Here is a 57,671-nt window from a genome sequence, read left to right as displayed (position 1 = left end):
AAGAAACCTAGGCAGTAAAATGGTGGAGATGCTAGCAAATCGGGCTAATATCAGCTTTACAACTGGTGGTCATACAGGCGAGGATGTTTTCCTATATTCTTACGGTCCAAGTAAGCTTACTGGACTCGTGGAAAACACAGACATAGCCCTTGCTATGGCCAGGTTTATGGGCTTTGATTTAGGCAAACTAACGAATCATTTATATGTTCCTGCTACAAAATCATTAACTGCTAAAGGTTTTACAACTAATATCGATGTATCTGATGCAACAAATCCTAAATATATTGCTAAAAAAGGGACTCTGACTGTTACAATTCCAGTCAACAAGAACATCGCGATTTTTGAGCAAGTTTCAACAAATGGCGAAGTATCTACAAAGACGCAAACATTTAATACAATCAATATCTATAACGGTACTGATTTCTACGTTTCGGAAAAATTACTAAAAACAATTCAATAAGTTCAAATGCAAAAAAACGGTCTTTCTCCATTATTTATGAGGCAGACCGTTCACTTTGTTGAAAAACATTTACGTCAATAAATTATTTGTTAACGTTTATGAGAGTTTGTTCAAGGGCCCCGTTTATTTCCGTTCCAGGCGGACGCATTCCACTCCAATCAACTAGAATTTTCTTATCAAAATAGTGAAAGAAAGTGGACCAATCTAATTTTGAATGAAGAGAAAAGGACTACTGTATAGGTGGGTATCTTGCAATGAACTGATGGTATTACTTGTATTATTTTTTATTCATCATCCAAAGTTAAGGATAGAGTTTGATGAAAGTACATATTAATTTTAGATTGCTGGTTGATTGGAGTGGAGGTTGGGCGACTCCTGGGGGATTAGCGTCCCAGATGAGACCCTGGAGCGAGCGTATAGGGGAACGAAGGCTAAAACCGTCACGTCCTGTGACAATTTATCTGCGCGAAAGCGAAGCGACAGCAGCACACGCCTTCGTGACCAACATTGTGTTGCCCCGAGGCGTCTCATCGGACGCCCCCGGAAAGCGCCCAGCCGGAACGGAAATCCCCCCTTGTTACTGTAGTTAAAGGAGCTTTTAAGTTTGGTGTAGAGACCTTTTTTAAGAACGATCCATTCACGCAATTTCTATGGACAAGATACTTTATCAACAGAATGAAAAGGCCCGTCCCATTATTGAGACAGACCTTTTTTCATTTTAACGTAAGACTTCTTTTACATAGTGTGCCATTTGTCCACTGACACTACTTAGTTTTTCAATAGCCTCACTAAATTGTTGGACAAGTTCAGCTTGCTCATTAGAAGCCATTTGTACTTGTTCCATACTTTCCATTAAAGATTGTACATTACTTGTAATAGTCTTTAATGATGTTTCGATTTGCTCTGTTGCTGTAGAAGTTTCACTTGAAAGCTTACGAACCTCTTGTGCCACGATATTGAAACCTGCACCGAATTGTCCTGCTCTTGCTGCCTCAATTGAAGCATTCAGCCCTAGTAGATTCGTTTGTTTTGAAATAGTCTTTATGAAATCCGTCACATCATTAGAACGCTGCGAATTTTCTAATGCTTGTCTTGAGCGATCTGTCATCGTTTCACTTGTCGCAGATAATTCTTCTGAATGAGCAGCAACAGCAGTCACCTTAAGCTGTAAATCATTAATGATAGCCTCTAGACTTTTCATATATTCTTCAACTTTTTGTTGTGCTTCTACTGGAAATATAAAGCTTAACGCGCCAACAACCTTACCATTTTCACGCACCGGATAAATTTCACTATTCATCGGTGAACCGAACATTTCTACTGGTATATCCATTTTTAAAATTTGACCCTGAAATACTCTGCGTAATTCCGGTGAATCATCAATAATCGTACCCTGTTTTAAATGTAATTTCACTTTTGAACCTTCTAACACAAATACCACTGATCGCGTTTCTATATCGTTTAATGTAATCGCAATTTCTTTGTCGAACACTTCATGAAACATTGGCAAAGTTTCTACTAATGACTGCATAATACCCATCTATATTCCCCCTTATTTTCTATTTTACTCCAATTAATTATGTAAAAAAAGGGATGTTCCAAAAGTATTTACATGCTTTTAGAACATCCCAAGTGTTGCTAGAACTTATTTTAGGTTATAGAAAGAATTTAAACCATTGAACTGAGCAGTTGCACCAAGTTGGTCTTCAATGCGAAGAAGTTGGTTGTATTTAGCTACGCGGTCTGTACGAGATGGAGCACCTGTTTTAATTTGACCAGCGTTTGTAGCTACTGCGATATCAGCAATAGTCGCATCTTCTGATTCACCAGAGCGGTGAGAGATTACTGCTGTGTAACCAGCACGTTTTGCCATTTCGATAGCATCAAATGTTTCTGTAAGTGTACCAATTTGGTTAACTTTGATAAGGATTGAGTTACCAACGCCTTGTTCAATACCAGCAGATAATTTTTTCGTATTTGTAACGAATAAATCGTCTCCTACTAATTGTACACGAGAACCGATACGGTCTGTTAGTAATTTATGACCAGCCCAGTCGTTTTCGTCTAAGCCGTCTTCGATAGAGATGATTGGGTATTTAGAAGTTAACTCTTCGTACCAATCAACCATTTCTTCAGAAGTTTTTACAACGCCTTCACCAGCTAAGTGGTATTTGCCGTCTTCTTTGTTAAATAGTTCAGATGAAGCTACATCCATTGCAAGACGTACTTCTTCGCCTGGTTTGTAGCCAGCTTTTTCGATTGCTTCAAGAATAACAGTGATTGCTTCTTCGTTTGAACCAAGGTTTGGTGCGAATCCACCTTCGTCACCTACAGCTGTATTGTAGCCTTTGTTTTTAAGAACGTCTTTTAAGTTATGGAAGATTTCAGCACCCATGCGTAATGCGTGGCGGAAAGACTCTGCACCAACAGGCATAACCATGAACTCTTGAATATCTACGTTGTTATCAGCGTGAGCACCACCGTTGATGATGTTCATCATTGGCACTGGTAGTTGTTTTGAATTGAAACCACCAAGGTATTGATAAAGAGGTAGATCTAAATAATCTGCCGCAGCGTGTGCTACTGCCATAGATACACCTAGGATTGCGTTAGCACCTAGTTTACCTTTGTTTTCAGTACCATCAAGCTCGATTAAAGCTTGGTCAACAACTACTTGGTCAAGAACAGAATAGTTTCCTTCTAATTCTTGTGAAATAATTGTATTTACGTTTTCAACTGCTTTTAATACACCTTTGCCAAGGTAACGAGATTTGTCACCATCGCGTAATTCAACTGCTTCGTATTCACCTGTAGATGCACCTGATGGCACGATTGCACGACCAAAAGCACCTGACTCTGTAAATACTTCTACTTCTACTGTTGGGTTACCACGTGAGTCTAAAACTTCGCGAGCATATACTTGTGTAATAAATGGCATAATCAATTCTCCTCTTTTTCAATTAATGATTTTCCTGTCATTTCAACAGGTTGTGAAACCTCTAATAATTCTAACATGGTTGGCGCCAAATCGGCTAAAATGCCACCATTTCGTAATATTAAATTCGATTTTGTCACAATTACCGGAACCGGATTTGTTGTATGTGCTGTCATCGGTTTTCCTTCTAAAGTTAACACTTCATCAGAATTCCCGTGGTCAGCTGTAATAATAGCTGCACCACCTTTAGCAAGCAGGGCATCTACTACTTTACCAAGACATTCATCTACTGTCTCAATTGCTTTAATTGTCGGCTCTAACATACCACTATGCCCAACCATATCTGGGTTTGCAAAGTTCAATATAATGCCGTCAAATTTATCTGAAGCAATCGCTTCTAGCAATGCTTCTGTTACTTCATAAGCACTCATTTCTGGTTTTAAATCATACGTCGCTACTTTTGGAGAAGCGATTAAAATACGTTCCTCACCAGCGAATGTCTCCTCACGGCCACCACTCATAAAGAAGGTAACGTGTGGATATTTTTCAGTTTCTGCAATACGAAGTTGTGTTTTACCATTTGCAGCTAACACTTCACCAATCGTATTTTTCAAATTGTCATTTTCATAAGCAACTTGCGCAGTCACTTCATCGCTATAATGCGTAAAGGACACGAATTTTAAATTTTTCGGATGATTTGCAGAAAGTTCAAAGCCATCGAAATCATTATTTGTAAATACTTTTGAAAGTTGAATTGCTCGGTCAGGACGGAAGTTGAAGAAAATTACTGCGTCATTGTCAGCAATTGTCGCTACCGACTTGCCTTGTTCTTGGATGCTAAACGGCACAACAAACTCATCAACCACATCTTTTTCATACGATTCCTTCACGCCAGCAACTGCACTCTCTGCCGTGCTCCCAACACCATCGACTAGTACGTTATACGTCAGTGCTACACGGTCCCAGCGTTTGTCGCGGTCCATTGCATAATAACGACCATGGATCGATGCGAACTTACCAACACCAATAGAAGCCATTTGTTTTTCAGTTTCTTCGATGTACCCAAGTGCTGTTGCAGGACCAACATCACGACCATCTAAGAAACCATGTACAAATACATCCTCTAGACCTTGCTGTTTTGCAAGTTTCAATAGCGCAAACATATGCTCATAATGGCTATGCACACCACCATCAGATAATAACCCCATTAAATGAAGTTTAGAGTTATTTGCTTTTACATGCGCTACTGCATCTAAGAATGCTTGATTTGTAAAGAAGTCACCTTCACGAATCGATTTGTTCAAGCGAGTTAAGCTTTGGTACACGATTCGACCAGCACCGATATTTAAGTGCCCAACTTCAGAGTTCCCCATTTGACCGTCTGGTAACCCTACTGCTTCACCAGCCGCTGTTAATGTTGAATGAGGGAATTTACTCCAATAACGATCGAAGTTTGGTTTCTTCGCTTGTGCTACTGCATTTCCGAATGTCTCATCACGAAATGCAAAACCATCTAAAATAATTAGTGCTACTGGCTTTTTAGGCATTTGCTGCTGCCTCCAATAATTTTAAATATGACTCTGTTTGAAGACTTGCACCGCCAACTAAAGCGCCATCGATATGCTCTTTAGAAAGTAGCTCTACAATATTATCAGGTTTCACACTTCCACCGTATTGTATACGAACAGATTTTGCTGTTTCTGCATTGTATAATTTTTCAACAACTGCACGAATAGCTCCACATACTTGGTTTGCATCGTCTGCTGTAGCAGTTTTGCCTGTGCCGATTGCCCAAATTGGTTCATATGCAATCACCATATGCTCCACTTCTTGCGCTGTAAAACCTTTAAGTGCAGCAGTAATTTGACCAGCTACTTTTTGTTCAGTCGTACCCGCTTCACGTTCTTCTAACGTTTCACCACAGCAAATAATTGGCACAATATTATGCGCGAGAGCCGCTGCAACTTTTTTGTTGATCGCTTCATCTGTTTCATTATAATATTCACGACGTTCTGAATGACCTAAAATCACATAGTCCACGTCAATGCTTGCTAATTGTGTAGGGCTGATTTCCCCTGTGAATGCACCTTCGTTTTCGTAGTGCATATTTTGAGCACCGATTGCAAGATCTGATTCACCCGCAACTTGTACAAGAGTCGGTAAATAAATAGCTGGTGCGCAAATAACTGCGTCCACTTTATCATTTGAAGGAATTTTGTCCAATACAGTATCAACAAATTGAACTGCCTCTTCAAATGATTTATACATCTTCCAGTTACCTGCAATAATTGGTTTACGCATGGATAGTGCCTCCCATAACTTATTTATCGTTTAACGCTAGAATACCTGGTAGTTCCTTACCTTCCATTAACTCTAAAGAAGCTCCGCCACCAGTTGAGATGTGGTCCATTTTATCAGCAACGTTGAATTTTTCTACTGCCGCAGCTGAGTCACCGCCACCGATCACAGTGTAGCCAGCTGTTGCTGCCATTGCGTCAGCTACAGTTTTTGTACCATTTGCGAATTTATCCATTTCAAACACACCCATTGGTCCGTTCCAAATGATTAGCTTTGAATTTTTGATAACTTCAGCGTATTTTGCTGCAGTTTTCGGTCCAATATCTAGACCCATCCAGTCTGATGGAATTGCATCTACATCGACCACTTTTGTTTCTGCATCTTTTGAGAATTCATTCGCAACTACTGCATCGATAGGCATATGTAGCTGCACGCCTTTGTCTTTCGCTTTTTGAATGAATCCTTTTGCTAATTCAATTTTATCTTCCTCTAAAAGAGACTGTCCGACATCATAACCTTGTGCTTTAAGGAACGTGTAAGATAATCCACCACCGATAATTAAATGATCTACTTTTTCAAGTAAGCTTTCAATTACGCCGATTTTATCTTTTACTTTCGCACCACCGATAATCGCTGTAAATGGACGCTCTGGCTCTGATAATGCTTTACCAAGCACATCTAATTCTTTTTCCATTAAGAAACCTGCTACAGCTGGGACATGTTTTGCAATACCTTCAGTTGAAGAGTGTGCGCGGTGAGCTGCACCGAATGCATCATTAACATAAACATCTGCAACACGAGCAAATTGTTCTGCAAGTGTCGGATCATTTTTCTCTTCACCCGCATGGAAGCGTACGTTTTCAAGTAGCACAATGTCTCCATCTTGCATTTTTGCAACCGCTGCCTCTACTGCTTCACCAATTGACTCATCCAATTTTGTAACCGGCTTACCAATTAGTTCAGCTAATCGAACGCCAACTGCTGTTAGACGCATATCTTCTTTAACTTCACCTTTTGGACGACCTAGGTGAGAAGCTAAAATAACTTTTGCACCTTGCTCTACTAAATACTTAATCGTTGGAATTGCTGCGCGAATACGTGTTTCGTCTGTGATTGCACCGTTTTCCATTGGTACGTTGAAATCTACTCGTACAAAAACTCGTTTACCTTTTACATCAATATCTTGCATCGTCTTCTTGTTTAACATGAAGAAACCCCCTTCAAAGTTGGTTGGTTATTAGGTGTAAGTGTTTCACCCATCTTGGTGCTACACACTCTTTCCCGCTACCTGATTTTCGAAAATGGACATTTACTAGCTCTATTCGTAGCAAAAGTTATTTCATAATGATCGGTAATAACTTAAAACGTATATTTTATCAAAAAAGGAGTAAGGATAAATGTTCCTTACTCCTTTTACCCTCGTATATTATATCTTTTTGATATTATAAAGGCTATACTTTTTAAACGTAAAAAGTGGTATTATGACACACTTTTTACTTCGTTTTACGAATTATGACACTTATTTGTTGTTGATACCGCGTTTATACACATAAAGTGCTAAATCCATTAAACGAGTTGAATAGCCAACTTCATTGTCATACCAAGCTAGAACTTTCACCATGCGGTTTTCCATAACCATTGTTGAAAGACCATCAACAGTTGAAGAGTGATTGTTACCATTGTAGTCAATTGATACTAATGGAAGGTCGTTGTAACCTAAGATACCTTTTAGTTCACCTTCAGCAGCTGCTTTTAATGCTGCGTTGATTGACTCTTTAGTAACTTCTTCTTTAAGTTCTACTACTAAGTCTACGCAAGATACGTTTGGTGTTGGTACACGCATAGAGAAACCATCTAATTTACCTTTTAATTGTGGTAAAACTTTAGATACCGCTAAAGCTGCACCAGTAGTTGTTGGAATCATTGACACTGCACCTGCACGAGCACGACGAGCATCAGCGTGTGGTAAATCTAAGATGCGTTGGTCGTTAGTGTATGAGTGAATTGTAGTCATCATACCGCGCACGATACCGAATTTCTCATCTAATACTTTTGCTACTGGAGATAAGCAGTTTGTTGTACAAGATGCATTTGAGAATACATCATCTGTTTCTGGGTTATATTCTTCGTTGTTAACACCCATTACAAATGTTGGCATACCGTTACCTGGCGCAGAAAGAATTGCTTTTTTCGCCCCTGCTTGAATATGCATGCCTACTTCTTCCTTCGTCTTGAATCGACCTGTACATTCAAGAACTACGTCTACACCTAGTTCGCCCCAAGGTAATTTAGAAGGATCTTTTTCAGCTGATACTTTAATTTTTTTGCCGTTCACTACGATAGAATCGCCTTCTGCATGTACATCAGCTTCATAGACACCGTGTACTGAATCATATTTCAATAAATGCGCAAGTTGAGCCGCATCTGTTAAATCATTAATTGCTACTACTTCGATTTCTTCATGCTTCATTGCCTCACGAAATACTACACGTCCAATACGTCCAAATCCATTAATCGCTAATTTTAATGCCATCGTCAATTCCTCCAATAATGTTCTAATATATTTTTTACAGTAAACTTTCAGCTATAGCCTTCGCTGTCGCTTCATCTGTTATAAAAACAGTTTGCTTTGGCGCTACCTTAAAATAAGATAAAATCGCACTCACTTTTTGTTTACCTGCTGCTACTGCTATTAAGTTATTACATTTTTTTACTTGTTCGAGTTGGATACCAATCGTACGAATACGATGCACAATTTCACCATCGGCATTGAAATAATAGCCGAATGCTTCACTGACAGCCCCTTTCTCCTCAAGAATTCGTAAATCATCGGGTGAAGAATTACGACGAATCGCCATTTCCTCTGCGGAACCAATCCCATGAATTACACAATCTGACTGATCATAGTATTGCATCATGTCAACTACCATCGGCTCTGTTAACATCGCCTGATACGCTTGTTCACTCAAATGTTCGGGTAAAAATAGCGTTCGGTATTGTGCATTCATTTTCGCAGCAAACATTGCGACGAGAGTATTTGCCTGCATTTGCATTTCATGACCAATACCACCTCGTGCTGCGACAAATGTAACGTTTTGTCGCGTATCATCCAATTGTAAAAATTGGGCTAATGATGCGACTGTTTTGCCACCAGTGACAGCGACAATTTGTCCGCTACTAATCGACTCATTGAACTGCCTTGCCGCTTCCTTACCGAGTAACGTTAACACTGTCTCATCTTCATCGTAATTGCCAGGTACAACAATAACACTTTGTACACCTAAACCCTTTTTAAGCGTTAAGGCAAGCTGTGTTAATCCAGTCCATTCATATACCATTTCTTGCAATTTTTCGATTACAGCTAAACCGTCCTCAGTACATAACATTCCCGATTTATCCGATTCTAATAACACTTGCTCACGTAAAATTTCAGTTTCTTTGCGAACTTCCCGCTCAGTCATTTTTAACGTCTCTGCAAGAACTCGTCGTCCAATCGGTTGCATGAGCTGTACCGTTTGCAAAATTCGATACCTCGTTAGGAGGAGTTGGTACATCTCTGGAAGCAATTTTTTCTGTGCATCATGTGTCGATAAAATGTTGATCCACCCTCCCTTAATCAAGGTGGGACATTTTCAGTCCCGATGTATAATTTTATGTCCCACTTACAATTTGATTATAATATGAAGAACAAGAAAATACAATTTATTTTATCAAAAAAAAGCACTTTTTATACAAGTGCTTCTGCTAAGGTTGCGTAATCCAAATTTCCATATTGCAGAATCCGACCTTCTTTTTCCACCACAGGGATCATTAACATATACTTTTCATGTATAGCATCATCTTCTTCAATATCAATGATTTCAATATCAAAAGCTATATCTTCCTGAACGAGCTTCAATGTACGAAGTCCGTCTACACACAATTCACAATTTGCTCTACTATAGTATTTCACATTCATGTAAAAGCACCTCCTGCCTTTCATTATAAAAGGCTGAGCAGGAAGGTCAATTCCTGCTCAGCCTCAATATCATTATTTTAAATGGCTATCTAAAAATTTAATCATCGCATTATAAAACTCAATGCGGTTTTCTTCGTTTGCAAAGCCATGTCCTTCATTTTCTTTCAGCATGTACTCTACATCAACACCTCTTGCTCGTAGTGCTTCAACGATTTGGTCAGACTCTGCTTGATTAACACGTGGATCGTTCGCACCTTGTGCTACGAATAATGGTGTTTTAATTTTATCTGCATGGAACACTGGTGAAACTGCTGTTAATAACTCTTTATCTTTCTCTGGATGTCCAATACGCTCATAGAACATATTTCGTGTCGTTTCCCAAGTTGGTGGGATTGTCTCTAATAGTGTAAATATATTTGAGACGCCGACATAGTCAACAGCAGCTGCATATAAATCTGGTGTAAACGTAATACCTGCTAATGTTGCATAGCCTCCGAATGATGCACCGTAAATACCAATACGCTCCGGATCAGCAATACCTTGATCAATCGCCCACTGTACGCCGTCTGTTATATCATCTTGAATTTTGAGACCCCATTGTTTGTTTCCAGCTTGTAGGAATTCTTTGCCGTAGCCTGTTGATGAACGGAAATTCACTTGTAACACTGCATAGCCACGGTTCGCGAGAAGTTGGACTTCCGGGTTAAAGCCCCACATATCACGTGCCCATGGACCACCATGCGGGTTAACGATTAGCGGTAAATCTTCAGCCTTCTTATTTTTCGGTAATGTTAAATAGCCGTTAATTGTTAGACCATCTCGGCTCTTATAAGAAATCGGATGCATCTCTGCCAAGTCTTCTGGTTTTAACCAAGAGCTTAAATTTGCTAACTCTGTCAATTCATCTGTTGTAGAATCATAGTAATAATATTTTCCGTATACCGTGTCGCTTGAAATACTCACGATGAATTTTGTCATTTCTTTGTTGTAATCGTTAATACCGAACTCGCTTTCCGTTACCCCTAGCTTGTTTTGAATTTTACGGAAAATCTGCTCAAAGTTATTATCAAAAAACTTGTAATGTACTTTATCAGTTACGTAAGCACCGTATAATATTTTGTCTTGCTGAGGACTGTATAATACAGCGGCTACATCCACATCTGGATGGGACATTATAACCGTCTCTTTACCTTCTAAATCATATTTAACAACCTCGACTTTATCTCTTCCTTTGTTAGATGTTGCATAAATGTATTTATTGTCTTTTGAGAATGCGAGTGGGTATACTTCATCCCCTGCCTTCATCTCGATAAATGGCTTAAATTCATCTTTTTCTGTTTCACGATATAAAACAACACCTTCTACACCATCAGAAACTAACGCCAGTCGAATATTTCCTTCTCGATCTGCTACCCAGTCAACAACATTCCCAGGATTTTTTGCAACTAGTGTTGTTTTACCTGTTTTCACATTAAACTTATAAACATCAAATAATGTTGCATCTTCTTTATTCATCATAATCAGTATTTCATCTTTAACACCTTCTAGTTCACTTACTACTCCCACTGTTACTCCTGGATAAGGCGTTAAATCTTTTTCCTCTCCTCCATTAAATGTTGAAGAATAAATATGGAAATTTTCATCGCCTCCATTATCCTTTACATAAAGTAGCGTGTCATCTTTCCAGAAGAATCCCCCTACATTACGATCCTTTGAGTTTGAAACGCGAACTGGTTCACTATCATCATTCATTTTTTTCACAAATACATTTAAACGATTTTCCCACTCAGAAGTAAATGTAATGTAATTACCATCCGGTGAAAGTACATAGCCGAAGTCTCCAGGATTCCGCATAAAATCATCTACCGAAATTTCTTTTACACCCTTATCATCTGTAGGATTTTTAATATTCAGACAATTATTCAGAATAATCGTTGCATCTTTTTCAGTAATTGTAGTAAATTCATTTGAAATTCCTTTAAACAGACCTAGCTTGTCCGCTTTTGCTTTGTATTCAGTTAGACTTTTTTCATTTTCCTCCTGACCAAGCGCTCTTACCAAAATACGTGCAACTTCATCATGCTTAATATAAAAATTTAAGTTTTTCAACTCTCCATCTTTAACCCATTCAGCAATTACTTGCTGACGCATTGTGTCTGAACCATGTTGAAACGTTAAAGTAGTTACAGCCAAATCAAGAAATCCCTTCACCGATAAACGATCTTCTTGCGTCTCTGCAAGCACACTCTTGTTCGGTTCATTAACTGCCCGTACTTCCTGCATTGTGACAGGATAGACAGCAGATGCAGTTAAAATGACTGCTAATGATGCCGATAAAAATCTCTTTTTCAAATTGACCCCTCCTTATATCAGTTCTCGTTATATCGAATGTCGATACAAGAAAATTATACCAATCACAGCATAATTGTCAATATTTGAAATAAATGTTTTTTAATATGTATATTTTACAAAATGGTGCATAGTTTTTTCCTCTCCAATGCAAATTTTTCTCTCAATGCAACTGTACAAATAGCCTAAATCACACATATTACAACCTTTCCATTCTCGTATGAAAAACAAAAATTCAACCATACTACATATTGCATCAAAAATTGTCACAGAGGAGGAATTTTTTTGTCACAATCGTTTTCTAATGATCAACCGAATACATCATCATTCAATCAACAACAAAGCCTTAATCACGGTGGTCACGAAATGATGGACATGCATGAAACAATCGGTGAGATTATTGCAGGGCTCAATCAATCCATTATTTTACGTCCACATGTAAAAGACCCCGAACTGCTTAATATTTTAGATCGCCAATATAATTTCACAATTGGCGCCTATAACACCATTGTTGAATCCTATAACACAGGTCATGACCCATCTGTACCAACCGGTCGCTATCAAATGGAAACAGGTAATAACTTCACATATGGCTTAAAACCTGGTCAACCGAAAAAACCGATGCAAAATGCAAATGAAATTAACGACGAAATAATTTCAGGTTTTTTACTCGGTGCTCATAAAGGCGCAGCAAAAGGGATGACTGGCACAGCCCTGGAGACAACTAATCCAGTAGTTCGCCGCGTAGTTGCTGATAGTATCCCCAACTGTATCGAGATGGCATACGAAATATCGATTTACCAAAACAAACATGGCTACTATCAAGTGCCACAATACTCAGAACAAGATATGCGTCAAATGCTCGATGCCTTTGGAACCTCAAAAAACCCTCTCCATTAAAACAAAAACCATTCAATGCTACTACGCTTTGAATGGTTTTTCTTCTTATAATATTTTTCCTAAAAAAGCTTTTGTTCGTTCATTATGTGGATTGCCGAAAAGCTCATCTGGTGTTCCTTCTTCTACTATAAAACCACCATCCATAAAAACAACTCGATCACCAACCTCACGAGCAAATCCCATTTCGTGTGTTACAACAATCATTGTCATTCCTTCAGATGCTAAATTTTTCATAACATCCAACACTTCTTTTACCATCTCTGGATCTAACGCTGAAGTCGGTTCATCAAAAAGAATAGCTTTTGGCTTCATCGCTAATGCACGGGCAATAGCAACACGCTGCTGTTGACCACCTGAAAGCTGCTCAGGATAATTATACGCCTTACTATCAAGACCCACTTTTTTAAGTAGCTCATGTCCAAGTATCTCTGCGTCAGCACGTTTCATATTACGAATTTGCATCGGTGCCATTGTTATATTATCAATGACTGTCATATGTGGGAAAAGATTAAATTGTTGAAATACCATGCCGACCTCTGAACGAATTGCATTGATATTTGTCTTTGGATCGTTGATTTTTACATTCTCAATGTAAATTGCACCATCCGTTACCTCTTCAAGCATATTAATGCAGCGTAAAAATGTACTTTTCCCTGAACCAGAAGGGCCAATCACACAAACAACTTGCTTTTCATGAATCTCATAATCAATACCCTTTAATACTTCTAGTTTACCAAAATATTTGTGTAAGTTTTCAATTTTAATCATCGCGCTATCCGCCCTTCTGCTCTACGAGGGACATAGCTATTACTAAAACGCTTCTCTATAAATGCTACAATTTTCGTTACACCATACGTTAATATTAAATACAATAAAGCTGCCACAATATACGGCTCCCAGAATCGGAAGCTTGCACCCGCCACCACTTGCGCTGCATATAAAATATCTGGTGCTGCAATGATTGTCACAAGTGATGAATCTTTTAACAATGCGATAAATTCATTGCCTAACGGTGGAATCATGCGCCTAAATGCTTGCGGTAAAATTACTTTACGCATCGCTTGATTATGTGTTAAACCAAGTGATCGCGCTGCCTCCATTTGCCCTTTGTCGATACTTTGAATACCTGCACGGAAAATTTCAGCATTGTATGCTGCACAGTTTAAAACTAGTGCGGTAATACCAGACACCATAAAGCCGAGTGAATGGCCAAATATTGTTGGAATTAACGCTAAGTGAATCAATAAAATTTGCACAAGCATCGGTGTTCCACGGAATAAATCCACATAAATCTTTGATGGCCAGTATATCCATTTCTTTTTCGATAACTTTCCCAACCCTAAAAATAAACCTAAGATAATTCCACCAAGATAACCGCTTAGCGTCAAAATTAACGTGATGCCAATACCACGTATAAACATATCACGGTAGTTCCAGACTGTGTCCCATTGTAAATCAAAGATGTCCATCCGAACCCACTTCCCCTTTTTTCAATCAATTAGCAAAAACAAGCATGTCGGTCACCACTTTACCTAATGACCACCCATGCTATATTCTGAAAATCACTTAAAATCCGTACCAGTAATTTCTTTTAATTTCCCGTTGTCTTTAATCTTTTGTAGACCTTCATTTAATAGTGATAGTAACTCTTCGTTCCCTTTACGTACCATGAAGCCATAGTATTCTTTTTCAAAGTTATCATCTTTTACTACCTTAATTTTTGCTTTTGGATTTGCCTTCATATATTCATACACTACTGCATTATCACCAATTGTTGCATCTACGTTACCGTTTAACATTTCTTGAATAGCAATAGGTTGGGTTTTAAATGCCATGATATTTGTACTCGCATCCCCTTGTAGCTTTTTCGCAGCCACATGACCTGTTGCATTAATTTGTACAGAGATTTTTTTATCTTTTAATTCAGCTAATGATTTAATATTAGAATCTTCTTTTACAACAATTAGTAATTGAGATTCATAGTACGGCTCTGTGAAATCGTATGTTTGTTTTCGCTCATCTGTAACCGTAATACCTGATGCACCAATATCAGTTTCTCTGTTTTTAATTGTTTGGAATACTGCCTCCCATCCAGTGTTTTGCCATTCTACTTCAAAATCCATTTCGTCAGCGATTGCTTGCATAACATCTACGTCAATCCCTACGATGTTGCCTTTGTCATCTACTGATTCAAATGGAGCAAATGTTGCTTCTGTTGCTACCTTGTAAACTTTTTTACCTTCACTATCACCCGAAGTACCGCCATCTGATGAAGTATCTTCTTTTGTGCCACATCCCGCTAATACTAGCGAGAATGCAGCAACGATCATTAATAACATCCATAAACGCTTTTTCATAGAACTTCCCCCTAAATAAAATGATTTTCCGATAATGTTTTTACATTTTATTCGGAAATTTTAGATTATTGAGTTAATTATAGTAACAATATAATCTATATACAACATTTATTCATAGAAAGTAATTGTTTTTTCATAAAAACGGATCATCGTAAAAAGGTGGGGATGACATTTGGTAAAGGTGTATAACAATATAAGAATGCTCGTTGATTGGAGTGGAGGCTGGGCGAGTGTAGCTGACGGCATTCGCCTTTCGCTACAGAGCAAAGCTTCCTGGGGGATTAGCGTCACAGATGAGACCCTGGAGCGAGCACCGCGAGTGAAGCGGCTCATCGGACGCCCCCCCCCCCCGGAAAGCGCCCAGCCGGAACGGAAATCAACCCCAAGTTATGATGATGACCCATAAAAATAGAATTATATATTAGAACATAATATAATAAACAATCCTAAACGAATACTTATGCAACTATAAGATAATTTTCAAAATAATATTTAGTTATTTTTTTGCACAAAAAAAGAGTCCCCCTCAGAAAGGGACTCTTTTTCGGACTAGGAAACTAGCCTCACGTTCGGTATGTTCACTAAAAATAATTTGGAGTTATTGCTTTTTTGAAGGTTTGAAAAGATGAAATTGGGGAATAATGCCGATGAAACAGTATTCCTAATTTTATTCCTTCCATCTCCACTAAGCAGGCTGCTAAGCTACTTATCCGGAGAATAAAGCTATAAAATCGATCTATTAAGTCAGTAAAATGGCGCCCTCGGAGGGAATCGAACCCCCAGTGCAAGAACCGGAATCTTACGTGTTATCCATTACACCACGAGGGCAATTGAACATAAAAAAAGTACGCACCTAAAGCCTTCATGACAAAAGCCTGACGGAGAGTATCCTTCGAAACATAACTGCATGGTACTTTAACTACGATCCTTCTATTATACAAATGTCTTGCTTACATTTCAACTACTGTTTTTCTTTTGTTTGAAAAAAATATACTTTTAATAAATTTCGCATTATCAGCGTTAATATTTGACCTTCCCTGACTATAATGTGTATGATAAAGTTACAGCTGAGATATTTTGGTCTATTTCAGCAATAGTAATCGAATTTAGCTTTTTAAGGAGGATTTAACATGAATTTAATTCCTACAGTTATTGAACAAACAAGTCGTGGTGAACGTGCATATGATATCTATTCACGCCTACTTAAAGATCGTATCATCCTTTTAGGTAGTGCTATTGATGACAATGTAGCCAATTCAATCGTTGCACAGCTTCTATTCCTAGAGGCAGAAGATCCAGATAAGGATATTTCACTTTACATCAACTCTCCAGGTGGTTCTATTACAGCTGGTATGGCGATTTACGACACAATGCAATTTATCAAACCTAAAGTACAAACAATTTGTATTGGTATGGCTGCATCAATGGGTGCTTTCCTACTTGCTGCTGGTGAACCAGGTAAACGCTGTGCATTGCCAAATGCAGAAGTAATGATTCACCAACCACTTGGTGGAGCACAAGGTCAAGCGACTGAAATTGAAATCGCTGCGAAACGCATTCTATTCTTACGTGATAAATTAAACACTATTTTATCAGAACGTACTGGTCAGCCACTTGAAGTCATCGCAAGAGACACTGATCGTGATAACTTTATGACAGCTGAACGTGCCAAAGAATATGGTTTAATCGACCACATCTTCAGCCGTAGCGATCGTAAATAACAATAAAAATCCGCCTAGCTTTCAGTAGCTAGGCGGATTTTTTGTCATAGTATTGCAGCAAAGCCTTCTTCTATTAATCAGCTTTTTGAATCAATGTTGCTAAAGATGTAACCGCTTGCTCAGCATCGTTACCCTCACCGCTTAAAACGACTTCCGTCCCTTTAGCGATGGCTAGGCTCATAACGCCCATAATGGATTTTGCATTAACTTTTTTCTCATCTTTCTCAAGAAAAACATCTGCATTGAAGCGATTAGCTTCCTGTACAAACAACGCTGCTTGTCTAGCTTGTAAACCTAACTTTAATTTTACTTCGACTCTTCTCTCAATCATTCGCAAAACTCCCCTTCAGTACCGTTCATCTTTTATTTAATCTTACCTTAATTGTTGTGAAAAGAACAATAAGCGATAATGCATTACTTTCATGCCATAAAAGTATGGAAGCTTAGCCACCTACTTTTTCGCCTCGTCGCAATGCTTCTGCAATTTCATCAATTTTACGTAATCGATGATTGACGCCTGATTTACTCACGGTTCCACTCAATACCATTTCACCTAGTTCTTTCAATGTTACGTCTTGATATTCTACCCTTAATCGTGCAATTTCACGCAATTTTTCAGGTAATTGATCTAAACCTATTGAATTTTCGATAAAACGTATATTGTCGACTTGGCGTAATGCTGCACCAATCGTTTTATTTAAATTCGCAGTTTCACAGTTTACTATACGATTTACACTATTTCGCATATCTCGTAAAATCCGTACATCCTCAAATTTCATCATCGCTTGATGTGCACCGACGATATTTAGAAAGTCAGAAATTTTTTCAGCTTCTTTTAAATAAGTGACAAAGCCCTTTTTACGCTCAATGGTCTTAGCATTGAGGTCAAACTCATTCATTAAATCCATTAGCGCCTCGCCATGCTCTTTGTATAATGAATATACTTCTAGGTGGTAGGCAGACGTTTCTGGATTATTTACCGAGCCCCCTGCTAAAAATGCCCCACGCAAATAGGCTCTTTTTTGACCACTCTTTTTAATCAGCTCTCTTGAAATTGTATGATTAAATTGAAAATCATCCGAAATAATCGCCAAATCAATAAGTAGCTCTCTAGCTCCGTCTCGAACACGACAAATGTAAACGTTATTTTTTTTCAGACGCATTTTTTTTCGTACAAGTAGTTCGACATTATAAGGATACAACTTTTTCATGATCGTATAAAGTCTTCTAGCAATCGCTGCATTTTCCGTTTGTACATCTAAACTTAGTTGCTTGTTCGCAAAAGATAGCGAGCCATTCATACGAATTAACGCTGATACTTCCGCTTTCATACATTGATCATCGGCTTCGACTTGTGTCAGTTCCTTTTTGGTTTCTGAGGCAAAAGACATCTCCTAACCTCCTTTCGTCATTCATTTCTATGTATATGTTTATCTTATCATATACAATAAATTCTCTTTATGAATCAATTATAGTTTTCTTTTTATATTCTTCTACATACTCTACCAGCCATTCTGCAACATTTGTAGCGTTGTGACGTACAGTTCCATCCTGACGTATCGTTGCAATGTCTCGTTGAATAACTTCTAATCCTATACTTTCAAGCATCTCTACATCAAATGTAACTGGTTCTGCTTGCTCTTCTTTATACAATTCTTTTACAGGGTTTGGTAGTGTTTCATCATTTACTAAAATTGCATCTATAAACTTTTCGCCCACATGATCATTAATTGCTTTCACATGATCCCCAGCGGTATACGCAATAGTTTCGCCTTTTTGTGTCATTAGATTACATACATAGATTTTATGGCCTTTTGCACGTACAACTGCCTCTCCAATTTCTTTAACGAGCAAATTAGGAATAATACTCGTATATAAACTTCCTGGCCCGATTAAAATATAATCCGCTCGTTTAATAGCACGGATAGCTTCTGGTAGTGGTTGCACATCTTCTGGCACTAAAAACACATTCTTGATACGCTTATTTGCCTTTGGAATTTTCGACTCACCTTCAACAATGGAACCATCCTCTAGTTCTGCGTGAAGTGAAATCTTTTTATTAGCAGCAGGTATAACGCGACCATGAACTTTTAACACTTTTCCCATCTCACTGATAGCATGGTTAAAATCCCCGGTAATATCCGTTAGAGCTGTTAACATTAAATTCCCAAGTGAATGTCCACTCAATTCCTCTGATGCTGAAAAACGATACTGAAACATTTGCTCCACTAATGGTTCAACATCTGATAATGCAGCAATAACGTTTCGTACATCTCCAGGTGGTGGAATATCATAGTCATCACGTAAACGGCCTGAGGAGCCACCATCATCAGCTACTGTTACAATTGCCGTAATTTCAAAAGGATGATGTTTCAATCCACGTAGTAATGTGGATAGCCCCGTACCGCCACCAATGACGACAAGCTTCGTCTGCTTCTTTTTCATTCACTCAATCCTTTCTACGATTGATGTCACGATGTGTTATAACGGTTTCTTCGTTTTTATTTAAATAAGCTCCAAAATATTCAGCGAGTGTGACAGAACGATGTTGTCCCCCTGTACAACCAAATGCAATGACAAGCTGCGATTTCCCCTCCTGTTTATAAAGCGGAACCATGAACTCAAACAAATCCGTTAACTTTTGAATTAACGTTTTTGTATCTTCTAAAGCAAGTACATACGAGGAAACTTCAGTTTGCAAACCGGTTTTAGGGCGTAATTCTTCTACATAGTAAGGATTTTTTAAAAAGCGCACATCAAATACTAGATCTGCATCTATTGGCATGCCATGCTTAAAACCAAATGACATAACATTGACAGTGAACACACTTTTCGCATCTCTAGCAAATTCTTTTGCAATTTTCTCACGTAATTCTTTTGGTTTCAAATTGGACGTATTGTAAACGGAGTGTGCTCGACCTTTTACTTCTGATAACAATCTACGTTCTTGCTTAATACCTTCTAATGGCAAACCATTCGTTGCTAAAGGATGTGCGCGCCTTGTTTCCTTATACCGACGAACAAGCACCTCATCATCTGCATCTAAAAATAAAATACGTGGAGAAATATCTCCTCCTTGCAACATATGATCTAGTGCACCAATTAAAGAATCAAAAAAATCACCGCCACGCATATCCATTACAGCCGCAATGCGTGTAATATTTTTACCTGTGTCTCGTAGCAATGTTAAAAACGTGGTTAAAAGTGCTGGTGGTAAATTGTCAATACAGTAATATCCTAAATCTTCAAAACTTTGAATTGCTACGGTTTTTCCCGCTCCAGACATACCTGTAATAATGACTAATTCATGTGTACATTGTTGACTATCGCCTACCACTGCATCCAGCTCCTTTAATGTGATTTAGGTTATTAGCGCCATACTCTTCCTTGATGTAAACAGAGGGGAATGTGCTTTCCTTATTCTTCAGACATTTGGATTTTTTCATGTAATAATTCAAAATCTCTTGTATATTCAAATGTACCATATTGAATCCCTGACTGTTCCACGGCAAACAATAAATTTGTCCGGTCTCCTTCAGCCATCGGTAGGTCTTTAAGTTTCTCTATTGGATGCCAGGCAAGTGTTCCTTCTCGTGTTTCCTTAAATAACTCACCTTCAACATCTGTTGCGACAAATGTGTAAAGCATCCATTCATCAATTGTTTCTTTATCTTCTTTAATGACCATTGTATAAACACCTTTTAAATGTGTATGCAATGGCGTTACATTTGTTTCTTCTTTAAATTCACGAACGGCCGCTTCATAAATTGATTCGCCGCTTTCCATTTTACCGCCCGGTGCTACATACCAACCACGTCTCGGCTTTTGAAGTAATAAAACTTGACCATCCTTTACCGCTAGTAAGTTTGCAATTCTTTGCATAGGCACACCTCTAATCTCTTTCACATTCTCCCCCTATTATAACAAGACCAGTGCACTGTATACAAAGGATAGTCCTACCTACTCTGCCCGTAGCACAAAAAAGCAGGTTGTTCTCACCTATTTAGGCGGGAACAACCTACTAAACAAAATAAAAGGGGGATTGCTAATTACACTTTTTATACTACAGCTTTTATATGTCATACAAGTTACAGCCATATTAAAACTGTGTTAAAAATTGTCTTTTTTTACGCGTTGATTTTTTCCATTAACTCTTCGATATAGTGTTGAGCCGTTTGTGCTGCAATACTACCATCGCCCGTTGCAGTTACAATTTGACGTAATGTTTTTTCACGAACGTCACCTGCTGCAAAAATACCAGGTACAGCAGTTTCCATGTTTTCATTTGTTACGATATAACCAGCATCGTTTAAAATACCAAGTGATTCAAATGGTTTTGTTAATGGCAACATACCAATGTAAACAAATACACCATCAGTAGCAAATTCTGTTTCACTACCATCAACTGTTGATTGTAAAGTTACGCTTCCTACTTTACCGTTTGCTTCATTAATTTCTTTCACTGTTGCGTTCCAGATGAAATCAATTTTATCGTTTGCAAAGGCACGATCTTGAAGAATTTTTTGCGCACGTAATTTATCACGACGATGAACAATTGTTACTTTATCAGCAAAGCGAGTTAAGTAAACACCCTCTTCAACTGCTGAGTCACCGCCACCTACGACAACAAGATTTTTTTGTTTAAAGAATGCACCGTCACATACTGCACAATAACTAACACCACGGCCACCAAGTTCTTTTTCACCTGGCACACCCATTTTTTTATATTCTGCACCTGTTGAAAGAATAATTGCACGTGTTTTAAATTCTTTCGCTCCAGCTTTAATTGTTTTATATTCTTCACCGTTGATGATTTCAGTTACATCGCCGTAAGCATATTCAGCACCGAATTTTTTCGCATGATCAAACATTTTTGTAGAAAGTTCAGGGCCTAAAATTGTATCAAAACCTGGGTAATTTTCTACTTCTTCCGTATTAGCCATTTGGCCACCTGGAATACCACGCTCAAGCATCAATGTAGAAAGGTTGGCACGTGAAGTATATACTGCAGCAGTCATCCCAGCAGGACCTGCACCGATAATTATGACATCATAAATTTTTTCTGACATGGATATTGCCTCCTAAAAATTCAATGCTTTTCTATTATAACATTTGTATATTCATCGTATGTTAAACACCAAAGTTATTCAACTAAGTTGCTCAAAAGCGACGCTATTGGTCTTCGTTTTCTGGTAAGAAATCTAAAATTTCTTCAATATATTTAGATAGTGTTGAAACAGAAATTTCATATTGTTCAGCAATTGCTTTCTTCGTCACCTTTAACATACGTGACGAACGGAATAAATAATCATTTGCTCCTGCTATTGCTTCTGGATTCGTAAAGCGATAATTTCCATCCAAAGCACGCTCACATAGTACGAACCACATTTGGAACATCGGAACTACAACTGTCGTTAACTTACCGTATTGTTCGAATAAAACTTCTGGTACTTTCACAGCACGTAAAAAACTAGCCTCAAGTTTATTTTTCTCATCAAACTTATGACCAAGTGCATAGGCTAAAAAAAGCTTTTCAAACGGACCATATTGTTCTACTTCTATCCAATTGGGATGTGCAATAATTTCCTGCTTATGCGCTGAGCGGCTTAATAAAAACAGCCCAAAAATACGATCACTTTCATATTCACTTTGCAACTTTTCAATAATATACTCACGATCATGTTCTAGCGCATCAAGTTCAAACGCATTATCAAGTTGACGCCAAGGTTCAAATCCTTCTTTATCAGGGTCTAGTTCTAATAACTGAGCCCAAGCATTTTTTGAGCTCTCTTCATGACCCGAAAAATAAGCTGCATGTGACAGCCAGAAATAAAAGCCTGCATCTCCCGAATAGCCACGTTTTTGCATACTACGTAACCATTTATATGCCACATCATATTGACCGATTAACGCCAGTGTAGCCCCTAATTTATAACGATGCTCCCATGCATACGGTTGGATTTTCGTAAGGACTTCTAAAAGGCCCTGCAAGTCCTCATCATTTTTTTCATAATATGCAATGACAGCCAAGTTACATAACGCATGTAAATTACCTTTATTGTCGCGAAGGACACGATTTAATAGTGCCTTTGCATCTTCCGCTTCACCAATGTAGAAGTAAGCAAGCGCTAAATTATTGTAGGCAGACCAAAAATCAGGCTTATCCTCTATTAATTGTTCCAACAGCTCAATCGCTTCAGGAAAATCACCTTTCTCCATACAGCGACGAGCCTGCTCCTGACGATACAAGTCCTCACTTGACCCCTCTTGCTCTTCGAAATCATCTTTCTCAGACTCTACAAAATCTAAAATTTCTGCTGCTTCATCTGCGTATGCGCCTTCCGGTTCCATTTCCAGATAGCTTTCTGCAAAACGCTTGGCATCATGAATCATCCCTATACAACCTGAAATCTCTGCCATATAAAACACAATTTCTGGCTCATCCGGGTCAATTTGATGGGCACGATAAAGCAAATCATAAGCTTCTTCAAAGCATTGACCTTCTAATTCCATAATTGCTAATTGCAATAAAATCATCGGGTCATCCGGACTTAAATCAGTTGCTCGTTTCAAATATTTATACGCTTTATCCATTTGTCCACTATTCATTGCTTGAATAGATTTTTTATAATAATAATCGCCATTCGGTAAGAATGACACAACATTTGTTTGATTCTCTGTTTGACGTTTCTTTTCCAAAAATATTTCCTCCGAAACAAGAAATAAGGAACGCATTACACGTCCCTTTCACAATAACTTACATTATACCATACTGTAAGCGATATTCTGTTATTTCTCTTCGTGACGTTTTTCTAACACGTTTAATACGTCAAAGACACTCACCTTTTGCTCTTGTAATAATACTAATAAGTGATAAATTAAATCCGCTGCTTCCCATTTCACTTCTTCAGCATCCCGGTTTTTTGCACCGATTACAACCTCTGTTGCTTCTTCGCCGACTTTTTTACAAATTTTATCGATTCCTTTATCGAATAGGTATGTAGTGTATGCACCTTCTGGCATTTCTAATTCACGTTTTTTAATAATGTCTGCAAGCTGAGAGATGATGCTTACTGATCCAACTTTTGCATTTTCTTGAATGACTTCTGTGAAGCAAGACGTTGTTCCAGTATGGCAAGCTGGTCCAGCTGGAAGAACCTCTACTACTAATGCATCTTTATCACAATCTGCTTTTATCGACACGACTTTTTGTGTGTTGCCACTCGTCGCACCTTTATGCCAAAGCTCTTCGCGAGAACGTGAGTAAAACCAAGTCTCACCAGACGCAATTGTTTTTTCGAGCGATTCTTTATTCATGTAAGCTACAGTTAACACTTCCTTCGTGTTTGCATCTTGCACAACTGCCGTTATTAAACCTTTATCATCAAATTTAATGTTATCAATCATCTTACTATCACTCCTTTTTCACTTAAGTATTCTTTTACTTGCGCCACACTTGTTTCTTTGTAATGGAAAATTGATGCGGCAAGTGCAGCATCTGCATCAACTTCTCCAGCCAAAACTTCATAAAAATGATCAGCATTTCCTGCACCACCACTTGCGATGACCGGAACTGTTACGGCCTCTCGAACCGCTTTTGTTAAAGCTAAATCAAAGCCAGATTTCTCTCCGTCTTGATTCATACTTGTCAGTAAAATCTCGCCTGCACCTAAGCGAACAGCTTCCTTTGCCCACTCAGTTACCTGCCAAGATGTTTTGTTACGACCGCCGTGTTTATACACCATCCACGTACCGTCGTCTTCACTATAGCGCGCATCAATTGCAACAACAATACATTGTGCACCGAAGAAGTCAGAGCCTTCTTTAATTAGCTCAGGACGCTCTAGAGCAGAAGTATTGACCGATACTTTATCAGCACCTGCACGTAAAATACGTTTCATATCCTCTAAAGTACGAATACCCCCGCCGACTGTAAATGGAATGGCTAGTGTTGACGCTGTTTGGCGTACAACGTCGACCATTGTTTCACGCCCTTCATGTGAAGCTGAAATATCAAGGAATACGAGTTCGTCTGCCCCTTGCTCGTCGTAAAATTTCGCAAGCTCAACAGGGTCCCCAGCATCACGTAATGACACGAACTGTACACCTTTTACAACACGCCCCTCTTTGACATCCAGACATGGAATAATACGCTTTGTTAGCACGTCGCCACCCCTTTTAACCATTGTTCTAATAAGTAGACACCTAGCGCTCCTGACTTTTCAGGATGGAATTGCATACCTGTAACGGAGCCATTTGCGACAATGCCTGGCACTTGAATGCCACTATAATCTGCGTAGGCTACTAACTCAGTCTCATCTATTTCTGTCGCATAAAACGAATGCACGAAATACACATGCTTCGCTGGCGCCTCGTCTTTTAACCACGTTGGACGATTTGTCACAGCAAGCTCATTCCATCCCATATGCGGTACACGATACACTTGATCTTCGCTTATCCCACTAAAACGTTTTATGCTACCTTTGAAGAAACCAAGTCCCTTTGTTGGCACTACTTCTTCACTTTTTTCAAATAGCAATTGCATACCTAAACATATACCTAATAACGGCCGATTTCCTTCCTTTACCGTGTATAAATAACGATCTAACTTTGTTTCCGCCAAACGCTTCATGGCATCAGGGAATGCACCAACACCTGGTAAAAGAAGTGCATCGGCTGTATCTAACTCATTTTCATCCGCTGTTACAACAACATCACAGCCAAGACGTTTTAGTGCTTGCTCAACACTAAATAAATTCCCCATCCCATAGTCAATGACACCTATCTTCACGTTAACAGCCCCTTCGTTGATGGCACACCTTTCACTCGCGGGTCAATTTCAACAGCCGCATCAATTGCGCGTGCTAGCGCTTTGAAAATTGCTTCAATAATATGATGTGTGTTATGACCGTAAGGCACAATGACATGGACATTCATACGAGCTTCCAGAGCAAACTTCCATAAAAACTCATGGACTAACTCAGTATCAAATGTGCCGACTTTCTCTTTTAGTTCTGGCACACGATATTCTAAATGTGGACGGTTCGAGCAATCGACAACGACCTGGGCTAATGCATCATCCATTGGCACGAAAGCAGTACCGTAACGTTTGATACCTTTTTTATCGCCAAGCGCTTCACGAATAGCTTGACCTAGTACGATACCTAGGTCCTCTGTTGTGTGATGATCGTCAATATATGTATCACCATTTGCTTGAATCGTGCCGTCAAACAGACCATGCTTAATGAATAGATCCAGCATATGGTCCATAAAACCAACACCCGTTTTGATATCAGCTTTCCCTTCACCATCTAAATTGATGGCAACCGAAATTTGTGTTTCATTTGTTTTACGTTCAACTTTTGCATAACGCTTCTCTTCAGTCATTGTTCTGCTCCTTTTCCCAGCCACGTGATTCTACTGCACGAGCATGGCCCTCTAAGCCTTCCATACGTGCAAGTCGTGCAATTTTCGGGGCATTCATAGCCCACGTTTTTTCGCTATAGTAAACAACACTCGATTTTTTTAAGAAATCGTCGACATTTAAACCACTTGCAAAGCGTGCAGTGCTATTTGTTGGTAGCACATGGTTTGTGCCCGCAAAATAATCACCTACTGGCTCAGAACTATAACGTCCTATGAAAATACCACCAGCATGACGTACTTGCTCTGCTACAGCCTCCGCATTTTTCGTCAAGATTTCTAAATGCTCAGGTGCTAATGTGTTAATCGCTTCGACTGCATCTGACATTGTTTCTGCCACATAGATAGCACCGAAATTTTCAACTGATATGCGAGCTATTTCTTCTCGCGGTAACGTTTTTAACTGCTTTGCTACTTCTGTCGCTACCTGTTCAGCTAATGTTTCCGAAGTAGTCACTAAAATAGCACATGCCATTTTATCGTGCTCTGCTTGTGATAATAAGTCTGCTGCGACTTCATCTGCATAGGCTGTCTCATCTGCTAATATTGCAATCTCACTTGGTCCTGCAATCATATCAATCGCTACTTCACCAAATACTTCGCGTTTTGCAAGTGCCACGAAGATATTACCCGGACCTGTAATTTTATCGACAGCTGCAATTGTTTCTGTGCCATATGCTAGTGCCGCTATTGCTTGCGCACCGCCGACTTTATAGACTTCTTCCACACCTAAAATATGTGCCGCTGCCAAAACGCCATCTGGTAACTTCCCATCTCGACCTGCTGGCGAAGTAATCACGATGCGTTCTACACCAGCTACTTGCGCAGGAATAACGTTCATCAGTACTGAAGAAGGATACGCAGCAGTGCCACCTGGTACATATAGACCAACTGCATCAAGTGCTGTAATGCGTTGACCAAGCCAAGAACCATCTGCTAAGTCAAGGCGGTATCCTGTACGCTTTTGTTGCTCATGATACAGACGAATATTATCAGCCGCTTCTATTAAATCTGCATAAAGCTGACCATCAAGTGCCTTCGCACCTGATTCAATTTCTTCTTGTGTGACACATAGATTTTCTGGTACAAAGCCGTCCCATTTTTCTGTGTAAGCACGTACAGCTGTATCTCCTTGATCACGTACTGCAGCTAATACTTCACGTACAACTTTTAACTGGTCTTCATTACCTCTATCAAGAGGACGCTTTAAAGAAATACCTTTTGCTAGTTTAGTAATCTTCATTAGAAAAAGCCCCCTTTAATTGACACATTGTTTTAGACGTTTCACTAAATCAATAATACGGTCGCCCTTCATGCGGTAGCTTACCGGATTTGCGATTAAACGTGAAGAAACATCTGTAATAAATTCATACTCAACTAGGCCATTTTCTTTTAGCGTACGCCCTGTCGATACAATATCGACAATACGATCAGCTAAGCCAATCATTGGTGCAAGCTCAATTGAACCGTTTAACTCGATGATTTCTACTTGTTCTCCAATACCCTTATAGTATTTCATCGCAATATTCGGATATTTCGTCGCAATACGAGGTGCAATTTCGTTCATCGTTGTATTCGGTAACCCTGCTGATGAGATGTAGCAAGTACTAATTTTGAGATCCAGTAACTCATGCACCTCACGCTGTTGCTCTAGTAGTACGTCCTTACCAGCAATACCAATGTCAGCTACACCATGCTCTACATAAACTGGTACATCCATTGGTTTCGCTAATATAAAACGGATTTTCTCTTCAGGAATTTCGATCATTAACTTACGTGACATCTCAACTTCTTCTGGTAAATTAAAACCTGCTTCAATGAGCATTTGGTACGCCTCTTCAAAAATGCGCCCTTTTGGCATAGCAATTGTTAATTCATTCACAGCCAACTTCCTCCTGTCTAACAACGAGTACTTCAGTAAATTGTGCCGTAAATGCAGCTTCATCGACTAAACTCTCTTTTAGCTGTAATGTAGCATTCTTACCTGTTGCACGTAATTTCTTAACAAGCTCTAGTGCCTGTTCAAAATTTACTTCCTCAAATAGTACAGCTATTGTTTCTTCTTTACTCGAAGTTTGGTTCGTTAATGTTTCTAACAAACGGTCTACGCGAACACTAAAGCCTGTTGCACCTACAGTAGAGCCAAATACGTTAAGCAAACCATCATAACGTCCGCCATTTCCTAATGGGAAGCCGCTACCTGATGCAAAAACTTCAAATAGCATTCCTGTGTAATAGCTCATGTGGCTTGAGAGTGTAAAATCAAATGCTACATAATCTACTAAGTTGGCCACTTCTAGTAATTTTGCAAGACGTTGCATATATTCTAATGCATCATTTTTACGTACATATTTTTCAATATCTCGGATTTCTTTCAAATTCATTGCTTCATCAATGAATTGTAGTAGTGCATCTGATTTTGTTTTTGGTAAATCAAATGATGCAACCGCTTCTTCAAAACCAACATAATTTCGTTGAACAAGTAATGTTCTCAGTGTATCTTCTTGTTCAATGCTCTCTGTGTAATCTTGTAAAATACAGTTTAAAACGCCTGCATGACCGATTGTTACTTTGAAATCTTCTAAACCGTATTGCTTTAATAATTCCATTGCCGTGACAATAACCTCTACATCTGCAAATACAGAATTATCGCCAATTAGCTCAATACCCATTTGGTCAAACTCAGCAGGACGCCCTCCCTCTGTTTCCTGAGCACGGAAGACACTCGCAAAATACGCTAGGCGTAAGGGAATCATCTCTTTTAATAGCTTTGAAGTCGCAACACGTGCAATCGGCGTTGTCATATCTGGGCGGAGAACTAATGTATTGCCTTGACTATCTACTAGTTTAAATAAATTAGCATCCGTAATTGCTGATGCTTTGCCGACTGTATCGAAGTATTCAACGGTCGGCGTCTTTATAAATTCATACCCTCTTGAGCGTAAAAAGCTCCGACCTGTATGTCGAACGGTTTCTACTTTTTCAAAAATTTGTGGAAATGTATCGCGCATACCAAGTGGCTTTTCAAACATTTTTATCGCTGACATTTTGACACTTCCTCACGTTTCACTTTAACCCACTAGAGTGCTAGAGAATTAGATTATGAAAGAATTTTATCGCATTCCAACTAATCAGTCAATGCAAATACCTAAGAAATAAATAAATAGTCTAATAATTTGAACACTGATTATTCCGTCAATTATACACCTATTCCTAGAAAGAAAAAACTCACTATGCAAAGCTAAGCATAGTGAGTCATATTTCTGGGCTAGACCGAGTACCACAAGACATAGCGCTTTTCTTATTTTTGGGGTGTACACCATTCCACCACTTCTTGACGTTTACGTTCTGCCATTTGTTCTGCTGTGTAAATGATCTGCATTGGATTACCACCTGCTAAGCAACCAGCAGGTACATCTTTATGCACAAGCGTTGCTGCTGACACGATTGCACCGTCACCAATTGTTACGCCTGGAAGTATCGTAGAATTGGCACCTACCATCACTTCATTACCTATGTACACATCGCCAAGACGGTATTCTTCAATTAAATATTCATGAGCTAAAATAGTCGTACTAAAGCCAATGACTGAGTTGTTACCAATATGGATACGCTCTGGAAACATTGTATCAGGCATCACCATTAATGCGATAGACGTTTTTTCACCAATGTCCATCTTCAAAAAAGTGCGATACAACCAATTCTTCACACGTAAAAAAGGTGTAAAGCGCCCAATTTGTATAATAACGAAGCACTTCATTACCTTCCAAAAGGACACCGTATCATAAATATTCCACAGCGAATTTGCACCCTCGACACGATAACGTTCTGTTTTACGTGCCATGCCTCTAGCTCTCTTTCACAATTGCTAATAGATCAGTCATATGATGCAGTATATAATCTGGATTGAATTGTTGTAAATGTGTCTCACCCTTAATCGACCAGGCCACACCTGCAGCCTTTACGCCTGCATTATGTCCCGCTTCAATGTCATGTGAATTATCACCAATCATAATGGCTTCATCTTTTTCTATTCCTAAACGTTGTAAAGCAAGTAGTACCGGCTCAGGATCAGGCTTAACATTCTTCACATCAGCTGTACCAACCCGTACATCAAATAAATGCGATGCACCCAACAACTTAAGCCCTCGATCAATCATTTCATTACGTTTTGTCGAAACAATCGCTAACTCAATACCCATTTCTTTCAACTGCTCTAATGTAGATACAACATCTGGATATTCAGTTATCAGTTCATCATGATGTGCCTCGTTCCAAGCGCGATATTTGGCAATCATCTCATCCTCTTCGCCTGGCGTAATTTCACTAAACGTCTGTTTTAATGACGGACCAATAAATTCCAAGCAATCTTTTGGCGAATATTGCCCAGGAAATCTCTCTTCTAAAACATGCATAAATGATTGAATAATTAAATCATTCGTATTAAGTAAAGTTCCATCAAAATCGAATAGTAAAGCTTTAATTTTCTTCATCCTGTGCACCTCTTATTTGTTGTCTAAATACTTTACTGCTGGTTTCACTTTTATGCGGCGATATATAATTGCACCTAGACCAACTACAATACCAATAATTGAAACAACCTGTGCAGAGCGTAAGTCACCAACTAAGTATAAGCTATCAGTTCGTAAGCCTTCGATATAGAAACGACCAATTGAATACCAAATTAAATAGCTAAAGAAAATTTCCCCTCGGTTTAAATTCACTTTTCGCATTGCTAGCAAAATAATTAAACCGATAAGATTCCATACGGATTCATATAGGAACGTTGGATGCACATGAGTGCCTAACTCTTCAATATACATTTGATTGATGATCCAATCTGGTAACATTAGGTTCTCTAAAAATTCACGTGATACAGGGCCACCATATGCCTCTTGGTTCATGAAGTTACCCCAACGACCAATAATTTGCCCAATTAAAATACTTGGTGCCGCGATATCTGCCACACGTAAAAAACTTACCCCTTTTATACGTGTAAATATGTATGCAGTCGCAAACGCACCTAGTAATGCACCATGAATAGCAATACCGCCATTCCAGATTTCAATAATCTTCCCTGGATTTTGACCATAATAATCCCAACGCATCGAGACATAGTAAATGCGTGCACAAACGATTGAGATCGGTACTGCCCATAATAATAAATCCGCGATAAAATCTTCTGGTAAACCTCGTTTTACCGCCTCTTTTTGCCCTACAAAATACGCTACAAGTATGCCCGATACAATAAGCAATCCATACCAACGCACAGCAATTGGCCCTAATTGAAAGGCAACTGGGTTAATATCTAATAGTAGTAAATCCATCAAATGCTCCTCTCAATATCAATCAATTACGCCTCGGTGGAATTGATTCCAGATTTTGAATTGTGCTTAGGCCTGCGTGATGCAGGTCAGTTAGCCGTTGTCGCATGGATGCGACGTGCTTAGGCTAACATCACTTTTTAACTCCTTTCAAAATCTGTGACATCCGCCGGAGGCTTTAACTTTATTCAGTCAATATTTGAATACCTATTAAAAAACACAAACTGTATTCATGTTTATTGCCTAAAAAAGGAGGTGACTTTTACTGAATAAAGTTAATCATCAAGTTCATCATTAGAAGAAATGACCTCGTCTAGTCTTCTTGAAAATTCCTCTGCTGCATTGACACCCATTCTTTTAAGGCGGTAATTCATAGCAGCTACTTCGATAATAACAGAAACATTACGCCCCGGTCGTACGGGAATAGTTAACTTTGTCAGCTCTGTATCGATCAGCTTCATCTTTTCTTCTTCTAATCCTAAACGATCATAAACCTTGTTAGGATCCCAAATCTCAAGCTCAATTACTAAAGTAATGCGCTTATAAGGTCGAATAGCGCTCGCACCAAATAAAGTCATCACATCAATAATGCCAATACCACGTATTTCAAGTAAATGTTCCAGTAATGGAGGTGGACTACCGATTAACAAGTTTTCTGATTCTTGTCGAATTTCTACGCAATCATCCGCTACGAGTCGATGTCCTTTTTTCACTAACTCAAGTGCTGTCTCACTTTTCCCAACACCACTTTTTCCGATTATTAGCACACCAATTCCATACACATCCACTAGTACGCCATGTGCAGCCGTCATCGGAGCTAGTCGGCCTTCTAAATAATTCGTTAGCCGACTCGAAAATTTGGTTGTTGTCATATTTGTTTTAAAAACAGGAACATGTTTTTCATTAGAGCCTTGAATAAGCTCTTCTGGCACTTCCAATCCTCTTGAAATAATGATTGCAGGTGTATCTTGCGAGCAAAGCAAACGCATTCGCTCAATTTTTACATCTACAGGCAACATTTCAAAAAAAGATAATTCTGTTTTCCCTAATAATTGAACACGATTTGCAGGGTAATGTGTAAAATATCCAGCCATTTCAAGTCCAGGTCTAGATATATCACTTGTTGAAATCGCTCTACCAATACCTTCTTCGCCACTTATTAAATCTAGATTGAATTTTTCCATCACATCTCTCGTTGTTACAACTACCATTGTGTCTAGCGCCTCCATTCAAGCGAACTGAATATTATTTTATTTTAGCATGACTACATCCAAAATGAATGTTTTTGCACTTATTTTGGCTCATCTCCATAACTTGGGGGTTGATTTCCGCTCCAGCTAGACGCTTTCCGGGGGGGCGTCTGATGAGCCGCTTCGGGGCAACAGGATGTTGGTCACAAAGGCGAATGCCGTCAGCTACACTCGCCCAGCCTCCACTCCTATCAACTAGCAATCTAATATCAATACGCACTTTAATCAAATTTCTACCCTGATTTTAGAGATAAACCCTTATTTCATCTTCAATGTATGTTTTTGATTTTCTATACGCTTTACAAATAATTGAAGAGGGATTGTCCAAAATGTCCACTAGAACAAGAAAAAAACTAACGGGTCCCCAGATCCGCTAGTTTTTTGAATTTGTATTCTTATTTTTGAGTAGCTAACCAAGCAGCAACTGCTTCAGCATCTGCGCCTTTAACAAGACCACCTGGCATACCTTTATCTGTACCATTATTAATAATATCTAAAATTTCAGCTTCTGAAAGACGAGAGCCTAAGTCATTTAGCGCAGGAGTATTACCCATCCCTTGTAATTCGCCACCATGACATGATACACATGACTTCATCGCGATTTCTTCGCCGTCTGGTGTAGTTGTTGCACCTTTATCTGCTGTATCTTTGTCATCTCCGCCGCCACAAGCCGCTAAAAAGATTGCTGAACCGAACACTAATGTTAACATTGCTTTTTTCATTAGTACCCCTCCTCATAATATATAAAATAGCTTACCTCTGTACTATACCAGAATTAGGCACGTTTGAAACCTTCACCTAACACCTCATACGCATCAGAAACAATAACAAACGCTGATGGGTCAACAGTTCTAATGAGTTGTTTCAGCTTTGTGAACTCTGTTTGATAGACAACTACCATGAGCACTGGTCGTGCTTCTCCAGTGTACCCACCAATTGCTGGTAACTTCGTAACACCTCGATTAATTTCGGCATAAATCGCGTCACGCACTTCATCTTGTTTCAAAGTAATAATATAAACCATTTTCGATTGACTAAATCCAAGTTGAATAATATCAATCGTTTTTGTTGTTACATATAGACCTATCAGTGCATATAGACCTTTCTCTAAGTCAAAGACTACTGCTGCACTAATAGCAATCAAACCATCGATTAGTAGAACACTTGTACCAAGCGTTAAGCCTGTATACTTCGTAATAATTTGCGCCAATAAATCAGTGCCACCAGTAGAAGCATTCCCCTTAAAAACAAGCCCTATACCCAACCCAACAACAATTCCACCAAACAAAGCACCTAGTAAAGGATTACTTGTCCACGGTTCCCAATTGTCTGTCAATAATACAACTAAAGGTAACGTAATCGTACCTATAAACGATTTCACCCCGAACTTCTTGCCGAGTAATACAACACCTGCCAAAAATAAAGGGATATTAAAAGCATATTGGACAAGCCCTGGATTCCAGCCAAATAATCCATGTAAGATCGTACTAATCCCACTGACGCCACCAGATGCCACTTGATTTGGTAATAAGAATGCATTAAAGCCGATTGCAACAATCGCAGCACCCGCGATTACATATACATACTCTAGAATATTATTTCGTAAATCATGTGTACCTTTCATATCGCCACACCCACTTCAAATATCTGATTTTTTTCTAAAGTAGAAATGATTATAGCAAATTGTTCCCTCGAAGAGAACTTTAATAAGATGAAGTAAAAAGGATCTATCTCAAAAACCTTGAGATAGATCCTTTTTTTGACTAATATAGCTTAGTATCAAGATTGAACGCCATATCAACTACTTTTTACGCAAAAAAATCAGATTGATGTTTCCGCCCATTCTAGCGCCTCTTTATATAATAAATCCATGCTTTCTATATCTAAATCGAATTCAGGTGCTAACATTTCTAACGTACTCCAATCTAACTTACTTAGCGCAATACTAAAATCTAAGTATGGCGTCATTTCCGTCTCCCCACCTAATATCGTCTCTGAGATTTCTTCTGGGAATGGTAACTTTTGCAAAATCATATTCATTGGTCGTTGTAATATACAATCAATTAACGAGAACATACCAATTAAGAAATACTCTGAGAAATTTTGCTTATAGGAGAGCTTTGCTAGTTTCTCACAAACCTTAGCTCTGAACAGTGATGTCCGCATCAATTCTTTGAAAAGATCTGTATCCGGATTCATATCTATTTCACGCATCGCAAGTAAATAAATCCACTTACGTAGCTCCGCAAGGCCCAGTAACAAAATAGCTTGCTTAATAGAGCGTACTTTAGATTTCGAACGTTTATCAGAATTATTAATCATCTGCAGCAATTTATAGGTCAAAGAAATATCACGCTCAATACTTTCTGCTAACAAATCAATATTTGGTTCTTCATCCTTCAATAATGAAAGAATATGAAAATATTGCAAAGTATTTGTAGGAATATCAGTTGATTTAATAATTTGTGGCTGTTCAAAGAAATAGCCTTGAAATAACTGATAACCTGAATGCTTCGCTACATCAAATTGATTGCGCGTCTCAACCTTTTCAGCAAGTAGTGTAATATGTGGGAAATTCTCTTTTACTTTATTTTCAATTTCCATACGCTCCAGTAATGGCGACAACAAGAAGTCGACTTTAATAAAGTCTATATGAGCAAATAACTCATCATATACTTCTACACTATTATCTAAAATAAAATCATCTAATGCTATTTTATAGCCTAGTGATTTCAGTTCTATTACCCGTTTCACTAATTGTTGGTTAATCGGTACATCTTCTAAGATTTCAATAACGACCTGTGCTGGATTTAAGTAATCCGTTAATCTGCTCTTTAGTAAATTATCTGTAAAGTTTACAAAGCAAGGCTTCCCTTTTGTGACCTCTTCTACCCCAATCGATAAAAAAGAATTTACCAGGACATCTACTGTAGCTGCATCCGAATCCACTAGAGGAAATGCATTCTTATTTTTACTGCGGTATAACAACTCATACGCAACGACCTGTTCGTGAAGATTAAAGATTGGCTGTCTGCCGATAAATACTTCCATTTCGTTGCCCCCGATTCTCCATTTCTAATGAATATCTATTATAGCACCTTTCGTTACTATATGATTACTTAAGATGTCATAGAATTAAAGTCTTCTATAACGAACGTTATCATAGAACTATAAATATGGTTATTTAACCCTTTTCTATAAAGAATTAAGGGTATTTATATATCAGACCTCTTTTTCCATGGACTTTTTTCCAAAATAAGCATATAGTACATTACAACACTAATGCACTATGTCACCAAGAAAACTGAAAGGAGGATTTTTTGTGTATGTCAATTTAGATAGTACGACGCCCATCTATATTCAAATTGCGGAATGGCTACAACACGAGATTGTAGCAGATCGCCTACAAACCGACGACAAAGTGTATTCACAATATCAACTCGCAGAACTATTCAACGTCAATCCAGCAACCGCTGGTAAAGGACTCACTATTTTACTAGAAGAACAACTTCTTTATAAGAAAAGGGGGCTTGGCATGTTCGTAACAGCAGATGCAAAAGAAAGAATCTTAACGAAGCGGCGCAATGAAACACTAACAAAAATGGCACAGAATCTTGTTGTTGAGGCAAAGCGACTTCTCGTTCAAGATGAGGAGTTACTCGAACTAATTCGTAGGACACAGGAGGAATTAAAATGACAATGATTCAATGTGAGCAACTAGCAAAAAACATTAGGAATCATAAAGCATTGCAAAACATTACATGTGCAATTGAGTCCGAAAAGATTGTCGGTATTATCGGACGTAACGGAGCTGGGAAATCGACACTACTTAATATATTGGCGGGCTATTTACAGCCGACAGGTGGTTCTTGCCATATCTTTGGCGAAAATCCCTTTAACAATATTCAAACGGCGGCAAATACCATTATGATTGATGACCGCTTAAATTTTTCTAATTATTTGACTTTAGAAGAAATCCTAACAATGGGTAATGATTTTTATCCAAATTGGCAGGCTGAATTAGCTTTTCGATTACTCGATTATGCAGGTTTAGCTAGGAAAGCGAATCATCAGGAATTGTCAAAAGGGCAACTAGCAACGTTTAATCTCATATATGGGCTTGCAAGTCGTTGTGCGCTGACGATGTTAGATGAGCCTATGAACGGCATGGATGAGGCGATTCGTAGTGACTTTTATCGTGTGATTTTGAAAGAATATATAGCTTTCCCACGTACGATTTTAATTGCTAGTCATCATTTACAAGAGATGGAATCTATTTTAGAGGAAATTATTTTAATTGATGAAGGGGCTGTCGTTGCCCATGCTTCAGTTGATGAATTAAAAGAGCAACTGATTTCACTTACTGGACCGAGTGATGTACTTGCTCCTCTTCTAACGGATTTAGCTATTTACGTGAAAAAAGATCTTGCTGGAATGACTTCAGTAGTAGTGGATGCAAGTAAACTTTTCATCCCCAAAGAAAACTTACAAGAAAGAGGCATTACGACAGCACATTTATCAGCAAGCGAAGTCTGTATGTATTTAACACGTAAAGAAGGATGTGATATTGATGCAATCTTTGACTAATATAACACTGAAAACAATCGTACAAAAACAAGTAAAGTGGAAAGCAAAGTTATATTTATCTGCACTAAGTACATTAGTAATTTTACAAATAATATTCTGCCTCTTGCTTTTCGATTCCGGTAGCGGTTCTTCAGGTCACGGTCGTGGAAATTTAGACGTACAATTCTCTATCTATTCTCTGGATATATTTTTAATGGTTTCTGCATTTTGGGCATTTATTAGTGCCACACTTTTCACAACTAAAGCGTTTCGCACGGATGATTTATCAGTTATTTCAAGCCGTACATCTAGTGCCATTGCTAACATGATTGTCATCATTCTTTATAGCCTTATAGCTGTGGCGATCATGGTTGCTTCTCTGTACTTACAGTTAATCGTTGTCTTATCGTGGAAAGAAAGTCCATTTATACTAGACGATCTCATTGTTTCACCAACGATGTTAATGGTATGTTTTAGTATCATTTGTTTATTTGGTGCGCTTGGCTTACTACTTGGCAATTGCTATAAGGGTACAGCTACCATAAAGGTATTCACTACTATTTTTCTAATACTTAGCTTATTTTTACTTTCATCAAAGTCAGTAGACCTATCATGGCTTTTAATGTTACCTAATTTACTTATAAGTCTAGTGGTGTTGGTTGTAGCAGCACTATGCTTTACCCTAGCTATTTGGATTGCTAGTAAATCGGAGGTGTCTCGCTCATGACAACTTTTTTGATGATGGTATTACCTTTAGTGTCCATTCTATTGATCGTGCTAGCCATTTACAAAGCATTAAAGATGGTGAAGACTAGCATGAAAATACGTTGGACACCAAAGCATATCGTCGTAGTTGTAATAGGTTATGTAACGCTCGGTCTTGTTGCTTTTCTTTATCTAAACTTCTTTTACGAATCAGAAATCACGACACTATCTAGTGATGAAATACAAAAACTAGAGCAACTTCAAGAGGAGGATTTTTCTTTTTTAACATTAACAGATACCTATAAAAAGAAAAGCTGGCAATTTGAATTTGAAGGAGATATTTTACCTGTTATGGTGAATGAAGATAGAAATGGGTTAAACCCAAGAATTAGCGTACGTTATAATGACGATATCAAAAAAGGAAGTGTCCATATTTCCTACTATCAAACCCCTGTCATTATTGAGGGCATTGATCTAACTGATAAAATGCCGCTCCCAAACCTTTACATGTCCGAGGAACAATTAATCATTGAAGCAGTCTCACGCAATTCTATAAGCTATAATAGTTTAAATCCATCATTAAGTATTTTAGACTTTAATCGCGAAATTCATGATGAATCTGGAACTGTACGCTACACTTCCGAGAATGTACTGCTTATTGAGACCGCACGTAGCACAAATCTAGAAGGTCTCCTCAACATTCTTAATTAAGAAAAGCGCATTCGCGCCCTCTTAACTACGACAAGCGCTGGAGAAATCTCATAGCGTGCTTGCCACGCGTAGAGACTTTTGAAGCGACTTCGAGCAGCTGGCACGGATGCCTCGACACCACTAAAAAGTTATACTTTCTTATTCTAAAAAAAGTGAAGCCTCATGCGAGGCTTCACTTTTAGTTGCTCTTTCTAGCTTTCAGTGCACCAATAATTGCTGGTAATACTGAGATTACAATAATTAAAATCAACACAGTTGAGAAGTTGTCTTTAATGATAGGGATGTTCCCGAAGAAATAACCTAATAACGTACAGCTAAACACCCATAAAACCGCTCCTAGTATGTTGTACATAATGAAGTAACGGTATTTCATGCGACTCGCACCCGCTATAAACGGAATAAACGTACGAATAAATGGCATGAAACGGGCAATAACGATTGTTTTCCCACCATGTTTATTGAAGAAACGCTGCGCGGCATCCATACGCTCTTGGTTGACAACACGCCCTAAAAAACTTTTTGGCGGTATCGATGTTCCCACCTTCTTACCAATCTCATAGTTGACTGTATCTCCAAGAATCGCCGCAGCTAAATATACAGGGATTAAAATCCACAGATCAAATGCGCCAATTGCTGCTAGAGCACCACTGGCAAAGAGTAATGAATCACCCGGTAAAAACGGGAAAATAACAACACCCGTTTCGACAAAAACAATTCCAAATAAAATCGCATAAGACCATACACCGAAATCTTCGATAATTTCTACCAGGTGTACATCAATATGCATGATAAAACTAATCAAATCATAAATAATAGACATTTATTAGGCTCTCTTTCAATCAAATTTCTTCATTTCTTCTACGCTTACTTTTTACTTTGACGATGCTATTTCTTCAAAGGTTTCCTTTGACATCATAACATAGCATGAATTTTGATTGTATACCAAGTATCGCAATCTCCTGTTCATATCACAAAATGTAATACCCTAAAAGTCACGCTCAAAACTTTTTATACATGAACGATTTTATCACTCACAGGACATTCACTCAATTATTATGTTAGCTGTATAAAAATAACATAAAAAGGGCTACTCTCACAAGTAGCCCCTCTCACATTATACTTTTACTTCTTTTAATGAACGACGTAGAATTTTACCTGTCGTATTTTTTGGTATTTCATCTAATATCTCAATCACTTTAGGCACCTTGTATTTCACCATATGTTTTGCACAGTACGCTAAAATATCGTCTGTCGTCGATTTTGTAACATCTTTTAGTACAACATATGCATGAACTGCCTCGCCAAAGTCAGAATCAGGGAAGCCAACGACTGCTGCTTCTACAATATTATTATGCGTAAATAATACTTCCTCTACTTCACGAGGATATACATTAAAGCCCCCAACAATAATTAAATCTTTTTTACGATCAACGATAAAAAAGTAGCCTTCCTCATCTTTCCTCGCTAAATCGCCTGTATATAGCCAACCATCACGAATGGCTACAGCAGTTTCCTCAGGCATTTTATAGTAGCCCTTCATCACATTTGGTCCACGAACAATCAGTTCCCCTACTTCACCCACAGGCACATCTTGTCCGTACTCATCTACTACGCGATTTTCAACATTATTAATATTTGTCCCAATCGAGCCTGCTTTACGTTCACGATCTAATGGATTAAAACAAGTTACCGGTGAAGCCTCTGATAAGCCATAACCTTCTGACACACGTACATTAAATTTCTCCTCGAAATTATGTAATAATGCAACAGGTAACGAAGCGCCTCCTGAGATCGCTAGACGAATTGTCGAGAAGTCTTCTGGATTGCCACCTGGTAATTGATATAAGAAGTTAAACATCGTCGGTACTCCCGCAAATACAGTTGCCTTTTTCTCCTTCGCTAGGGTGAAGATTTCAGCTGGACTGAAACGCGGTGCTAGTAAAACAGTTGCTCCACTAAGTAACGGTGCATTGACTACAACCGTTAATGCAAATACATGGAATACAGGTAATGTCGCAATAATACGATCCTCTGCTTTATAGCCTAAGTATGTCGATACATCGCGCGCATTTGAATAAACATTACCATGTGTTAACATCGCACCTTTTGGACTACCAGTTGTCCCTGATGTATATAAAATAATTGCATTATCATCATCTGAAATTTCTACAGGTTCTAACGAGCCCGAAGCTGTTGCGACAACTTGTGAAAATAAATATGTTTTTACTCTAGCTGCATCTGATAAACCAGCTACCTTTTCAGCTGCATCAGCAGCTGTCTCACAAACGATAAATGCTTCTACTTGTGGGAAGGCTTGTATACCCATTTCTACTAATGGTAGAAGTGCATCAAGTGCCACAATCGCTTTCACATCACCATTGCGTAAAATATATGAGATTTCATCTGGTGTGTAGATTGGATTTACTGGAATCGCTGTTGCGCCTAAGCGCATTGTTGCATATAAAGAAATTAAATAATGTGGCGTATTGCCGAGTAAAAACGCCACATGGTCCCCTTTTTCTACCCCTAAATCTTGTAAACCTTGTGCAAAGCGACTGACTGTTTGCTCAAATTCGCCGTACGATGTATCTTTCCCCATAAAATGATAGGCAACTTTCTCTGGTTGCTCAGCAGCTTGTTGACGTACACATGAAACTAAATTCAATTACACCATCCCCTTATCGTATAAAATGAATCATCATTCAGGAATATTATACAAGAAATGTAATTGGAAAACAATTAGTATTTTTACTTCATGTGTGATTTTTCGTTAAATAATTCATTTTATTCTCTTTAACGCAACTTCACTAAGAGCGGATGTGAGAGATGTAACGCCAACGGATCAAGTAAAAATAGACAACTTGAATTATGACAAAAAAGCCAAAAGCAAAGAATACTTCTTTTACAATAGAGATATTAGCAATATCCTTTAAAATGCTCTGTACCATGAAAAAAGCAAAGGCACTATGCATCATTGCCACACCCCAAGGTAAGAAAAACTGCGGGAATAAATGGCGATTTATAAGCTTTTTCAATTCTATATCTGTTAAACCCATGCGCTTTAAAACATCGAATTTTCGTTTTTCACGTTCTAATGACGTATGTAGTTTAAAGTAAATAAAACTACCCGCCGCTAGTAAAAATACTGTAGCTACTAACACGCCAACTAATGTAAATAATGAGTAAGTCGCTAATATATAAGAATAATTTAATCCGGCATTTTCAAAATAAAATGGACCACGATTTTCTTTCTTATAAAAATGCTCTTTCTCTGCTAATTGATCAATTTCTTTGCCTATTTCTTTCGTTTCCATCCATTGAGGGATATCAAATGTGAACAGCCTATAAATGGGTTGCACCATATTGACATCAGCAATAGGCTTTTTCAGCTTTACGAAATCCTCATCACTTATGACAATAGAATTGACACTCACAATGGAACCTGGAAAGACGATTTCAGGATAGACACTATCAATTGTTAGTGGAATCTTATTTTCTTCTAACACTGTATGAACAACCGTATTCTCTAGTTTTTTCAGTGACTCTTCCGAATAAGGGATAAATACAGCTTGACCTTCTGATAATTTCAGCATCGGATAGCCAAAAGAATATAATAAGGTGTTCATATCTGACTCACGAAACACCTCTACCTCATTATTAGTAAAAGAAGAGGTTTGTTTGATCACAACAAATCGTGTTAAATGATAGGATAAACCCTTTTCCTCTAATTGTTCTCTGAGGGAGTTAATATGTTCACTCTCATATGGGTTATCTATATCCCCTTTATAAATTAACCCGAGCGGATTTAGTCGTTCATACTGTGTTGTATATGAAGACATCGTCGCTAATACACCAACTGATAAAAATGCCATCGTCGACACCATTGTCACAACAAAAAACATTTTCACATTTTCCTGCATGATGTTTGTCTGGTCGGCTAGCGATAGCAAACGATAGCGTTGCCAGTGAAATTTACGTTGACCACGTGCTACATCTAAAAAGAAAGGCACCGAATCACTGAAAAAGTAATACGTGCCAAAGGTCGCTGAAAACGGGATAAGTAATGTAAGACCAATCATCGATGTATACGACACAAGCAATGCCAACACATACGTCGCTAAAATTAACGCAATACCATAAATCGCACGTATTTTTGAATACGTTAATGCGCTATGTAAGTAGTTGCTCCCCTTCATTAAATCTCGTATTTTTCGCTCACGTGTAAGATATACGCTGATAAAAGAAATAACGACAAAAGCACTCGTAAAAACACCAAATGTTAATAAAAACGGCTCCCAAGAAACATATAAAGGTAATTCCTCTAAGTGTAAAATTTCACGTACAATCATAAAGAAAAACTTAGAAAACGAAAAGCCAAAAATAATACCGACAATAATAGAGGCAGCACCAATAATCATCGTTTCTAAAAAAACGAGTTTATTCATTTGGCGCTTCTCCATCCCTAGGTGTAGTAGAATACCAAATTCCCGAGATCTAGCCTCTAAAAACGCACTCATTGAGTAATACAAAAAGAACAGTGTAAACAGAACAAGTACTACTTCTGCACCTACCATTCCGATCATTGGTACTTCACCTAAAATACCACTTTCAATATCAGGATGAAACATCAGCATCGAGTAAATAAAAAACACAGCTACTGAAAAAAAGCTCGCCATAAAAAAGGCTCCGTAAACACGGCTATTCCGTACGACATTACGGTAAGCGAATTGTCGAAAGGTCACCTACTTGCCCTCCTCCTAGTAAGCTCAATACGTTTAAAATACGCTGGAAAAACATTTGACGGCGATCATCTTTGTAAATTTCATTGAAAAACTCGCCATCTTTAATGAATAACACTCGGTCACAATAACTCGCAGCAATTGGATCATGCGTCACCATAATAATTGTCGTTTTCCTTTCGTTACTTACCTTTGTTAATAACTCAAGTACATCACGAGATGAATTCGAATCTAGATTACCAGTCGGCTCGTCTGCTAGGATCAAGCTAGGGTTATGAATAAGTGCACGACCAATTGCGGTTCTTTGTGCTTGTCCACCAGAAATTTCATTCGGACGTTTGTGTAAAAAAGACTTTAAATCCAACTTTTCTACAATATCCTCGAGACGCTCTTCCACCACTTTTAACGGCTGTTGATCAAGTGTTAACGGCAAAATAATATTCTCCTCTACCGTCAGCATATGCAGCAAATTAAAATCTTGGAATATAAAGCCCAGCTGGCGTCGTCTAAAATAAGCAAGCTCTGCTGCATTTAAATTATGGGGGTTCATACCATCTAAAATGATTTCTCCACTCGTCGGTTCATCAATAGTGGAAATAATATTCAATAACGTCGTTTTCCCACTTCCTGATCGCCCCATAACGGCTAAAAACTCTCCGTCTTCTACCTCAAAACTTAGCTGATTGAGAGCACGATGTGTAACCTTCCCCTCATAAACCTTCGTAATATCTTTTATCTGCAAAATAGGCATAACTATTCACCTTATTTCTTCATTAATTCCATTGACTCTGGTAATAACCATTGGAGTACTACTTCAAATCCTATTTGAAAATATGGAGCTGTTAACATTTCAGGCTTGCCACCCTCTTCTTCCACTAGGCTAAAGCAATGTTGACCAACAACGATATCCCACTCATCAAATTCACCATCTATAATTTCTCCACACAGATGATAATAACCACTATACATAATTTGACCGCCATCTACTGGAAAGGCGTTTAACTGACTTGGCTTATGTAAGTCTAACCCAAGTACTTGGCAAAAATGCAATACCTCCTCATCGAGTAATAGGCTCGCTTTACGGAAGTTTTGACATGTTAGACAATCACATACCTCAGTAACTGTTTCATATACAGCCTCTGTTTTTTCTATATCCATGTTCAATAGCCAATTTTCAATGCGTACCTCGTTCATCCGTGCTCCCCCTAATTTGTAAATGTCACTGTAACAATTGTCCCTTTTCCAACTTTTGATGTAATGTCGAGTTCATGACCGAGTTTTTCACAGATTTCATTTGCTAAATATAAGCCCATTCCTGTGGATTCCCCCGTTTTACGTCCATTTTCACCAGTGAAAAAGGCTTTTGTTACACGTGAAAGATCAGAAGTAGGAATACCAATCCCTTCATCACAAATTGCAAGCTGAACATGCTCTTCATTTTGAATCGCTGAAATGGTTATTTTTTTATTGGCCTCAAATGTGTATTTCACTGCATTTGTCACGAATTGACCGATTATAAAGTGCAGCCACTTTGAATCACTTGCAACAATGATATCCTCATCAATATGAATTTCTGGGAAAACACGTTTTGTAATAAAAAGACGTTTATTTTCATTAACAGTTGCAGTAACAATAGCTTTTAATGCAACCCGCTCTACATGCATATCCTCTTCAAAATTTTCTAAACGTGCATTCACAAGCACCATATCTAGACCTCTACGTAGGCGATCGACTTCCTCTTGCACATTCTTTTTATCTAGTGGTCGTTCGTCTTGCAAAAGTAACTCAATGACTGAAATGGGCGTTTTCATTTGGTGCACCCATTGATTCATAAACTGATCATGCCGCTTTTGACTTGCATATAACGCGTGGAGTTCATGCTGATAAAGACGATACAGCTCATGCATATATTTTTCAGCTTTCATCGCCTCTGGTGTTTTCGCATTTTTTTGCAACGCATCTTCCATTGTTTTTGGTAACTGTGCAATTTTAGTTAAATAACTTTTGCGCATCAAATATCGCACAAGCAAAAAAGATCCCAAAAGCACCAAACTTATAGAAAAAGTGTATACCGCAGTATCAACATTGCGGAAGCCATCTAGCCAGTACAACACCATAATAAATCCGACTAATAGTACTTGGAAAATGATAAAACTAGCATAGTCTCGTAAAAATAAGCGCCAGCTCATCACAGCTCACCCTCACTTACGATAAAACGATACCCCGCACCTCTAACAGTTTCAATTGTTGACTGTACATTGTAATCTGCTAATTTTTTTCGAACGCGCGTCATATTAACGTTCAATGTATTTTCGTCAACAAATGCTTGGTCATCCCAAAGTTCTTCAAGTAATTGCTCACGCGTCACCACTTTCGGTGCATGTCCCATTAACAGCTCTAAAATAATACATTCTTTTTTCTGCAATGGAATTTCTAAGTCATTTTTATGCAACTCCATGCGCTCTAAATGCAATACAAGTTGCCCTTGTTTAATCGTGCGTTCTTCCTGTCTTGCAGCATACTCACCATATGTACGGCGCAAATGACTACGAATTTTCGCTAGCACAATTTCGTAATTAAACGGTTTAGTAATAAAATCATCGCCACCATTTTCAAGGGCAAAAATTTGATCCATTTCGCCTGATCGTGCCGAGATGAAAATGATTGGACATGTCGTATATTGACGCAATTGACGACACCAGTAATAGCCGTCATACGCGGGTAAATTTATATCAAGCAAAACCATATGTGGGTTAAATGCTGTAAATTCTTCGATTAATCGATCAAATTCTTGTATTGTTTCAACTTCATATTGATATTTTCTAAGTGTATCTGCGAGTAATGATGCAATCTTCACATCATCTTCAACGATAAATATTCGATGCTTATCCATATGCACACTCCTTTCAACTATTATTGTATCAAAAAAAGGGCTTGCGACATAATTGTCACAACCCCTTTTTTTCACAGTATAGTATCACTTACTTGTTAATAGATCAGCTGTAAGAAATCTTGGTCTGTAATACCACCAAAGTATTTAGGAATATCAATATCCTTCAATACTTCTGCAATTGATGTGCGGTCATAATTTGTCCCAATAAGACGCGCTTCGATATCTGCTACATCACCAACACCGAAAAAGTCTCCAAAAATATGTGCTTCTTCAATTACACCTTTATTTACTTCTAGGCGAATATCAATCCCACCTGAAGGGAAGCGATGAGTTTTTTGAATGTTGAAACGCGGAGATTTCCCATAATTCCATTCCCATTTTTGGTAACGTTCTTCGGAAATTTTGTTGATGTTTGTCCAATCTTCTTCCGTTAACTCGTAGTAGCGAATATTTTCTTCACCATCGAACACAGATTTTAAAATTTCCATGCGGAATTGTTCCACCGTCATTTCATCACTTAGAAGTTCAGAAATGTTTGCTACGCGTGAACGTACAGATTTAATTCCTTTTGATTCGATTTTATCTTTTTTCACTTTTAAAGCAGAAACAACAGCGTCAATTTCTGTATTAAACAAAAGCGTCCCATGTGTAAACATACGGCCACGAGTTGCAAATTGAGCGTTACCTGAAACTTTTCGACTTTCTGCCAAAATATCATTACGCCCTGAAAGTTCTGCATTCACACCTAATTTTGCAAGTGCATCTACTACTGGCTGTGTAAACTTTTTATAGTTCATGAAGCTGTCTCCATCATCTTTTGTGATGAAACTGAAATTCAAGTTACCTAAATCATGATATACAGCACCGCCACCTGACAGTCGGCGTACAACGATAATGCCATTATCCTCAACGTAGTCTGTATTAATTTCTTCAATAGTGTTTTGGTTCTTGCCAATAATGATGGATGGCTGATTAATGTAAAACAACAAAATCGGTTCTTTTTCGACATCCATCGTTTTTAGTAAATACTCCTCAATAGCAAGGTTTATGCGTGGGTCATGAATCCCTTTATTATCAACGAAAATCATAGTCATTTCCTCCTTCACAAAATATCCATATTTATTTTAACGTAAATTAGGCATTTTGTGTTGACGTTTCGCATCTGTTATAATACACTGAGTAATATCAAAACAGTAATAGTACAGATGAACTTAAAGGAGGAGTCCACAATGTTAGAAAACGTAGTCGAATTTTTCAAGAACTTACCTGCAAAGCAATGTACAGAGTGCGGTGAACAAATCGAAGAACAAAGCGAATGCTACAGCAACACTTGTGAAAAATGTAACTGCCTATAAGCATTTGCCTATACTGTAATTGTCATACGTGCCCCACACGTAGTAATAATGATAATCCTCATCATACATTTGATGAACCCTTAATTAAATCTCTTACACTAGAAAGTCGCAACTGATACGCTCATATCAGTTGCGACTTTTTGTTTCAACTTTACGATATACGCTCTGCGACAATCTCTCCGTGAGATGTTGAAATCTTGGTAAAGCGGATCACTTCACTTGCAAGCGGATGCTTCTTCGACATACACAATCGCATAAAAAAGCACTCACCATATCATGATGAGTGCCACGAAACATGCATCTTAGTTTTCTTCCGCTACTTTTGAGTAACGCTTTGTGTGTAATAACATAAAGTAACCAAATGTAATGACTAAGAACACAACCATGTAACCAAATAAAATAGCATAGTTTTGGAATAAGAATGACATATCGCCTGTTGATACGCTTGCTTTAAATGCTTGAACTGAGTATGTCATTGGCAATAATTGATTGAATACTTGTAGTGGTCCAGGAATTAATTCCAGCGGGAACGTACCTGCACTTGTTGTTAATTGTAAAATCAATATCACAATTGCTACGAAGCGACCAGGGTCACCCATAATCGATACAAGCATTTGAATTAACGCTAAGAATACATAGCTTGTAAGTAAGGCTGTTAACACGAAGTACCCCATATTTTGTACTTCAAGACCAAGTCCCCACTTCACTACGCCTACAGTTAATAATGATTGAATTAAACCAACTACTGCTAATACAACCACTTTACTTGTGAACCATGATGCACCGTTTTTCGGACGAATTGCTGGCTCAACTAGTGGGAACACAATAGAAATAAGAAGTGCTCCTACGAATAAACCTAAAGAAATAAAGTAAGGTGCAAAACCTGTACCATAATTGGCAACTGGGTTTACAGAATCTTTTTCTACTTCTACCGGACTACCGACCATATTGTACGTGTCGTCATTTGCCTTCACTTCACTTGCCTTTTCACTTGCTTCACCTAATTTGTCAGAAAGTGTTGCTGTGCCATCTGCAAGCTCCGTTGAACCTTCTGCAAGGGTTGTAGATCCTTCTGCTAGCTCACCTGATTTTGAAGCAAGTGTTGTTGTACCATCATTTAATGTAGATGTACCACTTACTAATTCATTTAAGCCTGCAACTAATTGTTGAGAGCCTGATGATGCTGAGTTCACACCTGCTTTTAGTTCATTTAATTTTTCAGCAAGTGTTGTATTACCTGCTTGTAAATTTTTAGCACCTTCAATTAACTCGTTGCTTTTCGCTGTTAAAGATTGGGCACCAGCTAGAGTTTTCGCTTGACCGGCTGCGATTTGCGTTGCACCAGCATTTACTTGATTTGCTCCTGCTTGTAGTTTTTCTGTACCCGCAGATAATGAAGATAAACCATTATGAACATTTGTGCTACCTGCTTGAATTTGCGCTAATGTTTGCTTTAATGCAGCAGCTTGATCTTGTGGCATTGTCTCCAATGTACTTTGTAATTGCTCGGCTAATGCGTTAATACCTGCTTCTACTTGTGCGGAACCTGCTGTTAGTTCTGTTGCTGCGCCATTTAGCTTGCCAGCACTCTCGGCAAGTGAAGCTGAACCGTCTAGTATTTGCTGTTGTTTTTCATTTAACGTAGCAAGACCATCTTCTACTTGCGCCACGCCTTCTGTATATTGTTTCATACCTTGTTGAAGGTTAGATGCACCCTCCGCTGCTTGCTGTGCACCTTGTTGTAACTGAACAGTACCATCTTGCAATTTTACTAAACCAGTCGATAATTCAGAAGCACCAGTTGCTGCTTTTTGTGCGCCTGCGACCAGTTTATCGGTACCATCTGAAAGTTCGATTGTGCTAGATGCTAATTGTTCTAGATAACCTTTTAAATCACTTGCACCATTTGCAACTTTTTGTGCACCTTCATCAAGTTTCGCTGAACCATCAGCCGCTTCTGTAAAACCATCACCTAAAGTAGCAATAGAGTCAAATAATTTTTCTGCATATGTCGTAGATACTTGCGTGTTTACTTCTGCACGTATACGCTCCATTGCTGTTTCACCGATTTGTGAACTTAAGAAATTTAACCCTTCATTCGGAATATAATTCATCACTAATTTTGAAGGTTTATCATCTAGTAGGGTTGTAGCATGTTGTGAGAAATTAGCTGGAATTTCTAAGATCATATAATATTCTCGACCATTCAAACCTTTTTCCGCTTCGTCTTTCGACACTTCGATAAAGTTGAACTGTTTACTATCGACTAGCTTCTCGACTAAGGTTTCCCCTAAATCCAGCTTGACGCCATCCATCTCTGCGCCACTATCTTCATTCACAATTGCTACTGGTAATTCAGGCATACCTGCATATGGGTCCCAGAACGCCCATAAAAACATCCCTGCATACATCACTGGGATGAATAACACAGCGACAATCGAAACAAGCATTTTTCTTGTTTTGAAAATCTTCAGCCACTCTGCTTTAATCATATATTTCTCCACTCCTATACGTTGTGACCAAAATCGTCATTCGGTCATTTTGGTGCAAAAAAAATCTCAAAATTCACTACTAGTGAAATTTGTAGATTCCTTCTTTAAAGGACAAGTCCTCTAAAAATCGTTTCCTTAAAAAGATTTAGTATCTTTTCTTCAGGGATTTTGTCATCATGTAGCTCATGCCAATCAACAATAAATGCTAAATACGCTTTTAATAGTAAGTAGCTTACAAGCGCTGTATCACAATCTCGAATTTCGCCTTTATCAATACGCTTTTGAATTAATGCTGCCACGTATGATAAAATCTCTGATTCGATGCGAATTAAAACCTGTTTTACTGCTGGCGTGCGCAACTCTTTTTCTTCCTCAATTAACTTAGCAAACAAAAGATGTTTTTCACGGAACTGTAGCATTTTCATTAAAGCGTTATGCGCATTGTCCATAAAGCTCGCTGATGTATCCAGTACGGCATCTGCTTCTGCTCGCATTTCATTCACTAGGGACATAGCAATTTCTTGAAATAAAATTTCTTTATTTGCAAAGAATGTATAAATCGTTCCTTTACCGACATTAGCGATTTTCGCCACCTGTTCCATCGTTGTTGCTTTATAGCCAAACAATGTAAAAGATTTTGAAGCCGCTTCAAGAATTTCCTGCCTACGATCCATTACTGTCATCCTTCCTTGTTACGTTATGTACATGATTTGTACAGGGAAAATCGAAATGACCAGAATACCATTTCGGTCATCTGGTCATTATCATAATACTATTTATATGTTAATGCAAGCATTTATTCGTGGTTAGTCTCACTTTTTTCATGTTCTGTAATATCAGAATCGTCCTTACCGTGGTCCATCGTATTCATTTTGTCGTCTTCACCTTCTGGTAAAACTTGTGTCATATCTGGAGTGCCTGCTGTAATTTGTTGTTTTGGCATTACATGCATTGAATTAGCTGTTGTATGAGCATACATGAAATACACGCCGTCATGATCAAATGTAACATCGGCTTTATAAACACCTTCTTTATCTAAGACGCCATCTAGCATTTGACCTTCGTCACGTTTCCCGGATTCCCATACTTCAAATTCAACGCTTGCATCATCAATGTTTTTCTCACCTTGGATAACATGTGCTGCAAGTTCGATTTTTTCATTTACTGCCACTTCTGTTGGTGTTAGAATTTCCACTTCTACAATATGTAATTCTTCATCTGTTGGTGGTGCTGCTGGTTCTTCTTTTTCTGTACATCCCACTAGTAATGCTGGTACTGCTACTAATGCTAATAACCATTTTTTCATCTCTTATTCCTCCATTAATGGCATCGTTATACTTACTTTCGTGCCTTTTTCTATTTCACTCTCTATTACAATTTTTGCTCGCAACTGTTTTAATAATTGCTCGACAATCGAAAGCCCTAATCCACTACCACCGTCTGACCGACTGCGTGCTTTATTTACTCGATAGAAGCGTTCTGTGACATGTGGCAAGTCCTCCTGAGGAATGCCAATGCCAAAATCTCTAACCGTAATGTATGCAAATCCGTCCTTTTCAGTGGCTGATATTTCTATTGATGATTGTTCATCGGAATAATTTATTGCATTTTCAATAATATTAATAAAGATCTGCTTTAACTTCACTTCGTCCGCTTCAACAATTAACGTTTCGTCCACCATCAGCTGTAATGTAATCTGCTTCCTCTGCGCTTGATGGGTCAATAATTGCTCCACTTCACGTAATGTCTCCGCTAATGGAATTGGGTACAGAGTAATCTGCGTTTGCTCATTTTCCATTCGTGCTAATTGCAGCAACTCATTCGTTAGGCGCTCCATTCGATTGGCTTCACGTACAATAAGTTGAATCGTTTCTTCTTTTTGCTCCTCGGCAATAATACCATTTTGTATTGCTTCACTATAGCCTTTTACATAACTAATTGGTGTCCTTAATTCATGTGAGACTGTTGCTAAAAACGCTTTCTGCGCTTCATCCTCACGCTGAATTGCTTCTGCCATCTCGTTAAATGTACTCGATAGCTTACCGATTTCATCACTTGAATTAACCGGTACGCGTGCTTCATAATTACCCAGCGACATATTTTCCACAGCAACTTGCAGTTCATTTAACGGACGCATAATATGTCGAATTCCTTTATAGACAAAAAAGCTCGTAATGAGTAAAAATACAAATGCACTCACAAACAAAAATATGACTTCTTGACTTGCAAGCTCACTTATTTTAGCCAGTGGGAAGTAAATATAAATAATACCCTCTAATCGATTTTGGTCCACAAGTGGTAAAACAACCGAGATTAATTGGCGGTCAAACCGTGGCTCATAGCCAATTTTTTTTACAGACTTTCCTGCCAGTAATTGTTGCCTCTCCTCCGTGCCAATCAATGTTTCATAATCAATATCAAAGGGTACACAAGCACTGAGTTCACGAGGATTTCGCACTGCAAAAATATTTAAATTGGAATAATCATTATAGGCTTCAATATCTGCAATGAATGCATCTGTCACCTGACCAGCCACATACTTTGTTTGAAGCTTCGTACCAACTTCGATCATCGTACTTGCCGTATCCTCTACGTATAGTTGTTCATACAAATAATCTGTTAGGAGATACATAAAGACAATAGTAATCATTAAAAATGTAAAAATTAACAGCCAAATTCGTGTGGAAATTTTCTTCATTCTCCCGGATCTAAACGGTAGCCAACACCCCATACGGTTTGAATATGCTCTGCCGCTTCCTTTCCAAGCTTCAAGCGTAATGTTTTGATATGTGTATCGACAGTTCGCGTGCCCCCTACATAATCAATATCCCAAATGCGTTCTAATAGTTGCTCACGCGAGTACGCATTTCCTGGATTTTTCATAAATAAATGCAGTAAATCAAATTCCTTTAATGTTAGCGGAATAGATTTTTCATTGACCGATACCTTACGTGCAACCTCATCAAGTTTTATCGACCCATATGTTAGATACTTTTGCTGTAAATCGGCAATAGCCATACCGCTTCTTCTAAGTACTGCATGAATACGTGCGACAAGCTCATCTATTGTAAATGGCTTCACAATATAATCATCGCCACCAAGTGTTAGCCCCTTTACCTTATCCTCATTCGCATCACGTGCAGTTAGAAAAATAATTGGGACATCGGACATTGCACGAAGACTTTGACAAACAATAAATCCATCCTCATGCGGCATCATCACATCAAGCAACACTAAATCAATTTTTTCACGAACTATAATATCGTAGGCTTCTGTCCCATTAGCAGCTGTAAAAGTTTCAAATTTAGAATTTTGAAGCATCATTTCGATTAAATATCTCATATCCTTCTCGTCATCAACGATTAATATAGTTGTCACACTTATTCCTCCCTTACTAACAGCTGAAAGGAGCCTTTCCCTACATCAACTGTTTTTTGCACTTCGCCATCTTTTATAAAGTAAAGTGTATGGTCGTCATAGCCAGCAACGATAATTTGATCATTTAGCTTATTTACGACAAATGGATTCGCCCCAACTTTAAGGTGCCATTTTACTGCGCCACTAAAGTCTGCGACATACAGTTCGTTGTGACCATGACTTACAACTAAAATCTCATCATCAGCCTTCATAAGTCCAACTGGCATTAATGGCATCTCTATGTCTCCTAATGGTTCACCTGATGACAAATCATAACGCTTCACGGAACTATTTGGTTTACTGCCTTCTCCATGACCACCAACCCATAGCTCATTTGTTTCTTCAATAATAGCAATACCATGAGAGGACTTATTAATAGGCCACTCCTGTTCTACCGCTAAATCATCCATATTTAGTACGGATAATTTAGTGTCTTTAAAATTAATGACATACAGCTTGTCCTTTGTAGCAGCCATTGACATAGGGTAATTGCCAAGTTGTTGACTTGCAAGTTCGTTACCTTCCTCATCAAAACTCGTTATTGTATTTGTCTTATTATTCGTAATGAAAAATTGATGTGTTGCTTCTGAATAATAGACATTTGTTGTCCCTATATCCACTTTCTTGGTGTAAAGCTTTTGACCAGTTGTTAAATCATATAAATCTATGGTGTCTATCTGATTTCCATACAATAATACATGGTCATCTCCTATTAATACAGCGCCTGAATATGCTTTTTCAAATAACCAGGTCGCCATAACCTCACCCTTTTCGTCGATAAAATCGAGCGAAGGCTCTTGAATATTTAATGACGCAACAAATGATTTTTCACGTTCAATCGGCGTAAACGATTTTTCTGCACAGCCTGCAAGCCATACCATTTGAAATAAAGAAAAAATTAAAAACGCCCATCTTTTCAACGTCATCACCTCTGTACTTTTACTATACTCCATAATTGTGAAATCTAGGTGAAACTTGAAAGGTAAATTTATGGCGAACCCCATTATTGAACGATGAAGTTACTTTCATCCAAACAAAGAGCACCTTGCAACATATACTACATAGATTATTTTAGGGGGGATACGATATGGTTACGATTAGCCTATGTATGATTGTCAAAAACGAAGAAGAGGTAATTGGGAGATGTCTTGAATCAGTAAAAGATTTAGTAGATGAGATTAATATTGTAGACACTGGTTCTACAGATAACACCAAGAAGATTATTGAACCGTTCACTGACCGTATTTTTGATTTTCAATGGATAGACAATTTTGCGGCAGCACGGAACTTTTCCTTTCAGCAAGCTACCAAAGAATACGTCCTATGGCTCGATGCTGATGATGTCTTCTCTACAGAAGAGCAAGATAAGTTTAAAGCCTTAAAAGAATCCTTAACAACTGACATTGATGCTGTGTCAATGAACTATTATTTAAGTTTTGACGATGAAGGTAATGTTAGTTCCTCATTAAGAAGATACCGTTTAGTAAAACGCGAAAATCAATTCCAATGGATAGGTGCTGTCCACGAATATCTATCAGTTGGTGGAAGTCTATTGAATAGTGATGTAGCGGTAAGTCATTTACCTCTAAGTCATGACCACAATCGAAATATTGAGATTTACAATCAATTAGTTAAATCTGGTGAACAATTGTCTCCACGTGATACATTCTATTACGCAAACGAACTTCTTGACCATAATCAATATGAAAAAGCTATTTTTTTCTACGAACAATTTCTAACGTCTAAGTTAGGTTGGGTAGAAGATAATATCCGAGCATGCTATAGACTAGCAGATTGTTATTCACATTTAAACGATAAGGAAAATTATTTAACCTCCATCTTAAGAAGTTTTGAATATGATATTCCTCGCCCTGAAGCATGTTGTAGACTCGGTTATTATTTCATGGAGCAATTTAAAAATTACGAAGCCATTCATTGGTATGAACAAGCACTACTAATAAAACAGAACCCTCATGCTCCCTTCCAGAACAACACCTTTACTACATGGCTCCCCCATCTACAACTATGTGTTCTATACGATCGATTACAACAATATGAAATTGCCAACGCCCATAATGAACGAGCATGGACATTCAAGCCAAACGATGAAAAAATATTGTACAACAAAGAATATTTCAATCGAATCTTAAAAAAAGAAGAAGAGTAAATCTAAAAAATTTTCTCCTTATATATACATTGAATACTTACTATAAAAAGAATGAGCAGGTATACCGTCTGTGGTACGCCTGTTTAGTTTTCCTATTGTCTAAATTCCCCACTCATGTACTTCCGGAAAATCCTAAAGCCGTATTTTTATGATATATATCACGAGATTTTAAGCATCAACTTTTACTGTTTAAAGAGAAGTTCTAAAGCTTCCTTATAATCCAAATAGATATTTCTAAACTATAGCCTTTGAAATCAATACTTCGTTTATCTTTATTATTATCATATTTTACGTCCTTACATTTTTGATGAATCAAATAGTTACTTGTCAGCTCCCTCTACATCCTCTACTGAATACGATAGTAGAGAAAGGAGGTGAAATAATGAATTTTGCAAATTACTTTTCACAAAGGCCTTGCAATAAATGTAACAGCTTCCCATGCCGTTGTATGGATGGTCTTAGAGAGCAAAGAGGTGTGCTTAAACCAATTGCGCATGGGTGTGGATGTGGTTGTTCGGGTAATCTAAGAGGTCCTACGGGGGCTACTGGTAACACTGGCGCTACTGGGGCTACTGGTAATACGGGGGTCACTGGCAATACTGGCGCTACTGGTAATACTGGTACTCCAGGGGCTACTGGCAGCACGGGCGCTACCGGTAACACTGGCGCTACTGGTAACACTGGCGCTACTGGCAACACTGGCGCTACTGGCAACACCGGCGCTACTGGTAACACTGGCGCTACTGGTAATACTGGCGCTACTGGCAACACCGGCGCTACTGGTAACACTGGCGCTACTGGCAACACTGGCGCTACTGGCAACACGGGCGCTACTGGCAACACTGGCGCTACTGGTAATACTGGCGCTACTGGCAACACCGGCGCTACTGGTAACACGGGCGCTACTGGGGCTACTGGTAATACGGGGGTCACTGGCAACACGGGCGCTACTGGTAATACTGGCGCTACTGGCGCTACTGGGGCTACTGGTAATACGGGGGTCACTGGCAACACTGGCGCTACTGGTAATACTGGCGCTACTGGCAACACCGGCGCTACTGGTAATACTGGTACTCCAGGCGCTACTGGCAACACTGGCGCTACTGGTAATACTGGTGACACCGGTCCTGCTGGCATCGCTGGCTCCGCTGGCGCTATTGGCGCTACTGGCAGCACGGGCGCTACTGGTAACACCGGCGCTACTGGTAACACCGGCGCTACTGGCAACACGGGCGCTACTGGTAACACGGGCGCTACTGGCAGCACGGGCGCTACTGGTAACACCGGCGCTACTGGTAACACCGGCGCTACTGGTAACACGGGCGCTACTGGCAGCACGGGCGCTACTGGCAGTACTGGCGCTACTGGCAGTACTGGCGCTACTGGTAATACTGGGGCTACTGGTAACACGGGCGCTACTGGCAGCACGGGCGCTACTGGCAGCACGGGTGCTACTGGTAACACGGGCGCTACTGGTAATACTGGGGCTACTGGTAACACGGGTGCTACTGGTAACACGGGCGCTACTGGTAATACTGGGGCTACTGGTAACACGGGCGCTACTGGTAATACTGGGGCTACTGGTAACACGGGCGCTACTGGCAGCACGGGCGCTACTGGCAGCACGGGTGCTACTGGTAACACGGGCGCT

Annotated in this window: 57 protein-coding genes and 1 tRNA gene (1 of these 58 cut by a window edge); 9 read left to right on the top strand and 49 right to left on the bottom strand. The window is 38.7% G+C overall.

The window, feature by feature from the left end:
* Window positions 1-460 carry the 3' portion of an alkaline phosphatase gene (locus tag ACIQ2D_RS18145; protein WP_402866556.1) on the top strand. 1,190 nt of this gene lie to the left of the window's left edge, so only the last 460 of its 1,650 coding nucleotides appear in the window; its start codon lies beyond the left edge, outside the window; the stop codon is at window positions 458-460.
* A gap of 718 nt (window positions 461-1,178) precedes the next feature.
* On the opposite strand, the gene ACIQ2D_RS18140 is transcribed toward ACIQ2D_RS18145, so the two are convergent.
* The 9 genes from ACIQ2D_RS18140 to ACIQ2D_RS18100 form a co-directional block, all read right to left on the bottom strand.
* A complete protein-coding gene (locus tag ACIQ2D_RS18140; RefSeq protein WP_402866553.1) occupies window positions 1,179-2,000 on the bottom strand; it encodes a methyl-accepting chemotaxis protein in 822 nt (273 codons plus the stop codon).
* Between the two features lie 105 nt (window positions 2,001-2,105).
* Window positions 2,106-3,398, bottom strand: a complete 1,293-nt coding sequence (gene eno, locus ACIQ2D_RS18135; RefSeq protein ID WP_402866550.1) for a phosphopyruvate hydratase — start codon at window positions 3,396-3,398, stop codon at window positions 2,106-2,108.
* Between the two features lie 2 nt (window positions 3,399-3,400).
* Complete coding sequence (gene gpmI / locus ACIQ2D_RS18130) at window positions 3,401-4,942, bottom strand: 2,3-bisphosphoglycerate-independent phosphoglycerate mutase (RefSeq protein ID WP_402866547.1); 1,542 nt, start codon at window positions 4,940-4,942, stop codon at window positions 3,401-3,403.
* Window positions 4,935-5,696, bottom strand: coding sequence for a triose-phosphate isomerase (gene tpiA, locus ACIQ2D_RS18125; RefSeq protein ID WP_402866544.1), 762 nt, complete (start codon window positions 5,694-5,696; stop codon window positions 4,935-4,937). Before tpiA ends, gpmI begins: the two co-directional genes overlap by 8 nt.
* 19 nt (window positions 5,697-5,715) lie before the next feature.
* Window positions 5,716-6,900, bottom strand: coding sequence for a phosphoglycerate kinase (locus ACIQ2D_RS18120; protein WP_402866541.1), 1,185 nt, complete (start codon window positions 6,898-6,900; stop codon window positions 5,716-5,718).
* A gap of 312 nt (window positions 6,901-7,212) precedes the next feature.
* On the bottom strand, window positions 7,213-8,226 hold the full coding sequence (gap, locus tag ACIQ2D_RS18115; protein WP_402866538.1) for a type I glyceraldehyde-3-phosphate dehydrogenase: 1,014 nt from the start codon (window positions 8,224-8,226) through the stop codon (window positions 7,213-7,215).
* Between the two features lie 34 nt (window positions 8,227-8,260).
* Window positions 8,261-9,247 (bottom strand): sugar-binding transcriptional regulator, encoded by a 987-nt coding sequence (locus tag ACIQ2D_RS18110; protein WP_402866624.1) that lies wholly within the window; start codon window positions 9,245-9,247, stop codon window positions 8,261-8,263.
* A gap of 173 nt (window positions 9,248-9,420) precedes the next feature.
* The gene (locus ACIQ2D_RS18105) at window positions 9,421-9,651 is read right to left on the bottom strand and encodes a glutaredoxin family protein (RefSeq protein WP_402866535.1); all 231 of its coding nucleotides are present in this window, start codon (window positions 9,649-9,651) and stop codon (window positions 9,421-9,423) included.
* A 72-nt stretch (window positions 9,652-9,723) separates the two neighbouring features.
* Window positions 9,724-12,003, bottom strand: a complete 2,280-nt coding sequence (locus tag ACIQ2D_RS18100; RefSeq protein ID WP_402866532.1) for a S9 family peptidase — start codon at window positions 12,001-12,003, stop codon at window positions 9,724-9,726.
* A 282-nt stretch (window positions 12,004-12,285) separates the two neighbouring features.
* On the opposite strand from ACIQ2D_RS18100, the gene ACIQ2D_RS18095 reads away from it, so the two are divergent.
* The gene (locus tag ACIQ2D_RS18095; protein WP_402866529.1) at window positions 12,286-12,900 is read left to right on the top strand and encodes a spore coat protein; all 615 of its coding nucleotides are present in this window, start codon (window positions 12,286-12,288) and stop codon (window positions 12,898-12,900) included.
* Between the two features lie 45 nt (window positions 12,901-12,945).
* Here the strand turns inward: ACIQ2D_RS18095 and ACIQ2D_RS18090 are convergent, their stop codons facing one another.
* The 4 genes from ACIQ2D_RS18090 to ACIQ2D_RS18075 all read right to left on the bottom strand — a co-directional run bounded on the left by ACIQ2D_RS18090 (window position 12,946) and on the right by ACIQ2D_RS18075 (window position 16,085).
* Window positions 12,946-13,668, bottom strand: a complete 723-nt coding sequence (locus ACIQ2D_RS18090) for an amino acid ABC transporter ATP-binding protein (protein WP_402866527.1) — start codon at window positions 13,666-13,668, stop codon at window positions 12,946-12,948.
* Window positions 13,665-14,369, bottom strand: a complete 705-nt coding sequence (locus tag ACIQ2D_RS18085; RefSeq protein ID WP_402866524.1) for an amino acid ABC transporter permease — start codon at window positions 14,367-14,369, stop codon at window positions 13,665-13,667. The genes ACIQ2D_RS18090 and ACIQ2D_RS18085 overlap by 4 nt, the downstream gene beginning before the upstream one ends.
* A gap of 93 nt (window positions 14,370-14,462) precedes the next feature.
* A complete protein-coding gene (locus ACIQ2D_RS18080) occupies window positions 14,463-15,257 on the bottom strand; it encodes a basic amino acid ABC transporter substrate-binding protein (protein ID WP_402866521.1) in 795 nt (264 codons plus the stop codon).
* Between the two features lie 753 nt (window positions 15,258-16,010).
* Window positions 16,011-16,085 (bottom strand) — tRNA-Arg (locus tag ACIQ2D_RS18075).
* 302 nt (window positions 16,086-16,387) lie between these two features.
* On the opposite strand from ACIQ2D_RS18075, the gene clpP reads away from it, so the two are divergent.
* Window positions 16,388-16,978: an ATP-dependent Clp endopeptidase proteolytic subunit ClpP gene (gene clpP / locus ACIQ2D_RS18070; RefSeq protein WP_402866518.1), complete on the top strand. Its 591-nt coding sequence runs from the start codon at window positions 16,388-16,390 to the stop codon at window positions 16,976-16,978.
* A 73-nt stretch (window positions 16,979-17,051) separates the two neighbouring features.
* On the opposite strand, the gene ACIQ2D_RS18065 is transcribed toward clpP, so the two are convergent.
* The 21 genes from ACIQ2D_RS18065 to ACIQ2D_RS17965 all read right to left on the bottom strand — a co-directional run bounded on the left by ACIQ2D_RS18065 (window position 17,052) and on the right by ACIQ2D_RS17965 (window position 36,026).
* Window positions 17,052-17,309 (bottom strand): HPr family phosphocarrier protein, encoded by a 258-nt coding sequence (locus tag ACIQ2D_RS18065; RefSeq protein WP_402866515.1) that lies wholly within the window; start codon window positions 17,307-17,309, stop codon window positions 17,052-17,054.
* 112 nt (window positions 17,310-17,421) lie between these two features.
* The gene (whiA, locus tag ACIQ2D_RS18060; protein ID WP_402866512.1) at window positions 17,422-18,369 is read right to left on the bottom strand and encodes a DNA-binding protein WhiA; all 948 of its coding nucleotides are present in this window, start codon (window positions 18,367-18,369) and stop codon (window positions 17,422-17,424) included.
* 67 nt (window positions 18,370-18,436) lie between these two features.
* Window positions 18,437-19,423, bottom strand: a complete 987-nt coding sequence (locus tag ACIQ2D_RS18055) for a gluconeogenesis factor YvcK family protein (protein WP_402866510.1) — start codon at window positions 19,421-19,423, stop codon at window positions 18,437-18,439.
* Between the two features lie 4 nt (window positions 19,424-19,427).
* A complete protein-coding gene (rapZ, locus tag ACIQ2D_RS18050) occupies window positions 19,428-20,315 on the bottom strand; it encodes an RNase adapter RapZ (protein ID WP_402866507.1) in 888 nt (295 codons plus the stop codon).
* Between the two features lie 80 nt (window positions 20,316-20,395).
* Window positions 20,396-20,860, bottom strand: a complete 465-nt coding sequence (locus tag ACIQ2D_RS18045) for an 8-oxo-dGTP diphosphatase (RefSeq protein ID WP_402866622.1) — start codon at window positions 20,858-20,860, stop codon at window positions 20,396-20,398.
* Window positions 20,861-21,105: 245 nt separating this feature from the next.
* The gene (gene trxB / locus ACIQ2D_RS18040; RefSeq protein ID WP_402866505.1) at window positions 21,106-22,047 is read right to left on the bottom strand and encodes a thioredoxin-disulfide reductase; all 942 of its coding nucleotides are present in this window, start codon (window positions 22,045-22,047) and stop codon (window positions 21,106-21,108) included.
* Between the two features lie 103 nt (window positions 22,048-22,150).
* Window positions 22,151-23,677 (bottom strand): tetratricopeptide repeat protein, encoded by a 1,527-nt coding sequence (locus ACIQ2D_RS18035; protein ID WP_402866503.1) that lies wholly within the window; start codon window positions 23,675-23,677, stop codon window positions 22,151-22,153.
* A gap of 90 nt (window positions 23,678-23,767) precedes the next feature.
* On the bottom strand, window positions 23,768-24,385 hold the full coding sequence (hisIE, locus tag ACIQ2D_RS18030) for a bifunctional phosphoribosyl-AMP cyclohydrolase/phosphoribosyl-ATP diphosphatase HisIE (RefSeq protein ID WP_402866500.1): 618 nt from the start codon (window positions 24,383-24,385) through the stop codon (window positions 23,768-23,770).
* Entirely contained in the window at window positions 24,382-25,143 is a 762-nt protein-coding gene (gene hisF / locus ACIQ2D_RS18025; RefSeq protein WP_402866497.1) for an imidazole glycerol phosphate synthase subunit HisF, read from the bottom strand. Before hisF ends, hisIE begins: the two co-directional genes overlap by 4 nt.
* Complete coding sequence (gene hisH, locus ACIQ2D_RS18020) at window positions 25,137-25,769, bottom strand: imidazole glycerol phosphate synthase subunit HisH (RefSeq protein WP_402866494.1); 633 nt, start codon at window positions 25,767-25,769, stop codon at window positions 25,137-25,139. Before hisH ends, hisF begins: the two co-directional genes overlap by 7 nt.
* A complete protein-coding gene (gene hisB / locus ACIQ2D_RS18015; protein ID WP_402866491.1) occupies window positions 25,766-26,365 on the bottom strand; it encodes an imidazoleglycerol-phosphate dehydratase HisB in 600 nt (199 codons plus the stop codon). Before hisB ends, hisH begins: the two co-directional genes overlap by 4 nt.
* Window positions 26,358-27,644 (bottom strand): histidinol dehydrogenase, encoded by a 1,287-nt coding sequence (hisD, locus tag ACIQ2D_RS18010; protein ID WP_402866488.1) that lies wholly within the window; start codon window positions 27,642-27,644, stop codon window positions 26,358-26,360. The genes hisB and hisD overlap by 8 nt, the downstream gene beginning before the upstream one ends.
* A gap of 15 nt (window positions 27,645-27,659) precedes the next feature.
* Entirely contained in the window at window positions 27,660-28,283 is a 624-nt protein-coding gene (gene hisG / locus ACIQ2D_RS18005) for an ATP phosphoribosyltransferase (protein ID WP_402866486.1), read from the bottom strand.
* Entirely contained in the window at window positions 28,276-29,448 is a 1,173-nt protein-coding gene (locus ACIQ2D_RS18000; RefSeq protein WP_402866483.1) for an ATP phosphoribosyltransferase regulatory subunit, read from the bottom strand. Before ACIQ2D_RS18000 ends, hisG begins: the two co-directional genes overlap by 8 nt.
* Before the next feature lie 254 nt (window positions 29,449-29,702).
* Window positions 29,703-30,245: an acyltransferase gene (locus ACIQ2D_RS17995; protein WP_402866481.1), complete on the bottom strand. Its 543-nt coding sequence runs from the start codon at window positions 30,243-30,245 to the stop codon at window positions 29,703-29,705.
* 4 nt (window positions 30,246-30,249) lie between these two features.
* Window positions 30,250-30,894, bottom strand: coding sequence for a pyrophosphatase PpaX (gene ppaX / locus ACIQ2D_RS17990; protein WP_402866478.1), 645 nt, complete (start codon window positions 30,892-30,894; stop codon window positions 30,250-30,252).
* Window positions 30,895-30,906: 12 nt separating this feature from the next.
* Window positions 30,907-31,728, bottom strand: a complete 822-nt coding sequence (gene lgt / locus ACIQ2D_RS17985; RefSeq protein ID WP_402866476.1) for a prolipoprotein diacylglyceryl transferase — start codon at window positions 31,726-31,728, stop codon at window positions 30,907-30,909.
* 272 nt (window positions 31,729-32,000) lie between these two features.
* Entirely contained in the window at window positions 32,001-32,936 is a 936-nt protein-coding gene (gene hprK / locus ACIQ2D_RS17980; RefSeq protein WP_402866474.1) for an HPr(Ser) kinase/phosphatase, read from the bottom strand.
* A gap of 434 nt (window positions 32,937-33,370) precedes the next feature.
* Window positions 33,371-33,697 carry a cytochrome c551 gene (cccB, locus tag ACIQ2D_RS17975; RefSeq protein WP_402866471.1) on the bottom strand — a complete coding sequence of 109 codons (327 nt, stop codon included), beginning with the start codon at window positions 33,695-33,697 and terminating at the stop codon, window positions 33,371-33,373.
* Window positions 33,698-33,750: 53 nt separating this feature from the next.
* Window positions 33,751-34,599, bottom strand: coding sequence for a YitT family protein (locus ACIQ2D_RS17970; protein ID WP_402866468.1), 849 nt, complete (start codon window positions 34,597-34,599; stop codon window positions 33,751-33,753).
* A 197-nt stretch (window positions 34,600-34,796) separates the two neighbouring features.
* Complete coding sequence (locus tag ACIQ2D_RS17965) at window positions 34,797-36,026, bottom strand: EAL and HDOD domain-containing protein (RefSeq protein WP_402866465.1); 1,230 nt, start codon at window positions 36,024-36,026, stop codon at window positions 34,797-34,799.
* Window positions 36,027-36,297: 271 nt separating this feature from the next.
* Here ACIQ2D_RS17965 and ACIQ2D_RS17960 point away from each other — a divergent pair, with 271 nt between their 5' ends.
* From ACIQ2D_RS17960 to ACIQ2D_RS17945, 4 genes are read left to right on the top strand one after another with little or no spacing between them, the layout of a single operon-like run.
* Window positions 36,298-36,672 (top strand): GntR family transcriptional regulator, encoded by a 375-nt coding sequence (locus ACIQ2D_RS17960; RefSeq protein ID WP_402866462.1) that lies wholly within the window; start codon window positions 36,298-36,300, stop codon window positions 36,670-36,672.
* Entirely contained in the window at window positions 36,669-37,562 is an 894-nt protein-coding gene (locus ACIQ2D_RS17955; protein WP_402866459.1) for an ATP-binding cassette domain-containing protein, read from the top strand. Before ACIQ2D_RS17960 ends, ACIQ2D_RS17955 begins: the two co-directional genes overlap by 4 nt.
* A complete protein-coding gene (locus ACIQ2D_RS17950) occupies window positions 37,546-38,268 on the top strand; it encodes a hypothetical protein (RefSeq protein ID WP_402866456.1) in 723 nt (240 codons plus the stop codon). Before ACIQ2D_RS17955 ends, ACIQ2D_RS17950 begins: the two co-directional genes overlap by 17 nt.
* Window positions 38,265-38,957, top strand: coding sequence for a hypothetical protein (locus ACIQ2D_RS17945; RefSeq protein ID WP_402866453.1), 693 nt, complete (start codon window positions 38,265-38,267; stop codon window positions 38,955-38,957). The genes ACIQ2D_RS17950 and ACIQ2D_RS17945 overlap by 4 nt, the downstream gene beginning before the upstream one ends.
* Window positions 38,958-39,135: 178 nt before the next feature.
* Here ACIQ2D_RS17945 and ACIQ2D_RS17940 read toward each other — a convergent pair whose 3' ends face one another.
* The 8 genes from ACIQ2D_RS17940 to lplA form a co-directional block, all read right to left on the bottom strand.
* Complete coding sequence (locus ACIQ2D_RS17940; RefSeq protein ID WP_402866451.1) at window positions 39,136-39,777, bottom strand: VTT domain-containing protein; 642 nt, start codon at window positions 39,775-39,777, stop codon at window positions 39,136-39,138.
* A gap of 294 nt (window positions 39,778-40,071) precedes the next feature.
* Window positions 40,072-41,622: a fatty acid--CoA ligase family protein gene (locus ACIQ2D_RS17935; RefSeq protein WP_402866449.1), complete on the bottom strand. Its 1,551-nt coding sequence runs from the start codon at window positions 41,620-41,622 to the stop codon at window positions 40,072-40,074.
* A gap of 142 nt (window positions 41,623-41,764) precedes the next feature.
* The gene (locus ACIQ2D_RS17930) at window positions 41,765-43,699 is read right to left on the bottom strand and encodes an FtsX-like permease family protein (protein WP_402866447.1); all 1,935 of its coding nucleotides are present in this window, start codon (window positions 43,697-43,699) and stop codon (window positions 41,765-41,767) included.
* On the bottom strand, window positions 43,671-44,447 hold the full coding sequence (locus ACIQ2D_RS17925) for an ABC transporter ATP-binding protein (protein ID WP_402866444.1): 777 nt from the start codon (window positions 44,445-44,447) through the stop codon (window positions 43,671-43,673). The genes ACIQ2D_RS17930 and ACIQ2D_RS17925 overlap by 29 nt, the downstream gene beginning before the upstream one ends.
* Before the next feature lie 11 nt (window positions 44,448-44,458).
* Window positions 44,459-44,890, bottom strand: coding sequence for a hypothetical protein (locus tag ACIQ2D_RS17920; protein ID WP_402866441.1), 432 nt, complete (start codon window positions 44,888-44,890; stop codon window positions 44,459-44,461).
* Window positions 44,891-44,901: 11 nt separating this feature from the next.
* Window positions 44,902-45,885 carry a sensor histidine kinase gene (locus ACIQ2D_RS17915; protein ID WP_402866438.1) on the bottom strand — a complete coding sequence of 328 codons (984 nt, stop codon included), beginning with the start codon at window positions 45,883-45,885 and terminating at the stop codon, window positions 44,902-44,904.
* Entirely contained in the window at window positions 45,885-46,589 is a 705-nt protein-coding gene (locus ACIQ2D_RS17910; protein ID WP_402866435.1) for a response regulator transcription factor, read from the bottom strand. The genes ACIQ2D_RS17915 and ACIQ2D_RS17910 overlap by 1 nt, the downstream gene beginning before the upstream one ends.
* Window positions 46,590-46,684: 95 nt before the next feature.
* Window positions 46,685-47,677 (bottom strand): lipoate--protein ligase, encoded by a 993-nt coding sequence (gene lplA / locus ACIQ2D_RS17905; RefSeq protein WP_402866432.1) that lies wholly within the window; start codon window positions 47,675-47,677, stop codon window positions 46,685-46,687.
* 141 nt (window positions 47,678-47,818) lie between these two features.
* On the opposite strand from lplA, the gene yhfH reads away from it, so the two are divergent.
* Entirely contained in the window at window positions 47,819-47,944 is a 126-nt protein-coding gene (yhfH, locus tag ACIQ2D_RS17900; protein ID WP_402755462.1) for a protein YhfH, read from the top strand.
* Window positions 47,945-48,246: 302 nt separating this feature from the next.
* Here yhfH and ACIQ2D_RS17895 read toward each other — a convergent pair whose 3' ends face one another.
* The 6 genes from ACIQ2D_RS17895 to ACIQ2D_RS17870 form a co-directional block, all read right to left on the bottom strand.
* Window positions 48,247-50,436: a YhgE/Pip family protein gene (locus ACIQ2D_RS17895; protein WP_402866429.1), complete on the bottom strand. Its 2,190-nt coding sequence runs from the start codon at window positions 50,434-50,436 to the stop codon at window positions 48,247-48,249.
* Window positions 50,437-50,540: 104 nt separating this feature from the next.
* Window positions 50,541-51,110 (bottom strand): TetR/AcrR family transcriptional regulator, encoded by a 570-nt coding sequence (locus ACIQ2D_RS17890; protein ID WP_402866426.1) that lies wholly within the window; start codon window positions 51,108-51,110, stop codon window positions 50,541-50,543.
* Window positions 51,111-51,232: 122 nt separating this feature from the next.
* Window positions 51,233-51,742 (bottom strand): FixH family protein, encoded by a 510-nt coding sequence (locus ACIQ2D_RS17885; protein ID WP_402866423.1) that lies wholly within the window; start codon window positions 51,740-51,742, stop codon window positions 51,233-51,235.
* A 3-nt stretch (window positions 51,743-51,745) separates the two neighbouring features.
* Window positions 51,746-53,134 (bottom strand): sensor histidine kinase, encoded by a 1,389-nt coding sequence (locus ACIQ2D_RS17880; protein ID WP_402866420.1) that lies wholly within the window; start codon window positions 53,132-53,134, stop codon window positions 51,746-51,748.
* Window positions 53,131-53,814, bottom strand: coding sequence for a response regulator transcription factor (locus ACIQ2D_RS17875; RefSeq protein WP_402866417.1), 684 nt, complete (start codon window positions 53,812-53,814; stop codon window positions 53,131-53,133). The genes ACIQ2D_RS17880 and ACIQ2D_RS17875 overlap by 4 nt, the downstream gene beginning before the upstream one ends.
* Window positions 53,815-53,816: 2 nt before the next feature.
* On the bottom strand, window positions 53,817-54,806 hold the full coding sequence (locus tag ACIQ2D_RS17870) for a YncE family protein (protein WP_402866415.1): 990 nt from the start codon (window positions 54,804-54,806) through the stop codon (window positions 53,817-53,819).
* 134 nt (window positions 54,807-54,940) lie between these two features.
* Between ACIQ2D_RS17870 and ACIQ2D_RS17865 the strand changes: the two genes are divergently transcribed.
* Window positions 54,941-56,020, top strand: coding sequence for a glycosyltransferase (locus ACIQ2D_RS17865; protein WP_402866412.1), 1,080 nt, complete (start codon window positions 54,941-54,943; stop codon window positions 56,018-56,020).
* Between the two features lie 396 nt (window positions 56,021-56,416).
* Here the strand turns inward: ACIQ2D_RS17865 and ACIQ2D_RS17860 are convergent.
* The coding region (locus ACIQ2D_RS17860) for a mucin 17-like protein (protein WP_402866409.1) at window positions 56,417-57,671 on the bottom strand (1,255 nt) is incomplete at its 5' end.

Source organism: Lysinibacillus sp. NPDC097287 (assembly GCF_044761695.1).
Taxonomy (GTDB): domain Bacteria; phylum Bacillota; class Bacilli; order Bacillales_A; family Planococcaceae; genus Lysinibacillus.
This window is presented reverse-complemented; position numbering and strand designations above follow the sequence as displayed.

Coding starts and splice junctions, on each gene's coding strand:
- ACIQ2D_RS17950 (WP_402866456.1), top strand. CDS start 37,546: ATGCAATCTTTGACTAATATAACACTGAAAACAATCGTACAAAAACAA.
- gpmI (WP_402866547.1), bottom strand. CDS start 4,942: ATGCCTAAAAAGCCAGTAGCACTAATTATTTTAGATGGTTTTGCATTT.
- ACIQ2D_RS18085 (WP_402866524.1), bottom strand. CDS start 14,369: ATGGACATCTTTGATTTACAATGGGACACAGTCTGGAACTACCGTGAT.
- ACIQ2D_RS17895 (WP_402866429.1), bottom strand. CDS start 50,436: ATGATTAAAGCAGAGTGGCTGAAGATTTTCAAAACAAGAAAAATGCTT.
- ACIQ2D_RS17970 (WP_402866468.1), bottom strand. CDS start 34,599: ATGAAAGGTACACATGATTTACGAAATAATATTCTAGAGTATGTATAT.
- ACIQ2D_RS18065 (WP_402866515.1), bottom strand. CDS start 17,309: ATGATTGAGAGAAGAGTCGAAGTAAAATTAAAGTTAGGTTTACAAGCT.
- whiA (WP_402866512.1), bottom strand. CDS start 18,369: ATGTCTTTTGCCTCAGAAACCAAAAAGGAACTGACACAAGTCGAAGCC.
- ACIQ2D_RS18080 (WP_402866521.1), bottom strand. CDS start 15,257: ATGAAAAAGCGTTTATGGATGTTATTAATGATCGTTGCTGCATTCTCG.
- ACIQ2D_RS17890 (WP_402866426.1), bottom strand. CDS start 51,110: ATGGATCGTAGGCAGGAAATTCTTGAAGCGGCTTCAAAATCTTTTACA.
- trxB (WP_402866505.1), bottom strand. CDS start 22,047: ATGTCAGAAAAAATTTATGATGTCATAATTATCGGTGCAGGTCCTGCT.
- ppaX (WP_402866478.1), bottom strand. CDS start 30,894: ATGAAGAAAATTAAAGCTTTACTATTCGATTTTGATGGAACTTTACTT.
- ACIQ2D_RS17910 (WP_402866435.1), bottom strand. CDS start 46,589: ATGGATAAGCATCGAATATTTATCGTTGAAGATGATGTGAAGATTGCA.
- ACIQ2D_RS17925 (WP_402866444.1), bottom strand. CDS start 44,447: ATGCCTATTTTGCAGATAAAAGATATTACGAAGGTTTATGAGGGGAAG.
- clpP (WP_402866518.1), top strand. CDS start 16,388: ATGAATTTAATTCCTACAGTTATTGAACAAACAAGTCGTGGTGAACGT.
- ACIQ2D_RS18105 (WP_402866535.1), bottom strand. CDS start 9,651: ATGAATGTGAAATACTATAGTAGAGCAAATTGTGAATTGTGTGTAGAC.
- cccB (WP_402866471.1), bottom strand. CDS start 33,697: ATGAAAAAAGCAATGTTAACATTAGTGTTCGGTTCAGCAATCTTTTTA.
- hprK (WP_402866474.1), bottom strand. CDS start 32,936: ATGGTAGTTGTAACAACGAGAGATGTGATGGAAAAATTCAATCTAGAT.
- ACIQ2D_RS17865 (WP_402866412.1), top strand. CDS start 54,941: ATGGTTACGATTAGCCTATGTATGATTGTCAAAAACGAAGAAGAGGTA.
- ACIQ2D_RS17870 (WP_402866415.1), bottom strand. CDS start 54,806: ATGGAGTATAGTAAAAGTACAGAGGTGATGACGTTGAAAAGATGGGCG.
- lgt (WP_402866476.1), bottom strand. CDS start 31,728: ATGGATTTACTACTATTAGATATTAACCCAGTTGCCTTTCAATTAGGG.
- ACIQ2D_RS18120 (WP_402866541.1), bottom strand. CDS start 6,900: ATGTTAAACAAGAAGACGATGCAAGATATTGATGTAAAAGGTAAACGA.
- ACIQ2D_RS18045 (WP_402866622.1), bottom strand. CDS start 20,860: ATGCAAAGAATTGCAAACTTACTAGCGGTAAAGGATGGTCAAGTTTTA.
- tpiA (WP_402866544.1), bottom strand. CDS start 5,696: ATGCGTAAACCAATTATTGCAGGTAACTGGAAGATGTATAAATCATTT.
- ACIQ2D_RS17955 (WP_402866459.1), top strand. CDS start 36,669: ATGACAATGATTCAATGTGAGCAACTAGCAAAAAACATTAGGAATCAT.
- ACIQ2D_RS17995 (WP_402866481.1), bottom strand. CDS start 30,245: ATGGCACGTAAAACAGAACGTTATCGTGTCGAGGGTGCAAATTCGCTG.
- ACIQ2D_RS17920 (WP_402866441.1), bottom strand. CDS start 44,890: ATGAACGAGGTACGCATTGAAAATTGGCTATTGAACATGGATATAGAA.
- ACIQ2D_RS18055 (WP_402866510.1), bottom strand. CDS start 19,423: ATGAAAAAGAAGCAGACGAAGCTTGTCGTCATTGGTGGCGGTACGGGG.
- ACIQ2D_RS17885 (WP_402866423.1), bottom strand. CDS start 51,742: ATGAAAAAATGGTTATTAGCATTAGTAGCAGTACCAGCATTACTAGTG.
- ACIQ2D_RS18140 (WP_402866553.1), bottom strand. CDS start 2,000: ATGGGTATTATGCAGTCATTAGTAGAAACTTTGCCAATGTTTCATGAA.
- gap (WP_402866538.1), bottom strand. CDS start 8,226: ATGGCATTAAAATTAGCGATTAATGGATTTGGACGTATTGGACGTGTA.
- yhfH (WP_402755462.1), top strand. CDS start 47,819: ATGTTAGAAAACGTAGTCGAATTTTTCAAGAACTTACCTGCAAAGCAA.
- ACIQ2D_RS18090 (WP_402866527.1), bottom strand. CDS start 13,668: ATGATTAAAATTGAAAACTTACACAAATATTTTGGTAAACTAGAAGTA.
- ACIQ2D_RS18000 (WP_402866483.1), bottom strand. CDS start 29,448: ATGTCAGCGATAAAAATGTTTGAAAAGCCACTTGGTATGCGCGATACA.
- lplA (WP_402866432.1), bottom strand. CDS start 47,677: ATGATTTTCGTTGATAATAAAGGGATTCATGACCCACGCATAAACCTT.
- eno (WP_402866550.1), bottom strand. CDS start 3,398: ATGCCATTTATTACACAAGTATATGCTCGCGAAGTTTTAGACTCACGT.
- ACIQ2D_RS17880 (WP_402866420.1), bottom strand. CDS start 53,134: ATGAAGAAAATTTCCACACGAATTTGGCTGTTAATTTTTACATTTTTA.
- hisB (WP_402866491.1), bottom strand. CDS start 26,365: ATGACTGAAGAGAAGCGTTATGCAAAAGTTGAACGTAAAACAAATGAA.
- ACIQ2D_RS18110 (WP_402866624.1), bottom strand. CDS start 9,247: ATGTACCAACTCCTCCTAACGAGGTATCGAATTTTGCAAACGGTACAG.
- hisIE (WP_402866500.1), bottom strand. CDS start 24,385: ATGATTGATAACATTAAATTTGATGATAAAGGTTTAATAACGGCAGTT.
- ACIQ2D_RS17940 (WP_402866451.1), bottom strand. CDS start 39,777: ATGTCTATTATTTATGATTTGATTAGTTTTATCATGCATATTGATGTA.
- hisD (WP_402866488.1), bottom strand. CDS start 27,644: ATGAAGATTACTAAACTAGCAAAAGGTATTTCTTTAAAGCGTCCTCTT.
- ACIQ2D_RS17945 (WP_402866453.1), top strand. CDS start 38,265: ATGACAACTTTTTTGATGATGGTATTACCTTTAGTGTCCATTCTATTG.
- ACIQ2D_RS17915 (WP_402866438.1), bottom strand. CDS start 45,885: ATGAGCTGGCGCTTATTTTTACGAGACTATGCTAGTTTTATCATTTTC.
- ACIQ2D_RS17965 (WP_402866465.1), bottom strand. CDS start 36,026: ATGGAAGTATTTATCGGCAGACAGCCAATCTTTAATCTTCACGAACAG.